Origin of the sequence: Streptomyces cavernicola (genome assembly GCF_029968035.1) — a bacterium.
Lineage (GTDB): Bacteria > Actinomycetota > Actinomycetes > Streptomycetales > Streptomycetaceae > Streptomyces > Streptomyces cavernicola.
The window spans coordinates 1-56,885 of sequence record NZ_JASCIQ010000026.1 but is presented as its reverse complement, the minus strand read 5'-3'; the positions used below and the strand labels follow the sequence as shown (position 1 = coordinate 56,885).

Below are 56,885 nucleotides of genomic sequence, written 5' to 3'. Positions count from 1 at the left end.
GAGAGATCGGCACCCGTGAAGCCGGGGGTGCGGCGGGCGACGGCCGAGAGGTCGACGTCCGGGGCGACCGGCTTGCCCTTCTGGTGCACCTTGAGGATCTCCAGGCGGCCCTGCATGTCCGGACGGTCGACGGCGATCTGCCGGTCGAAGCGGCCGGGGCGCAGCAGCGCCGGGTCGAGGATGTCCGGGCGGTTCGTGGCGGCGATCAGGATGACGCCGCCCTTCACGTCGAAGCCGTCCATCTCGACGAGCAGCTGGTTCAGGGTCTGCTCGCGCTCGTCGTGACCACCGCCGAGGCCGGCGCCGCGGTGGCGGCCGACCGCGTCGATCTCGTCGACGAAGACGATCGCCGGGGCGTTCGCCTTGGCCTGCTCGAAGAGGTCACGGACACGGGAGGCGCCGACACCGACGAACATCTCGACGAAGTCGGAGCCGGAGATCGAGTAGAACGGGACGCCCGCCTCACCGGCGACGGCGCGCGCGAGCAGCGTCTTACCGGTACCGGGCGGGCCGTAGAGCAGGACGCCCTTGGGGATCTTGGCGCCGACGGCCTGGAACTTGGCCGGCTCCTGCAGGAACTCCTTGATCTCGTGGAGCTCCTCGACGGCCTCGTCCGAGCCGGCGACGTCGGAGAACGTCGTCTTGGGGGTGTCCTTGGTGATCAGCTTGGCCTTGGACTTCCCGAAGTTCATGACTCGGGAGCCGCCGCCCTGCATCTGGTTCATCAGGAACAGGAAGACGACGACGATGAGGACGAAGGGAAGCAACGAGAGCAGGATCCCGACGAACGGGTTCTGCTTGGAGGGCGAGACGGTGTAACCGTCCTTGATGTCGCCGTTCTCGTAGTTCTGCTGCAGCTTGGTGGCCAGCTGGGCGCCCTGGTCGCCGATGTAGCTCGCCTGGATCTTGGCGCTGCCGCCGTACTTGTCCTTGTCGGCGCCGCCCTTCAGTTCGACCTTGATGGTCTGTTCGTCACCGGTGGTGAGCTTGGCGGTCTGCGCCTGCTTGTCGTCGATGGCCTTGATGACCTGCGCGGTGTCCACCGTCTTGAAGCCGCCGGACGAGCCGACGACCTGCATCAACACGACCACGGCGAGGACGGCCAGCACGATCCACATGACCGGCCCACGGAAGTATCGCTTCACGTCCATCCATACGGAGCGGAATCGCCCCGTCCCTCCTGCCATAGTGAGTTTGATAAGGCGTTGAAAAGACTGTTCTTCGGACGGTACCCCAGCATTGTCCCCGGAGACGCAGGGGACGGCGGGCAAACCCGTCTTCCCCTGCTCCAACGGCGGGAACGCCCTGAGGGTTCCCGTGGGGCTTCCCGCCCGGCTCAGCCGCCGTAGACGTGCGGGGCGAGCGTGCCGACGAACGGCAGGTTGCGGTACTTCTCGGAGTAGTCCAGGCCGTACCCCACGACGAACTCGTTGGGGATGTCGAAGCCGACCCACTTCACGTCGATCGCGACCTTCGCGGCGTCCGGCTTGCGAAGCAGCGTGCAGACCTCAAGGGAGGCGGGCTCGCGGGAGCCGAGGTTGGAGAGCAGCCAGGACAGCGTCAGGCCGGAGTCGATGATGTCCTCGACGATCAGGACGTGCTTGCCCTTGATGTCGGTGTCGAGGTCCTTGAGGATCCGCACCACGCCGGAGGACTGGGTCCCGGCGCCGTACGAGGACACCGCCATCCAGTCCATCGTGACCGGGGTGGACAGCGCGCGCGCCAGGTCCGCCATCACCATGACGGCGCCCTTCAGGACACCGACGATGAGCAGATCCTTGCCCGCGTACTCCGCGTCGACCTTGGCGGCCAGCTCGGCCAGCTTCGCGTCGATCTCTTCCTTGGTGATGAGCACCGATTCGAGGTCGGTGCCCATGTCTTTCGCGTCCACCCGCACATCACTTTCGGTTCGCCGTGTGTCAGCCCTGCCGGATGACAAGTCTGCCACCCTGCCGTCGAGCCTCCACTCGGCCGGGGAGGTTGATGGCTCCCTGACCGCGCCAGCCGGTGATCAGCCGGTCGACCTCTTCGATGTGCCGGGCGAACAGCGAGCCCGCAGGTGAGCCCGCCGCGACGGCGGTGCGGCGCAGGACGCGGCGGCGCACGGCAGGCGGCAGGGCGTAGAGCTTGGCGCAGTCGAGCAGCCCGGACTCGTCGCGTACGGAGGACTCGGCCTCGGCGGCCCAGGAGTCCAGGGCGTCGGCGTCGTCGCGGGAGAGCTGGGCGGTGCGGGCGAGGGCCTCGACGACTCCTTTGCCGAGGGCCTTCTCCAGGGCGGGCAGGCCTTCGTGGCGGAGCCGGGAGCGGGTGTAGGCCGGGTCGGCGTTGTGCGGGTCGTCCCAGACGGGCAGCGACTGGACCATGCAGGCCTTGCGGGCGGTCTGGCGGTCGAGCTGCAGGAAGGGGCGGCGGTAGCGGCCGCTCGCGCCGGGTCCGCCGGAGACGGCGGCCATGCCGGAGAGGGAGCGGATGCCGGAGCCGCGGGCGAGGCCGAGCAGGACGGTCTCCGCCTGGTCGTCGCGGGTGTGGCCGAGGAGGATCGCGTCGGCCCCGTGGCGTTCGGCGACGGCGTCCAGGGCTGCGTACCGGGCGTCGCGGGCGGCGGCTTCGGGGCCGCCCTCGCGGCCGACGGAGACGGCGACGGACTCGACGGGTTCGAGGCTGAGGGCGGTCATGCGGGCGACGACCTCGGCGGCGCGCAGATCGGAGCCGTCCTGCAGGCCGTGGTCGACGGTGACGCCGCCGGGGCGGATGCCGAGCTTCGGGGCCTCGAAGGCGAGGGCGGAGGCAAGGGCCATGGAGTCGGCGCCGCCGGAGCAGGCGACGAGGACGAGGGGCGCGCGGCCCGGCTCGACAGCGGTGGCGGCAGGGGCGGCGGCGACGCCGCTCGATGCGTGGGAGTGCGCGGCGAGATCGCGCGCGGCGAGGTCGGTGAGTACGTCGTGGAGTACGCGGCGGACCGCCAGGCGTATCGCCGCGACCGCGGGGTGGGGACCCATTGCCCGGTTCCCTTCGTGAAGTTCGGGGGTGTGTCTCGGATCGAGTCACTTGAGGATCGTTCGCTCCGCGTTCGGACCTGTACGTCGTCACTCAGAGTGCGTCGATGGTGACAGAGCCGAGCGGCTACCCGAGCATTGCACGCCTATCCATGACTCACGGTCCCTCGGAAGGGTGATTGCGGGGGCACAGTTCTGCCACGGGCGGCATGGCTGTCACGACTCTGCCTTACGGTGCACCCTCGCGACCCAGTCCGCCGGTTTGGCGATCTCCGCCTTGGTGGGGAGGGTGTTGGGCGAGGTCCAGACGCGATTGAAGCCGTCCATGCCGACCTGTTCGACGACGGCGCGCACGAACCGTTCGCCGTCCCGGTACTGGCGCAGTTTGGCGTCCAGGCCGAGGAGCTTGCGCAGGGCGAGGTCGAGGCGGGAGGCGCCCTTGGCCCGGCGCTCCTTGAACTTCTCCCTGATCTCCGTGACGGAGGGGACGACGGCGGGCCCGACGCCGTCCATCACGAAGTCGGCGTGCCCTTCGAGCAGGGACATCACGGCGGTGAGGCGGCCGAGCACCTCACGCTGGGCGGGGGTCTGGACGAGCTCGACGAGGGAGCGGCCGCCCTCCTCGTCCTCCTCGGGGCGGCCGTTGCCGGAGAGGGACGAGGCGGCCTCGCGCAGCCGCTCCAGGACGGTCATCGGGTCGACCTCGGTCTCGCCGAGGAATGTCTGGATCTCGCCCTCGAGGTGGTCGCGGAGCCAGGGCACGGCGGTGAACTGCGTGCGGTGGGTCTCCTCGTGCAGGCAGACCCAGAGCCTGAAGTCGTGCGGGTCGACGTCGAGTTCGCGCTCCACGTGGACGATGTTCGGCGCGACCAGGAGCAGCCGGCCGCCGCCGTCGGCCGCCGCGGGGAAGTCGCGGCTGGGCGGGGCGAAGGTCTCGTACTGGCCGAGCACGCGCGAGGCGAGGAAGGAGAGGAGCATGCCGAGCTCCACTCCGGTGACCTTGCCGCCGACCGCGCCGAGCATCGCGTTGCCGGGGCCGCCGCCGCGGCGGTCCTGCATCTTGTCGAGGAGCGGCTTGAGGAGCTCACGGAACCCGGCGACGTTGGCCCGCACCCAGCCGGCCCGGTCCACGACCAGGACGGGGGTGTCGTGCGCCGCCTCCGTCGCCATCCGTGTGAAGGAACGGACGTGCTCCTCGGAGGACTTGGCGTGCCTGCGCAGCTCGCCGACGACGGCGCGGGCCTCGTCCCGGCTGACCTCGGGCCCCGGCCGTACGAGCCGGGTCGCGGTCGCCACCGCGAGATTCCAGTCGACCATCCCTGCAGATGCGGCACCACCGATGCTCGTCATGCGTCAACCGTACGTGCTCGCACCGACGGATGAAGGGCCTCGGAACGGCACGGGACGGTTCCGCGCCGGGAGCGTCAGCGGCAGCCGCAGTTGGCGATCGCCGAGGCGAGGCGGTCGAGGGTGGACTGGGCGGCGTTCGGGTCGCCGGTGCCGGAGGCGGTGAAGGCGAAGACGAGGAGGCGGCCGTCCGCGTCGACGACGGTGCCCGCGAGGGTGTTCACGCCGGTCAGGGTGCCCGTCTTGGCGCGGACGAGGCCGGTGCCCGGGGCACTGGCGCCACTTCCGGCGTAACGATTGCGCAGGGTGCCGGTGAAGCCGGCGACGGGCAGGCCGGTGAGGACGGGGCGGAGCTCGGGGCGGTCCGGGTCGGAGGCGCGGGCGAGGAGGGTGGTGAGGAGTTTCGCGCTCACCCGGTCCTCGCGGTCGAGGCCGCTGCCGTCGGCGAACTTCGCCTTGTCCAGCGGGAGTTCGAGCTTCTTCAGCTCCTTCTTGACGGCCTTGGCGGCGCCGTCGAAGCTCGCCGGTTCGCCGGCGGCGATGGCGGTCTGCCGGGCGAGGTGCTCGGCGATGTCGTTGTCGCTGTGCGTCAGCATCCGCTCGACGAGTGCGGCGAGCGGCGCGGAGCGCACGGTTCCGATGTCCTCCGCGCCCTTGCCCGCCTTCTTCGACTTCGGCTCGCCCTCGACGTCCACGTCCCGGTCGCGCAGCAGGTCGGCGAAGGTGCGGGCGGCGTCCCGCGCCGGTTCGGCGGTACGCGGGGCCGGGCCGCTGGTGGAGTCGTCGAGGCGGCCCTCGTCGGCCATCAGGGGGCTGATGGGGGCGATGTTCTCGTTGGGGCCGATGGGGTGCAGGTCCGGCCCCGAGTACGCGGAGGTGTCGTACGAGAGCTTGATCTTGTCGATGCCTCGGGTGCGCAGGGCGGCGGCGGTGGCGTCGGCGAGGGTGTGCAGGCTGGCGTTGCCCAGGTTGCCCTTGCGTGCGGTGAGGGTGGGGTCGCCGCCGCCGACGAGGGTGACGCGGTCCTTCTTCAGGACGGTGCGGGTGGCGATGCGGTGGTCCGGGCCGAGGGCCGAGAGCGCCGCGGCGGCGGTGGCGATCTTGATGGTCGACGCGGGGGTGACGGCGTCACCGGCCTTGGAGCCGTACACCTCGGCGCCGGTGGCGGCGTCGACGACGGAGGCGGTGCGGCGGGCGCCGAGGGAGGGGTCCTTGAGGAGGGGGTCGAGCACGTCGGCGAGGGCGCGCCCGGTGGGGGCGGGAGCGCCGCCCGCGGGAGCGCCGAGGCCGGTGAGCACGCCGGGGGCGCTCGGGGCGACGTTCGGTTCACCACCGTTGCCGTGATCTGCGCCACCGTCCCGGCCTGCGGCATTGCTCAGGGCCCGCTCGGCCGTACGCTGGCCGGAGTCCCAAGGGCCGGCCGCGGTCACCGCCACGGCCGAGATCGCGAGGCCGACCGTGGCCGCGCACGCCGTGAGCTGCCAGGTCGTGAGCTTCCGGAGCCGCGGGGGTCCGGACGGATCGGGAAGCGGCGGAAGCTTCACGGGCCGCTGTGGCCGTCGCAGCGCGGAAAGCCGCCGCACCTTGAGCTCAGGCACCACGACCAGCCCCTTTCGCGATCACACACCTGCGTGAGGGACACTTAATCACTGCGTCTTGCCGCGGGATCGCACCGCGGTGGGTCCGACCACATAAAAAGGCCGGAGTTGGTGCCCGCGGAGTAACCGCTGTTCGCAGCGGTGTCCCACGGGAGGACGCAGCATCGCCCATAGTTTGTGTTGATCATGGAGGAGCATCCGGTGGAGTTCGACGTCACGATCGAGATTCCGAAGGGTTCGCGGAACAAGTACGAGGTGGACCACGAGACCGGTCGTATCCGTCTGGACCGTCGCCTGTTCACCTCGACCAGCTACCCGGCCGACTACGGCTTCGTCGAGAACACCCTCGGCGAGGACGGTGACCCGCTGGACGCCCTGGTCATCCTGGACGAGCCGACCTTCCCGGGCTGCCTCATCAAGTGCCGCGCCATCGGCATGTTCCGGATGACGGACGAGGCGGGCGGCGACGACAAGCTGCTCTGCGTGCCGGCCTCCGACCCGCGCGTGGAGCACCTGCGGGACATCCACCACGTCTCCGAGTTCGACCGCCTGGAGATCCAGCACTTCTTCGAGGTCTACAAGGACCTGGAGCCGGGCAAGTCCGTCGAGGGCGCCGACTGGGTCGGCCGGACCGACGCCGAGGCCGAGATCGAGCGCTCGTACAAGCGCTTCGAGGAGCAGGGCGGTCACTGACCCCCAGCGCCGCACAGCCGCCGAAAGAGGCCGCGCGCACCCCTTGTGGGGGTCCGCGCGGCCTCTTCGCGTGTCCATGCTCATACTGGCCGTATCGGAGGTGCGTACGAGGGCCGCAAGGGCTGCCAACACTCGTCGGCCCAGGCAACACAGAAGGTGAGGAAGGTGGCTGACACCGCGGAGGAGGAAGACCGCAAACCGCAGTCGGACGAGGCGCACAGCGCGTTCGCCCCTGTCGGTGGCGTGGAGACTCCCGCTGTGCCGGAGGAGGAGCATCCGACCTCCGAGTTCACCATCCCCGAGGGGCTGCGGATCCCGCCCGCCCCGGAGGAGACGGAGACGTCGGCGTTCAAGCCGCCGCCCAACTACGAGGCGCGGATCTCGTACACGTTCACGCCGCCCTCGGGCGTGCCCATGGTCAAGCTGACCAAGGAGGCGCCCTGGCAGGACCGGATGCGCACGATGCTGCGCACCCCGGTGGCCGAGCGGCCGGCGCCCGAGGCGACGCAGAAGCACGAGGACGAGGCGGGCCCCGCGGTCCCGCGCGTGCTCGACCTGACGCTGCGTATCGGGGAGCTGCTGCTCGCGGGCGGTGAGGGGGCCGAGGACGTGGAGGCGGCGATGTTCGCCGTGACCCGGGCCTACGGCCTGGACCGCTGCGAGCCGACCGTCACGTTCACGCTGCTGTCCATCTCGTACCAGCCGTCTCTCGTCGACGACCCGGTGACGTCCTCGCGTACGGTGCGGCGGCGCGGCACCGACTACACGCGTCTCGCGGCCGTGTACCGGCTCGTCGACGACATCGGCTCCGAGGACGTCGAGGTCTCCCTTGAGGAGGCCTACCGGCGCCTGGCGGAGATCCGCAGGAACCGGCACCCGTACCCCGGCTGGGCGCTCACCGCCGCGGCCGGGCTGCTCGCGGGGGCGGCGGCGACGCTGGTGGGCGGCACGGTCGTGGTGTTCTTCGCCGCGGCACTCGGCGCGATGCTGGGCGACCGGCTGGCGTGGCTGTGCGCGGGGCGCGGGCTGCCGGAGTTCTACCAGTTCATCGCCGCCGCGATGCCGCCCGCCGCGGTGGGCGTCGCGATCAGCCTCCTGGACCTGCCGGACGTACGGGCCTCCGCGGTGATCACCGGTGGCCTGTTCGCGCTGATCCCGGGGCGGGCCCTGGTCGCGGGCGTGCAGGACGGGCTCACCGGCTACTACATCACCGCGGCGGCCCGCCTTCTGGAGGTCGGCTATCTCGTCGTCGGCATCGTGATCGGCGTGATCACGGTGCTGTATCTGGGCGTGCGCCTGAGCGCGGGGCTCAACCCGGAGACGTCCATCCACGCCGTGAACCGGCCGCTGATCCAGATCCTGGCGGCGATGGCGCTTTCGATGGCGTTCGCGGTGCTGCTGCAGCAGGAGCGGTCCACGGTGCTGCTCGTGACGCTCAACGGCGGCGTGGCCTGGGTGATCTACGGGGCGATGGCCAACGCGGGCGGGCTTTCGCCGGTGGCCGCCACCGCGGTCGGGGCCGGTCTGGTCGGCCTCTTCGGGCAGCTGCTCTCGCGCTACCGGTTCGCTTCGGCGCTGCCGTACGTGACGGCGGCCATCGGACCGCTGCTGCCGGGTAGTTCGATCTACTTCGGGCTGCTCAACATCGCGCAGAACGAACTGAACGCGGGCCTCACACAGCTGTCCAAGGCGGCCGCACTCGCGCTCGCCATCGCGATCGGCGTGAACCTGGGCGGCGAGCTGGCCCGGCTGTTCCTGAAGGTGCCGGCCGGGGAGGAGCTGGCCGGCGGCGACCGCAAGTCGGCGAAGCGTACGCGCGGCTTCTGAGCCGCTGAGCTCCACCCCGGATACGCGAGGAGGGGCGGTCCGTACACCTCGTACGGACCGCCCCTCCTGGGCGTCGGCGAACGCTCGGTTCAGCGCCTGGCGTGCCGGCCGCGCTGGCCGGGGTCGCCCGGGTCGCCGGGCTGGCCGGGCTGCTGCTGGGGGTGGGGCTGAGCCTGGCCCGGCTGCGGCGCGTACGGCTGGGGCTGCCGGCCGTACTGCTGGGGCTGTTGGGGCTGTTGGGGCTGTTGGGGCTGTTGGGGCTGCTGGGGCTGGTGAGCCTGCGGCTGCTGCCCGTACGGCTGGGGCTGCTCGCCCTGGCGCTGGGGCTGGGGCTGCTGGCCGTACGGCTGCGGCTGGTGCGGCTGGTGGGCGTGCAGCTGTGTGGTGGGGTGGTCCACGCCCGGCGCACCCGGCGCACCCGGCGCGGGGGCGGCCGGAGCGGCGGGGGCCTCGGCGGCGGCCTTCTTGCTCTTGGAGCGGGCGCGCAGGAACTCGATGATGATCGGCACGACCGAGATCAGGACGATCAGGATCAGGATCGCCTCGATGTTCTTGTGCACGAAGTCGATGTTGCCGAGCCAGGCGCCGAGCAGCGTGACGCCCGCGCCCCACAGCACGCCGCCGAGGACGTTGAACGTGATGAACGAGCGGTAGTTCATCTTGGAGACGCCGGCGATGATCGGCGTGAACGTCCGCACGATCGGCACGAAGCGGGCCAGGACCAGGGACTTCGGGCCGTGCTTCTCGAAGAATTCATGCGCCTTCGTCACGTTCTCCTGCTTGAAGAGGCGGGAGTCCGGGCGGTTGAAGAGCGCCGGGCCGACCTTGCGGCCGAAGAGGTAACCCGCCTGGTCGCCGAGGATCGCGGCGAGGCAGACCAGCGTGCAGACGAGCCACAGCGGGGTGTCGAGCTTGCCCGTCGTCACCAGGAGTCCCGTGGTGAACAGCAGGGAGTCGCCCGGCAGGAAGAAGCCGATCAGCAGGCCCGACTCGGCGAACACGATGATCAGCAGGCCGATGAGTCCGAACTTGTTCAGCAGAAAGTCCGGATCGAGCCAGCTTGGTCCGAGCGCAAGCGTCGTCATCACGGGTCCGGGCTCCTGGGGGTGTCGGTGGAGGGGAAGCAGCCGATGCGGCCGCCCAAAGCTATCAACGCGAGGAACGGGGGCCAGGTTCCACCGTGCTCCCCCAGGATGCACGGCCCCGGTATCCGGACAAAGCTGAGCAGTCGAGCGGTATCGAGCGGTATCGACCCGACGGAGGAGGACGAGGATGAGCATCCAGGACTTCGGTGGCGGCCAGACGCCGGAGGCGGACGTCCTGGTCGTGACGACCAACGACGTGCCCGGATTCCATGTGCAGCAGGTGATCGGCGAGGTCTTCGGGCTCACCGTGCGGTCCCGGCACCTCGGCAGCCAGATCGGCGCGGGGCTCAAGTCGATGATCGGCGGCGAGCTCAAGGGGCTGACGAAGACGCTCGTCGAGACCCGCAACCAGGCGATGGAACGCCTCGTGGAGCAGGCACGCGCGCGTGGCGCCAACGCGGTCCTCATGTTCCGGTTCGACGTGGCCGAGGCGATGGAGGGCGCGGCGGAGGTGTGCGCGTACGGCACGGCCGTGGTGATCGCGCCGCAGTCCTGAGCAGGCGGTTCCACGAGACGGAAGTAAGGGGCGCCGCACCATTGCGGGCGCCCCTTACCGGTCACGCACAGGGCCTGTCAGCCTTCGGACCCATCACGCGTGCCGGTTCGCGTTGGCCACGATCGCGTCGCGCTCGTACGCGGCGAGGCCCGGCTTGGTCTTGTCGATGTTGACGGTGAAGCGCTGGTCGGACACGTACATCTCGCCGATGCAGCTGTGCAGTTCGTGCGAGCACTCGTAGTGGTTGCGGCACATCCACTGCCGGTGCTCCTCGGCGGCGTCCATCGCCTCCTCGGAGTCCGGGGCGACGCCCGCCTCCATCAGGGCCACGAAGCGCCGGGTGACCTCGTCGCCCTCGCGCTGGATGCGCAGCCAGTCCTCCTTCGTGTACGAGGCCTGGCGGCGCTTCGACTCCGCGTACGCCTCGGTGTCGCCCCAGCGCTGTTCGACCTCCTCCTCGTACTGGTCCGGGTCGTGGTCGCCGAAGACCTCGAACTTCTCCTCGGGCGTGAGGTTGATGCCCATCTTCTTCGCCTCCATGGCGGTCTCGACGGCGGCGGCCATCTTCTGCAGTCGGGCGATCCGTTCGGTCAGCAGCCGATGCTGCCTGCGCAGGTGCTCGCGCGGGTTCGCGTCCGGGTCGTCCAGGAGTGCCGCCACCTCGTCGAGCGGGAAGCCGAGCTCCCGGTAGAACAGGATCTGCTGCAGCCGGTCCAGGTCCGCGTCGCTGTAGCGCCGGTGCCCGGCGCGGTTGCGCTCGCTGGGGACCAGCAGGCCGATCTCGTCGTAGTGGTGCAGCGTGCGCACCGTGACGCCCGCGAACTCCGCGACCTGTCCCACGGAATAGCTCATCGCCGCCCGCTCCCTTCGGTGTTCCTTCGGTACGTCACTCACCCTCGGTCCTCACGCCGCGTGAGGTGCAAGCCCGATTCTCCGGCGGTTCCACGAGCGGCACGCTCGACAGGCTTTCGCCCCTTTTGCCTGGTTATCGTGACCGCGTACGGGACCGCTTGTACGCGTACGAGAGAGAGGCGCCGCGATGTCCCTGCACAAGGGCGAGAAGCAGGAGCCGGGGCCGGGGCCGGACGGCGAGCTGCGCAGGCTCGCCCTGAACCCCTTCCTCGGGGAGGCGAACCCGGTCGGCGGCATGACCGATGCGCCGCCCAGACACCGGCTCCCGGACGGGCCGCTGCCGCCGTCGACCGCGTACCAACTGGTCCACGACGAGCTGATGCTGGACGGCAACGCGCGTCTGAACCTGGCCACGTTCGTCACCACCTGGATGGAGCCGCAGGCCGGCGTGCTGATGTCGGAGTGCCGGGACAAAAACATGATCGACAAGGACGAGTACCCGCGCACCGCCGAGCTGGAGCGGCGCTGCGTGGCGATGCTCGCCGACCTGTGGCACGCACCCGACGGGGACGCGGCGGTGGGCTGCTCGACGACCGGTTCGAGCGAGGCGTGCATGCTCGCCGGGATGGCGCTCAAGCGGCGCTGGGCCAAGCGCAACGCCGACCGGTACCCCTCGCGCGAGGCCAGGCCCAATCTCGTCATGGGCGTCAACGTGCAGGTCTGCTGGGAGAAGTTCTGCAACTTCTGGGAGGTGGAGGCCCGCCAGGTCCCCATGGAGGGCGAGCGCTTCCACCTGGACCCGCGGGCGGCGGCCGAGCTGTGCGACGAGAACACCATCGGAGTCGTCGCGGTGCTCGGCTCCACCTTCGACGGTTCGTACGAGCCGGTGGCCGAACTGTGCGCCGCCCTGGACGAGTTGCAGGAGCGGACGGGCCTCGACGTTCCCGTGCACGTGGACGGGGCGTCGGGCGCGATGGTCGCGCCGTTCCTCGACCCGGACCTGGAGTGGGACTTCCGGCTGCCTCGGGTGGCGTCGATCAACACGTCCGGGCACAAGTACGGGCTCGTCTACCCGGGCGTCGGCTGGGCGCTGTGGCGGTCGGCGGCGGAGCTGCCGGAGGAGCTGGTGTTCCGGGTGAACTATCTGGGCGGCGAGATGCCGACGTTCGCCCTGAACTTCTCCCGGCCCGGCGCGCAGGTCGTCGCGCAGTACTACACGTTCCTGCGGCTCGGCCGGGAGGGCTACCGGGCCGTTCAACAGGCCTCGCGGGACGTCGCGTCCGGGCTCGCGCGGCGCATCGAGGCCCTCGGCGACTTCCGACTCCTCACGCGCGGCGACCAGTTGCCGGTGTTCGCGTTCACCACGGCGCCCGAGGTGACGGCGTACGACGTGTTCGACGTCTCCCGTCGGCTGCGGGAGCGGGGGTGGCTCGTGCCCGCGTACACCTTTCCGGCGCACCGGGAGGATCTCTCGGTGCTGCGGGTGGTGTGCCGGAACGGGTTCTCCGCGGACCTGGCGGGGTTGTTGCTGGCGGATCTGCGGCGGGTTCTGCCGGAGTTGCGGGCGCAGGCGGGGCCTACGGGGCGCTCGTCGGCGGAGGCTACGGCCTTCCACCACTAGGGGTGCGGGGCTGGGGGTTTTTCCCCACCCCGCCCCTTCCCGGCTGTGTCAATTTGCGGCTGCCGCCGCGTGGCCTGCGGACGGCTTCCGGGGGCTACGCCCCGTGCCCCGCTGTCTTTCGGCTGCCCCACCGTTGTGGCTGGTCGCGCAGTTCCCCGCGCCCCTGTCCGGGGCTTCGCCCCCGTCTCCGGCTGTTGTTCGGCTGACCCGTCATCGTGGTTGCTCGCGCAGTTCCCCGCGCCCCTATCGGGGCCCATCAGCCCAAATTCAGCCCCTCCGGCGTTTGAGATGGGGGTCCCCCCTGCTCGAGCGCAGCCGAGAGCTTGGGGGAGGGGGTCCGGGGGCTGGCCCCGAAGCTGCTGCAAGCTTTCGGGAAGGGGCGGGGTGGGGAAAAGTCCATGCGGACAGGACCTGACCGCAAGCCCCCATAACGTCGTAGTCAAGAAGTCCGGGACCCCGGGCGGTGTCGATCGAGAGGCGGCCGATCATGGTCATGCACGTTCCCGCAGAAGCCCACGGCGACGAGCGCGGCGCCCTGCTCGCCTTCCTCGACGAGGGGCGCGGCGGCATCCGCAGGACCCTGCTCGGGCTGAGCGACGAGCAGGCGTCGAGCAAGCCGAGCGCCAGCGAGCTCTCCCTCGCGGGCCTGGTCAAGCATGTCGCCGAGACCGAACAGGGCTGGGTGGCCCGTGCCAAGGGCGAGGCCCCCGCCATGGAGCGCGACGAGTCCAACTGGCACGAGTGCTTCGTGCTCGTCGGCGACGAGACGCCCGCCTCGCAGCTCGCGTACTGGGACCAAGTGGCCAAGGAGACCGAGGAGTTCATCCGGAGCGCGCCCGACCTGAACGCCACGTTCGCGCTGCCGGACCAGCCGTGGTTCCCGAAGGAGCGGGTCTCGCTGCGCTGGCTGCTGCTCCGGCTGATCAGCGAGATGGACCGGCACGCCGGGCACGCGGACGTCATCCGAGAGTCCCTCGACGGGAAGACCGCCTTCGAGCTCGTGGCCGAGGAGCAGGCCCAGGGCAGCACCGCCTGACACGGCACCGCCTGACGCAGCACCGCCCGACGCCGACGGCAGCCCTCCGCGTACCCTAGTCAAAGTTGATTAGGGTGCGCCGTACGCGAAAGGGAGGGCTGCCCATGTCCGTCATCCGGCTTCTGGTCCTCGGCGCCGTCCGCATGCACGGCCGCGCGCACGGCTATCAGGTGCGCAACGACCTGGAGTACTGGGGCGCGCACGAGTGGTCGAACGCCAAGCCCGGCTCGATCTACCACGCCCTGAAGCAGATGGCGAAGCAAGGACTGCTCAAGGCGCACGAGATCGCCCCGTCCACCGCGGGCGGCCCGCCGCGCACCGAGTACGAGATCACCGAGCAGGGCGTCGAGGAGTATCTGAGGCTGCTGCGCGAGGCGCTCACCTCGTACGACCAGAAGCTGGACGTGCTCTCCGCCGGCATCGGCTTCATCGTGGACCTGCCGCGCGCGGAGGCCGTCGAGCTGCTCAAGAAGCGGGTGGAGGGCCTGCGGGAGTGGCGGAGGTCGGTCACCGAGTACTACACCCCGGCGGAGGGGCCCGCGCAGCTGGGCCACATCGGGGAGATCATGAACTTCTGGGTGCACTCGGCGGACGCCGGCGCGGAGTGGACGCGGGGCCTGATCAAGCGCATCGAGAACGGCGCGTACGTCTTCGCCGGCGAGGGCGAGCCGTTCGTGGGCGTGCTCGCCGAGGGTCAGGAGAACCCGTACGCGACCGGGGAGCGGCACCCCGAGGATGGGGACTGAACTCCCGTGCCCGCACCGGGAGTCACAGCGGGAAGCGGCTTCTGCCGTGCTGGACGGAGATCCACTTCTGGGTGGTGAACGCCTCGACCGTCGAGTCGCCGTTGAGGCGGCCGAGCCCGGAGTGCTTCTCGCCGCCGAACGCGACGTACGGCTCGTCGTGCACCGTGCCGTCGTTGACGTGCATCATGCCCGTCTCGATGCGGCGGGCGAAGCTGACGCCGCGCTCCACGTCCGCGGTGTGCACGGCCCCGCTGAGGCCGTACGGGGTGTCGTTGGCGAGGCGGACCGCGTGGTCCTCGCCGTCGAAGGGGACGAGCAGCGCCACCGGGCCGAAGATCTCCTGGCGCAGGATCGGGGAGTCCTCGGGCAGGCCCGTGAGGACGGTCGGCTCGACCAGGTTGCCGATCGTGCGGCCGCGCACGAGGGCCGTGGCGCCCTCGGCCAGGGCCTGGTCGACGAGCCCGGAGAGCGCGTCCGCCTGGAAGGCGTTGATGACCGGGCCGATCTGGGTCTCCGGATCGCGCGGGTCGCCGACCTTGAGCGCCTGCACCCGGGCCACGAACTTGGCGGTGAACTCCTCCTGCACGGACCGGTCCACGAGGATCCGGTTGGCGGCCATGCAGACCTGGCCCTGGTAGACGTACCGGCTGAAGACCGCCGCGTCCACGGCGTAGTCCACGTCCGCGTCCTCCAGGACGACGAGGGCGCTGTTGCCGCTCAACTCCAGGATGGCGCGCTTGAAGTGACTGGCCGTCACCGCTCCGACGTGGCGGCCGACGCGGTCGGAGCCCGCGAAGGAGATCACCTTCGGCACCGGGTGCTCTATGAGCGCGTCGCCGATCTCGGCGATGTCCGTCACCAGGACGTTCAGGAGGCCGGGCGGCAGGCCCGCGTCCTCGAAGATCTTGGCGATCAGGCCGCCGCCGACCACCGGGGTGTTCTGGTTCGGCTTGATCACCACGCCGTTGCCGAGCGCGAGGGCCGGCGCGACCGACTTGAGCGTCACGAGGAACGGGAAGTTGAACGGGCTGATGACGCCGACCACGCCGACCGGCAGGCGGTACACCCGGTTCTCCTTGCCGTCCGTGGTGGACGGGAAGATCCGGCCCTCGGGGCGCACCGCGAGCTCGATGGCCTCGCGCAGGAACTCCTTGCCGAGGTGCACCTCGTACTCCGCCTTGAGGCGGGTGCCGCCGAGCTCGTCGATGATCGCCTCGACGATCTCCGCCTCGCGCTCCTCGGTGATGCGCAGCGCCCGCTCGATGACGGCCCGCCGGACGTACGGACTCTGTGTGGCCCAGGCCTTCTGCTCGCGCTCGGCGGCGCGGTAGGCCTCGTCGACCTCGAAGCGGGTGGCCACGGTCACGGCGGCCAGCTTCTCGCCGTTGTACGGGTTGAAGTCGATGATGTCCCACGAACCGCTGCCGGTCCGCCACTTGCCGTCGATGTACTGCCGGCCAAGGTCGGTGAAGAAGGACATGCGACCCCTTACCGCGGGTTCGGGAACGTCATCGGCACAGTCGCCGTCGACCGACGACCGTCTGATGACACGTCATCGTACTTGTGTTTCAGGCGAGTTGAAGCGGATGTTCACGAGAGTTGGAGCAGTCCACGGAGCAGATCGCGGGTCGCGTCCGGACTCGGACTGTCCGCCTGGAGCCGTTCCATGACCTTTTCGTACTGCCCGACCTCTTCGCGCTTGTCGAGATACAGGGCGCTGGTGAGCTGTTCCAGGTACGCGATGTCGGAGAGGTCGGACTCCGGGAAGCGGAGCAGCGCGAAGGAGCCGGACTCGCCCGCGTGACCGCCGAAGCTGAACGGCATGACCTGGAGGGTGACGTTCGGCCGCTGCGAGATCTCGATCAGATGCTCCAACTGCCCGCGCATCACGGCCCGGTCGCCGTACGGCCGGCGCAGCGCGGCCTCGTCGAGGACGCAGTGGAAGCGGGTGGCGCGCTCGGAGACGAGGACCTTCTGGCGCTCCAGGCGCAGGGCGACGCGGCGCTCGGTCTCGGCCCTGCCGAGGTTCGGGGCGCCGCGCTCGACGACCGCGCGAGCGTAGTCCTCGGTCTGCAAGAGGCCGTGCACGAACTGGACTTCGTAGACCCGGATCAGCGAAGCCGCACCTTCGAGGCCGACATAAGTCTGGAACCAACCGGGCAGGACGTCGGAGTAACTGTGCCACCAGCCCGCGACGTTGGCCTCTTTGGCGAGGTCGAGGAGCGGGCCCCGCTCGGTCTCGGCCGAGACGCCGTAGAGCGTGAGGAGGTCCTCGACGTCCCTGGCCTTGAAGCTCACCCGTCCCAACTCCATGCGGCTGATCTTCGATTCGGAGGCCCGGATCGAGTAGCCGGCCTGCTCCCGCGTTATGCCACGTGCCTCGCGCAGCCGCCGCAGCTGCGAGCCCAGCAGGATGCGTCGCACGACAGAGCCACCCCCGGGCTCGCCCGCTTGGGGGGACCCCCATGACTCTCCAGCGGTCACGTGGACAACCCTCCCCACTCTCCCCGTCATTGAGAACGTCTGGCCAGAGCCGAAGTCTGCCATTAAAACGCTTCGCCCCGTACTCGATCGATTACAGAAACAGTCCTCTCACAGAACAGCTACGAAACAGGTCTCAGGAAGAAATGAGCAAGAACCGGTACGGGAACGTCCAACTCCGGCGCGTGCACGTGCATCTGCCCTTGCATCCGCACTGCTCATTCGGAACGATGGGCCGCGCGCACCACCGCAACATCGCTACTGGCTGACTGGCCGCGAAACCGGGGAGTGCCTCGCATGGGGACGAATGGATCGACCATGCTCGAGCCGTTACGGCAGGGGCTTCCCCCCATCGACCCCTCAGCGGTGTCGAGTGCGGCTACGTGCTCTCTGCCGGCCCGCTACGAAGCGGTGCGCGCGGCCCGGCAGTTCACCCGCCGCACGCTCGGCGAGTGGCATCTGGACGAGCGCTTCGACGACGTCGCGCTGATCGTGTCCGAGCTGGTCACCAACGCGCTGCGGCATGCCCTGCCCGCCGACACCCCGCGCGAGGAGACGTCCCCGGTCCGGCTGCATCTGATGCGCTGGACCTCACGGCTGGTGTGCGCGGTGCGCGACCCCAGCCAGGAGTCGCCGATCGCGCGGGACGACGCCGAACTCTCGGACTTCTCCGCGGAGTCGGGGCGCGGGCTGTTCCTGGTGGAGTCCTTCGCGGACAGCTGGGGCTGGCACCCGCTGTCCGGCCCGCTCGGCGGCAAGGTGGTGTGGGCGTTGTTCCGGCTGTCGCCGGAGGAGGGCTGAGAACGGCTGAGCAGGATTGAGGCAGGCGGCCCCGTGCTCCGACTCCTGTCGGCGCGGGGCCCTCACGCGTGCGTCAACCCGCCGATGCGTACGGCAACCCTTGTACCGGCTGTACGGCGTCAGCCTGCCGGTCTTGTTCAGCCCCCTACGAGGTGGTCGAACTCCCCGTCCTTGACGCCCAGGAGCATCGCCTCTATCTCGGCGCGCGTGTAGACGAGCGCCGGGCCGTCCGGGTGGCGTGAGTTGCGTACCGCCACGCTGCCGTCGGCCAGCTTCGCGAACTCCACGCAGGAGCCCTGCGAATTGCTGTGCATGCTCTTCTGCCAGGCCACACCGTCAAGGTCCGTGGCCGCCATGCCGTTGTACACGTGGTGCACAGGTCGCCCCCCGGTGGTGCCGTGGCTCGTATTGGTCAAGCTGTCAACTGCCCCGGATCATAACCCTGTTCACATGCGGATGCATGGGCAGATGCACGTGCACGCGCGGTGCCTGACTGGTTACAGCCCCGCTCACAGCGCCACGGCTCCCCCACACGCCCCCTCCCACACCAGTACGCGTGCCCACTCACCGCGGAATCAGTACTCCCGCGTAGGGGCTGCACTCGGTCATGGCTTGAGGGCGGGGCGCTTGCGCCAGGGGCGGAGAGTTTCCGGGGCGGCGGAGTGGCGGGCTCCGCAGCGCATACAAAAGGCTCGCCGGTCCAGGGCGGGGTTCGGGCCTGGACCGGCGAGCGTGGGGGGGCGCGTCTGTGGCTGTCCGTGTGGGGTGGGGGCGACGGGCGGGGCGGCGTCAGCGGGTCGCGTACGGGAGCAGACCCATCTCACGGGCGTTCTTGATCGCGCGGGCCAGCTGCCGCTGCTGCTGGGCGCTGACCCGGGTGACCCGGCGGGAGCGGATCTTGCCGCGGTCGGAGATGAACTTCCGCAGCAGGTCGGTGTCCTTGTAGTCGATGTACGTGATGCCCGCCTGCTCCAAGGGGTTGGGGCGGGGCTTGGCCGGCTTGCCGCGGGCGGGCTTGCGGGGCGGCGAGGGGGACATGGGGTTTCAGACCTCCAGAAGGTGTTCGAAGGCGGGCGGCAACCGCTTCCAGGCCTCGCGGCCCGCGGCGTACTCCGCATCGGTCAACAGGCAGGATTCGAGGACCTGTTGGAGCCCCTCCCGGTCCAGGCCGGGCGAGGTGAAGACCAGGTGCTGGCAGCAGTCCCCGTGCTCGGGGTGCCAGTCGAGAGCGGCGGCGGCCCGGCGCACCGGCGGCACCAACTCCCAGGCCGCGTCCGGCAGGGACGCCAGCCAGGGCCCGGCGTTCTCCACGCAGAGCGCGCCGCCCGCCGCGTCCCAGGCGAGCAGGGAGTCCGGCCGGTCGGCGAGCCAGAACCGGCCGCGGCTGCGCGCCGCCGCGCAGGTCAGATCCTCCAGGGCCTGATAGAGCCGCTCCGGGTGGAAGGGCCTGCGGGCGTGCCAGACGTACGTGCCGACGCCGGCCTCGTCCGCCTCCTGTGGAAGCAGCGCGCACGCCGGGTGCTGGGCCGCGGCGGCCGCCTCGACGTCGAACCCGGCGAGCGCGGCATCCGCCAAGTCGCCGCTCGACACGGACACTTGGCGTGCCGTCGGATGCAGCTGGGCGAGCAGGGCGCGGTCCTCGTCGTCCGCCTCCGCGCTGTCGACGAGGGCCAGGACCGGGGCGTACTCCAGCTGGCGGGCCCACGTGTCGGCGACGGTGCGCTGGTCGGTGGCGGCGGCCGCGAGCCCGGCCTCCATCAGGTCGTCCCCGTTGCCGAGGTAGGGCAGGAGCAGTGCCGGGTCGACGGCGGTGAGGACGCCCGTGACCTTCAGGCCGCTCGACGCGACGACCTCCGCCATCGCCTTCGGCTCCACCGAGTCCCACAGCTCGACCACCGCGAGCCGGGTAAGGCCGGCCTCGGCGAGCCGCTCCAGCTCGGGCACCAGGTCCTCGCGCAGGGCGCAGCAGGCGCAGTCGTTGACCAGCGCGGCCTCACCCGTGGCGAACACGCCTCCGGCGTCACGGACCGTGCGAACCACCGTGCCCTGCACGGCAGTCGACAGGTCGTGGTGCAGCGCGACGCTGTCGGGGACCGTGGCGAGCAGCCGGTCCACGGTCGCCCTGCGCGCGTCGGCGTGCAGCCCCGCGACGAGGGCGACCGCGAAGTCCGCAGCCATCAGCGGGACTCACGCTTCCCGTACCGGCGCTCGAAGCGCTCGACGCGGCCTGCCGTGTCCAGGACCCGGGCGGTGCCGGTGTAGAAGGGGTGGCTCCGGTCCGAGATCTCCACGTCGATCACGGGGTACGTGTTGCCGTCCTCCCACTCGATGGTCTTATCGCTGTTGATCGTCGAGCGGGTCAGAAAGGCGTAGTCGGCGGCGCGGTCGCGGAAGACGACGGGGCCGTACGCGGGGTGGATGCCGGGCTGCATGTCAGCGCTCCTCCTTGAAGTCGACGTGCCGGCCGACGACCGGGTCGTACTTGCGGAGCACCATCCGGTCCGGGTCGTTGCGGCGGTTCTTGCGGGTGACGTACGTGAAGCCGGTTCCTGCGGTGGACCTCAGCTTGATCACGGGTCGTAGTTCGTTGCGGGCCATGTGGGCTAGAGTAAGTGAAAATGGTTTCCATTACCAAGCCCATCGCCCAGCTCGTCCTGCGGCGGGCCCACAGAGAGGTGCATCACCTTGTCCGCGCACTGCATGCTGACCGGCCGCGAGCCGAGGTTCGGCAAGACGATCTCCCATTCCCACCGGCGTAGTTCGCGCCGTTTCGACCCGAACATCCAGCGCAAGCGGTACTGGCTGGAGAGCGAGGGCCGGCACGTACGGCTGACGCTGAGCACCAAGGGCATCAAGACCGTCGACACGATCGGGGTCGAAGCGGCCGTCAAGCGGATCCGCGCGCGAGGGGTGAAGGCCTGATGGCCAAGAAGAGCAAGATCGCCCGGAACGAGCACCGCCGCGAGGTCGTCGCCCGGTACGCGGAGCGGCGGCGCGAGCTCAAGGAGCTCATCCGCAAGCCGGACACCCCGGAGGCCGAACGCCTCGCCGCCCAGCGGGAGTTGCGGGCCCAGCCGCGAGACGCGAGCGCCACGCGGGTGCGCAACCGGGACAGCGTCGACGGGCGGCCCCGCGGCTATCTGCGCACCTTCGGGCTCTCCCGCGTACGGCTGCGCGGGGAAGCCCACGCCGGACATCTGCCCGGGGTGCGCAAGTCGTCCTGGTGAGCCGTTCCCCGGACCGGGGCCCGGTGCTCATGCTCCGCGAGAGGCTCCTGGTAGCTTGGCCCGGCTTCGTCGACCCATTCGAACCATGAGCCGTCCAGGGGGACTTCACATGATCAAGCACGTACGCGTCTGTGCCGCCGCCGCTGCGGTCGTCGCCGCCCTCGCCCTGACCGGGTGCAGCAGCGACGACGGCGGGGGCAAGCGGAAGGGCGGCGGCTCCTCGGCCGAGGGCGGCGCGCAGGACACCACCGGCGGCGGCTCGGACGGCGTCGACAACGAGGGCGCCGAGGGCGGCGTCGAGGGCCTGTGGGTCGCGGTGGACAACGGCAAGTCCGTCGCGCTCTCCGTGCAGCAGGGCGGCAAGGTGGCCGTGCTCGGCGAGATGGGCGTGGGCGAGAAGACCGGCGCCACCTGCGTCGGCACGGCCACGACGACCTCGATCGACCTGAAGTGCCAGGGCGGCGGCGAGCGCGAGACGGGCAAGATCGAGTCCGTCGACGCGACCTCGATGACGGTCGCCTGGGACGGCGTCGGCACCGAGACGTTCAAGAAGACCGACGAGAGCAAGCTGCCGCAGGGGCTGCCGACGGGCATGCCGGAAGGGATGCCGGAGGGCATGCCCGAGGACCTGCCGCAGGGCTGAGCCTCTGCAGCCTCTGCTCGGGCGCCTTCAACGGGCTTTCAGCGGGCCGCGGTTCCCTTCGGGGACTGCGGCCCGCTTTCGTCTTGTTTGTCGTCTGCCTGCTTCTTGTCGGCCGGTTCGCGCGGAGCGCCCGTGTCCAGGGCCTCGGAGAGCTCGTCGAGGGATTCCAGGAGCAGTCGGCCGCCGCGGCGCACGACCCGGTCGGGCAGGCCCTCGCCGTCCCAGTCGCGCAGCACGATCCGTACGTGCTCCCAGTCGGGCACGCGCTTCTCCCGTACGTCCTTCGCGGCCCGCTCGGTGCTCTCCCGGAGCGCGGCGGCGAGCAGGGCGGCGGGCGGTACGGGGGTGGTGCCGCGCTCCGGGAGGTGGGCCTCCATCAGCATCGCGACCCGGGCCATCTCGGCGAGCGCGTGCCCGGCGTCCTCGGTGGCCGCGCGGGACAGGCCGCGGTGGCGTACGGGTTCGTCCTCGGCCCGCTCCACCGCCTCCTGCCAGGCGATCCTGGCGTCCCGCATGGTCAGCAGGGTCTCGCGCACGTCGGTGGCGTGCCGGCCCGCGGGCTCGGCGTAGTGGTGCACGACCGTCGCGGCGTAACTCCCGCCCGCGACCAGCCAGTCGGCGAGCCGGGTGCGCAGCCGGGGCGTCTCCCAGGCCGGGTAGACCGCGTACGACAGCATCGCGAGGACCCCGCCGACCAGGGTGAGGACGACGCGCTCGGGCACGGTCTGGGTCCACTCGGTGCCGCCCATGCCGAGCAGGAACACCACGTACGCGGAGATGGTGACCTGCGAGACCGCGTACCCGGTGCTCATCAGGAGGTACGTCAGGGCCGCGCAGATCACCGCGAGGGCGCCGGAGAGCAGCGGGCCCGGGTCGGTCAGCTGGACGACGCCGGTGGCCACGGCGACGCCGACGAGGGTGCCGCCGAAGCGCGCCACGGCCCGGCCGAAGGTCTGCGAGAAGTCCGGGCGCATCACCATGACGGAGGCCATCGGCGCCCAGTAGCCGTGGCCGAGCGGGAGGGCCTGGCCGATCAGATAGCCGACGACGGCCACGACCGTGACGCGGAACGCGTGCCGTTTGATCGCCGACTCCCGGGCGGACTGGGCCAGTTCGCTGCGCATCTTGCGCGCGGCGACCGGGGCCAGCTCGGGGACGGTGGGGCGGGAGAGCGTGATGGGCTGGGTGTCGGACGAGCTGGGGGTCGCGGGCAGCGCGGTGGTGCCGGTGACGGCGGGGCCCACGAGGGGTTCCGTGGCGGCCGGTTCCGGGGTGGGGGCGGGTTGTGCGGGCTGCTCGGCGGCGGGCGGGGTTCGGGTGACCGCGGGCGGGAGGTGGTTGGTCACGGAGGGCGGGAGGTGGTCGACCATCGTCGCCAGGGTCGACCGGAGCGAGCGCCGGCCGGCGATCGAGCTCGGCGGGTCGGCCGTCTCCACCACGTCGTCGAGGAGCGCCGCGAGGCGGGTGGCCGCCCTGCGCGGCGGGCCCGTCAGGATCGCGCCGGTGTCCGGGGTGCGCAGGGCCGCGAGCGCCGCGGGCGGCAGCTCGGCCGGTACGCCGTGCCGGATCGCGCGGGCCGCCGCGTCGAGGACCTCGCCGGCCGCCGCGAGCAGTTCCCGTACGCGGTCGCGCTCCACGCCCTCCGCCGGTACGCCGACGGCCGGGTCGGCGAGCGAGGCGAGGACCGGGCGGATGCGTTCGGCGAGGCCGCGCGCGCCGTGGAGTTCGGCGGGGCGGCGGCGGGCCTGGCGCGGGGTGACCGTGGCCGCGTCCCTGGCCGCCATCAGCGGGGCGGGGTCGAAGGGGGCCTCCGGGTCGTGCCGCAGGCGGCGGGCGTAGTCGGCCTCGGCGGCGAGGGCGTCGGCGAGCGCGTCCCGCTGCACGCCCCAGCGGCGTACCGGGAAGAAGACGATGAGGAGCGCCTGCACCAGGCCGCCCGCGGCGATCACCGCGGCATGGCCCGCGGCGGCCAGGAGGCTGGTCGGCAGCGTGACCGTGACCAGCATCATCGCCACGTTGGAGGCCGCGATGATGCCGACGGTCGGCCCGACGGACCAGCTCAGGCCCGCGAGGAACGTCCACAGGGCGAGCAGCGCGAGGAACAGCACCACATGGGCGCCGGTGAGATAGCCGAGGAAGGTGCTGATGCCCAGGCTCACGCCGGAGGCGAGGGCGAGCACAGGGCGCGGTCGCCAGCTGCGCTGGAACGTCGCTATCGCGGCCTGGAACGCGCCGAACGCGGAGCTGGCGGCGGCGGCAGGGCCGAACAGCCAGAGGCTGACGCCGACGACGATCGCGAGGCCCACGCCGGCCCTGACGGTGATCAGGGGCTCGAGGCGGCGCCGCTCGACCTTGAGGCCCGAGCGGGCAGTCTCCTTCAGCGCTCGAAGCCAGCTCACGTCGCGAGGATACGTCGGATCACGGGAGTTGGGAGGGGGCGGGGGTGATCTTTGCGGGGGCTCGGCGGTACGGGTCTTCGGGGGCTCGGAGGCCCACCCCTGACGGGCTCGGAGGCCCGTCCCTGCGGGGCTCGGAGGCGCGCCCCCGCCAGGCTCGAAGGCCCCCGCGCTCGGAAGCCCACCCCCAGGGGCTCACATGCCTGCTCGGTCCGCTGCTGCCGTGCCCTCGTGCCAGCCGGCTGCGTCCTGGGCCGAGCGGACGCGGGTGCTGGTCGTCTCCGGGAACATCTCGTCGGTGCGTTTGCCGACCGCCACGTCGCGGGCCGCGAGGACCGGCAGCAGGTCGGCCGCCGCCGCGCCCGCCTCGTCCCTGGCCGCCGCCGTGCCGTGGTCGGCGGCCTCGTCGAGGCGGGCGGCGATGCGGTGGGCGTAGGCGAGCAGGAAGGACTGCCGGAACGTCTTCGTCCGCCCTCCCGTCTCCCGCCACCGCCCTTCCAACGATGCGCTTCGCGCGCGCCTCTTCGTGCGGCCGCCGGCGCGCTGGGCCGCCTCCGCCTCGGTCATCGCGGACGTGGCCTGCACGAGCAGCGAGGTGTGCAGCAACTCGACCGAGTCCAGGTCGGTTTCGAAGCCGACCACCGTCGAGAAGCCGAACGCCTCGTTCCACACCGCGCGGCAGCGGTTCGCCCCGGCCACCGCGTCCAGAAGGATCGCCTTGGCCGCCTCGTACGGGGCGTCGACGCCGATCCTGCGGGCCGCCGGGGTGTCGGGGGCGTGGGTGCGGTGGGCCAGGAGCGCCTCGTCGACGCCCTGGCGGGCCATCAGCTCCTGGGCCTTCGCGGTGAGCGCCTCCGCCTCCTCCGGGTAGCCGGTCGCCTCGGCCTTGGCGAGCAGCGCCCGGATGCGGGCAAGCAGCTTCGGTTCGGCGTGCTCCACGCGCGCGTGCACGGGAGTTCCGGGCGCCGGGCCGACCGGTTCGAGGGCGGGCAGGCGCAGCAGCAGCCGGTACAGCTCCAACAGGGCGCCGGCGTACAGAAATCGGTCACCGCGCGGTGCGGGTCCGGGCAGTTCGTCGAGCTGCTCCTGCCAGCGCGGGGGCAGGCCCTGGCTCGCGTAGCGCCGTACCTCGTCGCGGATCAGCTCGGCCGCGATCGCCGCGTGCCGCTCCTCCAACTCGCGGCGGACGAGGCGGATCACGTCGGCGGGCTGCCAGCCGCGCTGCCAGGCGCTGCGTACGAACTCCTGGCCGCGGCGCAGCGCCTCGCGCGCGTGCTCCGGGTCCGCGGTGAGGAGGGCGGCGCCGGTGTCGACGCCCTCGTCGCCCTCCGCGTACAGGGCGGCGGCGAAGGCGCGCGAAACGGGGCCGGAGGGGGGCGTATGGCCGTCGTCCGCGTGCTGCCGGCCGCCGCGCCCGCTGTTCCGGCTCACGCGGGGTGCGCCTCGTCGTAGGCCCTGCGGGCGTCGGAGATGGCCGGGCGGTGGGCGATGGACCAGTCCGAGAGCGCCTTCACCAGGTGGGTCATGCTGTGGCCCATCTCGGTCAGCTCGTACTCGACCTGCGGCGGGACCGTCGGGTACACGGTGCGCGAGACCAGGCCGTCGCGCTCCAGGCGGCGCACCGTCAGGGTCAGCATGCGCTGCGAGACGGGGCCGGGGATGCGGCGCTGCAGCTCCTTGAACCGCAGGACGCCCGCGGCCAGTTCGACCAGTACGTACACGGACCACTTGTCGCCGAGCCGGTCGAGGAGGTCGCGCACCCCGCACTCGTCCTGCGGGGTCTCGCAGCGGATGACGGGCTCCTCCACCGGGACAGGACGGGGCTGCGGGGTGGTTACCGCGGTGTGCCCTGCTGACATGAAAGTGCCTCCTTACGCGCGTGCGCACCGCCGCTCACGATAGTTCCCATGCTTCTGATCACCGGCGCCACGGGCGCTCTCGGCCGTCTCGTCACCGAGCGGCTCTCCGGCCGCACGGACGTCGTCGTCGGCACTCGCACCCCCGCGGCGGGGCAGCGCCGCATCGACTTCGACGACCCGGCCTCCCTCGACCTCTCGGGCATCGACACCGTCCTGATGATCTCGGCGGGCGCCGCCGAGGACGACGTCGTCATCGCCCGCCACGGTGCGCTGATCGCCGCCGCCGAGCAGGCCGGGGTCCGCCAGATCGTCTACACCAGCCTCAGCGGCGACGGCGACCACCTCACGTACGCCCTCGCCCACCGCTGGACCGAGCGGCGGCTGCGCGCTTCCTCCCTGGAGTGGACGGTGCTGCGCAACGGCCTGTACGCGGAGTTCCTCGCCGCCGTCGCTCCGCCCGGCCCCGACGGCACGGTCACGGCCCCGCTCGGCACGGGCCGGCTCGCCGCCGTGGCCCGCGCCGACCTGGCGGAGGCCGCCGCCCGGGTCGCGACCGACAGCCGGGCCCACTCCGGGAAGGTGTACGAACTCGTGGGCGAAGTGGCCCTCGGCGGCGCGGAGTTGGCGGCCTCGGTGGGCGGCGCGTACCGGCCCGCCGAACTCTCCGCGACCCGCACTGCCCTCACCGCGGCCGGGCAGGCGCTGCCGTTCCAGGTACCGATGCTGATGAGCACGTACTCCGCGATCGGCGGCGGCTTCCTGGACGGCACGTCGGTCGAGGGCGGGAGCGGCGCGCTGCGGACGCTGCTCGGCCGCGAGCCGGAGTCGGCGCTCGATGTGTATGCCCGTACGGTGCGCGGCGGGACGGGCGGGTAGCCGAACCGAGCCGCAGAAGGACTGTCGGCGCAGGTCAGGGCCGTTGTCAGTGGCGGCTGCAAGACTCGCACCTGTGAGCGAACGCTGGGTCCTGGCCCTGGCCGACGACGGCCGCGGAGCGCTGCTCGTTCCCGTGGACGGGGCCGGGCGGCCGCTCGGCGACGCCGTGCGGGAGCCGGACCTCGCCACGGCGGTGCGCGCCCGGCCGGAGGTGTACCGCTGGGTGTGGCGCTCGACCGCCGAGGTGTACCCGCGGCTGCTCGCGGCCGGGGTCCGGGTGGAGCGGTGTTACGACATCGAGGACGCCGAGCAGCTGCTCCTCGCCCACGAGGGCCGCCTCGGGGAGCCCCGTTCGGCGGCCGCCGCCCTGGCCCGGCTGCACCACCGCCCGGTGCCGCCCGACCCGCCGCAGCGCGCAGCCGAACCGGGCTCGCAGTCCTCCCTCTTCGAGCCGGGCCCGGTGCACGTACCGCTGGAGGGCCTCCTGGAGGTGTACGCGGACCAGCTGCGGCGGCACGAACTCGCGCTGCACCCCGGCCGGATGCGGCTGCTCACCGCGGCCGAGTCGGCGGGCATGCTGGTCGCCGCCGAGATGAACGCGGCCGGGCTGCCGTGGAGTTCGGACGTCCACAAGCAGGTGCTGCACGAACTGCTCGGCGAGCGGTACGCGGGCGGTGGCGAGCCGCGCCGCCTCGCCGAGCTGGCGGACGAGGTGTCGGAGGCGTTCGGGCGGCGGGTCCGGCCCGACCTCCCGGCGGATGTGATCAAGGCGTTCGCGCGGGCCGGCATCCGGATCAGGTCGACCCGCAGGTGGGAGATCGAGAGCCTCGACCACCCGGCCGTGAAGCCCCTCATCGAGTACAAGAAGCTGTACCGCATCTGGGTCGCCCACGGCTGGTCCTGGCTGCAGGACTGGGTGCGCGAGGGCCGCTTCCGCCCCGAGTACCTGCCGGGCGGCACGGTCACCGGGCGCTGGGTGACCAACGGCGGCGGGGCCCTGCAGATCCCGAAGGTGATCCGGCGCGCGGTGGTGGCCGACCCGGGCTGGCGTCTCGTCGTCGCGGACGCCGACCAGCTGGAGCCCCGGGTGCTCGCGGCGATCTCCGGCGACCAGGGCCTGATGGAGGTCGCCGCCCGCGCGGACGACCTCTACCAGGCGGTGTCCGACCGCGCGTTCTCCGGCGACCGGGACATGGCCAAGCTCGCGGTCCTCGGCGCGGTCTACGGCCAGACCTCCGGTGACGGCCTGAAGAACCTCGCCCTCCTGCGCCGCCGCTTCCCCCGCGCGGTGGCGTACGTGGACGACGCGGCACGCGCGGGCGAGGAGGGCCGCCTCGTCCGCACCTGGCTGGGCCGCACCAGCCCACGCGCGGCCGAGGCCGAGGAGCAGGGGGAGGCAGGGATTCCGGTCCTGCCGGACGAGGGCGCGGCGTCCGGCTCCGCAAGCATGGATGAGACGGCGGGCGCGGACGAGTGGGTTCCGGGTTACGCCTCGACCAACTCCCGTGCCCGCGGCCGCTTCACGCGGAACTTCGTCGTCCAGGGCAGTGCGTCCGACTGGGCCCTGGTACTGCTCGCCGCGCTCCGCCGGGCGACCGCGGAGATGGCGGCCGAGCTGGTCTTCTTCCAGCACGACGAGGTGATCGTGCACTGCCCGGAGGACGAGGCGGAGACGGTCGTCGGGGCCATCGGGCAGGCCTCGCTCGAAGCGGCCCGGATCGTCTTCGGCGAGACCCCGGTGCGGTTCCCGTTCAGCACGGCGGTGGTGGAGTGCTATGCCGACGCGAAGTGAGGGCGGTCTGCGGCAGGGCGCACGACGACTGCAGGAAGTGCTGCCGGTGGCCCTGCTCGGAGGCCCGCTGGGCGCCTTACTGGGAGCCCTGCTCGAAGTGCTGCTCGAAGTGCCGTTCGACGGCTTCCGCCGTCACCTCGCCGAGCGTGCCCGGCGACCAGCGCGGCTCGCCGTCCTTGTCGACGAGCTTGGCGCGTACGCCCTCGACGAAGTCGGGTCCGGTCAGCGCCGCGCACGAGACCCGGTACTCCTGGTCGAGCACCGCGTCGAGGGTGCCGAGCGCGCGGGCCCTACGTACGGCCTGCAGCGTGACCTTCACCGCGGTGGGCGAGTGGCCGAGGATGCGGACGGCGGCCTCCTTGGCGGCGCCTTCGCCGCAGTCCGCGAGCCGGTCGACGATCTCCTCGGCGGCCGGACCGCAGTCGGCGCCGTCGATCGGCCCGTAGCAGGCGTCGATCCACGTCCGCTGCTGCGCGAGCGGGGACTCCGGCACGAGCGGTGCGGGCACGGTGAACGCGTCGAGGACGTCCGCGAGTTGACGCCCGTCGAGCGCGGCGCGCAGCGCGGGCAGCCGCTCGGACGGGACGAAGTGGTCGGCGAACCCGCAGTACAGGGCGTCGGGGCCGGTCATGGCGTCGGCGGTGAGCGCGAGATGCGTGCCGAGCTCGCCGGGAGCGCGCCCGAGCAGCCGGGTGCCGCCGACGTCGGGCACGAACCCGATGCCCGCCTCCGGCATCGCCACGCGCGAGCGCTCGGTGACGATCCGCACGTCGCCGTGTGCGGAGAGCCCGACGCCGCCGCCCATGACGATCCCGTCCATGAGCGCGACGTACGGCTTGGGGAAGCGGGCGATGCGCGCGTTGAGCCGGTACTCGTCCCGCCAGAACGCGCGGGCCGCCTCGCCGTCGTCCGTCAGCGCGGAGTCCCGGATGGCGCGGATGTCGCCGCCCGCGCACAGCCCGCGCTCCCCCGCGCCGTCGAGCACGACGTACGCGATCCGCTCGTCCTGCTCCCAGCGCGCGAGGGCCGCGTCGATCAGGCGGACCATGCCGTGCGTGAGGGCGTTCAGGGCGCGCGGCCGGTTCAGGGTGAGCCAGCCGGCGCTGCCGCGCACCTCCACCAGGACATCGGCGCCGTCGCGCCCCGCGGACGCGCCCCGGACGCCTCCCACCTCAGCCACCTCAGCCACCTTGCCCCTCAACGCGCGTGTCCCACCGGGCAGTTCCGTACGACCGCGAGCCGCGGCTCCGGCACGGCTGCCCACCGGGCCGACCTGCGGCCGAGCGTACTCGGCGCGCCTAGACCGGCTGCCGCGCCCCCTACTCCCCCTCGGCCGTCACTCCGTCAACCGGCACCCACACATCGCGGCCGGAACCCGGCTCAGTGCCCGTGCGCCGCTCGACCCGGCCGAAGACGACGTCGGCGAAGTGGATGCCGTAGCCGAAGGTGTCGGGGGCGGACAGTTCGGCGACCAGGCGGCGGCGGTGCTCGGCGGAGCGGTCGGCGTCGACGTCCGGCCCCGCGGACCACTCAGGCCGGCCGATCTGCACGGGCGAGTGCAGCGCGTCCCCGAACGCGATGAGGCGGCGCCCGCCGGACTCGATCACATAGGCCGTGTGCCCGACGGTGTGCCCGGGGGTCGACAGAACGCGCACGCTGGGAAAGACCTCCTCGCCCTCGGCGACCGTACGGGCCCTGGGTTCGAGGGCGGCCAGGATCTCCCCGGTGATGCCGTGCACCTCGGGGATGCGGTGGCGGCCGTTCCACTCGTCCTCGCCGAAGAGGTACGCGGCGTCGGTGAACGCGGGCCGGTCGCTGCCCGGTGCGGGGTGCCAGGCCCAGCCGATGTGGTCGGTGTGCAGATGGGTCACGGCGACGGCTTCGATGTCGGCCGGCGAGCGGCCCAACTCGGCGAGGCTGTCGAGGAGTCGGCCGCCGTGGAGGGCCCCGATCCAGTCGTTGCCCGGGTCGTCCGGCATGGCGTCCGGGCCGAACCCGGCGTCGATGAGGAGGGCCCGGTCCCCGTACTCGACGAGCAGTCCGCCTATTCCGGCGACGAGCGCGCCGTCGGCGTCGAGGTGGTCCGCGTACCGCGCCCAGTCCTCGTCGGTGGACGCGGGGAACCAGCCGCGCGGCTTCAACTGCACAGCTCCGTCGGCGACATGGCTGATGCGCAGCTCGTCGAAGCGGAGCGTGCGGGTGCGGGCGGGGCGACGCAGGCGCTCACCCTGGTCAGTGATCGTGCTCGACGTGGACGTCGTGATCGCAGGCATGGAAAAAGGTTATAGCTCGAATGATTCGAGCTGCAACCTTTTTCTGTTCGAGCTCGAACCTTTTCAGCTCGATGCGTCTGCCGCGGCCCTGCGTACGATGGGACGCATGGCAACCGAACGGCAGCTGTGCGGACTGGTCACCGGCCTGGCCCGGCAGATCGAGACGCATGTGCGCGAGCGCGCCTCCTCGCTCGGCCTGACCGCGTCGCAGGCGATCGCGCTGCGCGAGCTGACCGGCCCGCTGACGCTGCGCGAACTCTCCGCGCGCATGGGCTGCGAGCCGTCCAACGCGACGTTCGTCTCCGACCGCCTGGAGGAACAGGGTCTGGTCGAGCGCCGCCCGCATCCGCAGGACCGCCGCGCCAAGCAGCTCGTCCTCACGGCCAAGGGCACGGACCTGCGCGAACGCCTCCTCGAACTCTTCGCAGAAGACTCCCCGTTGGCCCCGCTCACCCAGCAGGAACAGGACCGTCTGCATGCGCTGCTGCTGCGGGCGGTCGGTTCTTGAGGCGTTCGGGGGCGTCGGGTCCAGGCGGCCGCGCACCCCTCGCCGGGCAAGGTCTGGCCGGCGGCCGGATCCGTCGCGCACGCTGTGCCGCCGCCACGAACTCGTCCCGCGCACCGGCCAGTTCGCGACGAGGAACTCGCCGTACACCTCCGCCCGGATCGTCAGGTGGGCCGACTCCGGTAACGCCTCGGCCTGCCGATCCCACCCCACCCGCCGCTTCCCGCAGGCGCGTCAGGGAGTCGTCTCCGTACGCCCATACGACGGCGGTCGAGGCGGGGGCGCTGCGTCGCCGAGCGTACTGCCCGGGTACGACAACGCCCGGTCGGGCAAGCACGGCAACGCGCTTGCCTTGACTAGGAGTTCAGCGCCCGGATCCGCTGAAGCATCTGCCGCATGACGCGGACCGGCAGGGCCTGATGGGCGGCTGTGGCCTGCGCGGCTTCTTCGCTGCCGTCGCCCCGGAGCAGCCGGGTCAGGGCCCGTGACGGCAGTCCGGGGTGCCGGATGGCCGCGGCGCGCACGCTGCTGTGCGGGTCGTCGAGCAGCCGCACCGCCGACGCGGGCGTCAGCCGGGGGTCGACCGCGGCCCGGCGCCGTACCTCCGCGTTGTCGTCCCTGCTGAAGCGCTCGACGAGGTCGGCCGTCGACTCCGGGTCGTCCAGCGCCAGTTGACGCATGCGCGGGTTCGGATCGGCGGCGTGGCGGAGCATGCCCACGCGCGGGAAGTTGGGGTGGCCGTGCGGGCGGTCGGGCGTGCTGAGGCTGCCCGTCCACCACTGCCAGACCCGCAGCAGCATGTCCGCGGGCGCGTCGTCGCAGGACTCCGCGAGGAAGAGCTGTACGACCCGGTCCTCGTCCCGGGCGAGGACCTCGACCACGTCCGGCGGCAGTCGCCGCGCCCTGGCGACGCTGCGGCGTACGAGCGGGTGGGCGGAGGCGGCGAGGCGGCGCATGGACTCCGGGTCGCCGTGCAGCGCGGTGACCCAGCCGAGCGCGAAGCTGCGGGTTCGCGGGTCGAAGGCGAAGTCGATGTCCACGGCCGCGCGTTGCTCCTCGGTCAGGTCGGGGCGCGTGGAGACCGCGAAGCGGACGCCGTCGTCGGGGTCCCGGGCGAGGCGGACGACCAGGTCCGGGTCCAGGTGCGCGTTGTGCGCGAGGGCGGCGCGCTGGGCCGGATCCCCTTCACGGACCAGGTGTTCGGCGAGGCCGCGCTCAAGACGACAGGCCTCCACCGCGCGTGCGCCGAACGCCTTGGAACCGGAGTCCCCCGAACCGGAGCCCCCGGCACCGGGACCCTCGGACGTCTCCGCGTCGAAAACCGACCGGGACATCACATGCTCCTGGTGGTGCCGGAGCAGGGCCGCCCTCCGGACCTTGCCCGACGGATCCTCGAGCAGCCGGCGCCGCTCCTGCTCGCCCAGATGAGGCCAGGCCCGCCCGCAGGCCTCCCCTCGTACGGACCATTCGGCGTCCCCTGCCAGCGCGGTCAGCAGCCGCACCGGCAGTCCGTGCAGGCGGGCGGCCTCCGCTCGGACCCGCGCGGACGGATCCGTGGCCAGGACCTCGTAGGTGGTCTCGGTGAGCTGCTCGCGCCGGTCCGCTGCGAGCATGGCGAGTAGCCAGCGGTTGCGGGACGGCTCCGGCTCGCCCAGGACCAGGCGCTCCCAGTGGTCGGCGGTGAGGTTCGGCTGCACCTCGGCCAGCAGCGTTCGCACCTTCCTGTCCGGGTGCGCAATGGCCACGTCCACGACGGCGGGCGGCAGCGGGTGCCAGAGAACATGGTGGGAACGGCCCACGAGTCCGGCGCGCACGTCGTCGGGTGCGGCAGGGTTGCGGGCCAGCCCGTCCGCCCACCTCTCCAACAGCCTCGCCGAGGGCTCCGGCCCCCGAAACAGCGCCGCCCAGGCTGCTTCCCGCTCCTCAGGAGCCTCCTGGGCCGCCTTCCTCGCGGACGCCTCCAGCCACTCCCCGAGGCGCTCGACCAGCACGAACCGGACCTCGTCGGCCTCGGCGGTCACGCCTATGAGGGTGCCGCCGTCCGTCGAGAGGGTGAGGAATCCCGGCCATGCCTGACGCACCGAGTCCCACGGACGCTCCGGTTCCTCCAGTTCCTCCAGTTCCGCCGGTTCCGCCGGTTCCGCCGGTTCCGCCGGTTCCGCCGATTTCTCCGGTGGCCCTGCGAACCCGAACTCCCCGAACTCCCCGAACTCCCCGAACTGCCCGATCCGCCCGATCCGCCCGAACCGTTCGCCCAGCACTCCGACGAGATCCCACTCCTCAGCGAGCCGTACCCGAGTCCAACTCCTGGGCGGCGTGCAGCACATGCAGCGGCGGCCGGGAGCGTCGGCGTCGACGAGGAAAGCGCCGTCCTCACCGAGGACCCTGCTCTCGACCGCCAGCCGGTGCCACTCGGCGTTGAGCTCCTCGACCGGAACGGACCGACCTCGCCCGCCCTCACCTCGTACGACCGCGACTCTTCGTACGACCGCAGCCGCCGCCTCCTCGTCGCCCGAAACCAGCCCCATGACCGCGCGCCAGGCGGCGCTCAGCGGGAGCACCGCCTCGTCGCGCCGCTCCCCCACCGCCTCAAGCCCTGCCCGCCCCAGCTGCTCCACCGACTAGCCCCTCCCGCTCGCGCTCCGCGAACCGTGGCACGAGGGACGACCCGGCGTCGAACTCCCCCGTTCTCAGCCCCTGTTGTCCACAATGCGCTTGATCTTGCCGATCGAGCGCATCAGGGTCTCCGGGTCCACGATGTCGACCGCGACCGTGACGCCGACGCCGTCCTTGACCGACTTGGCTATCTCCGCGGCGGCGCTCTCGCGCCGTTCGGGAGCGGTGTCGGGGCGGGCCTCGACCCGTACCGTCAGGTGGTCCATGCGGCCGCGGCGGGTCAGTTCCAGCTGGAAGTGCGGTGCGACGCCGGGCGTGCGGAGGACGATCTCCTCGATCTGGCTGGGGAACAGGTTCACGCCGCGCAGGATGATCATGTCGTCGCAGCGTCCGGTGACCTTCTGCATCCGGCGGAAGGGCGCACGCGCGGTGCCGGGGAGCAGCCGGGTCAGGTCCCGGGTGCGGTAGCGGATGATCGGCAGCGCCTCCTTGGTGAGGGAGGTGAACGTGAGCTCGCCCTCCGCCCCGTCGGGCAGCGACTCGCCGCTGATCGGGTCGACGATCTCGGGGAAGAAGTGGTCCTCCCAGATGTGCAGCCCGTCCTTGGTGTCCACGCACTCCTGGGCGACGCCGGGGCCGATGACCTCGGAGAGCCCGTAGATGTCGACGGCGTGGATGTCCATGCGCTCCTCGATCTCCCGGCGCATCGCCTCCGTCCACGGCTCGGCGCCGAAGATGCCGATCTTCAGCGATGAACTGCGCGGGTCGATGCCCTGCCGCTCGAACTCGTCGAGCAGCGTGAGCATGTACGAGGGCGTGACGAGGATGATCTCGGGCTTGAAGTCCTGAATGATCTGCACCTGGCGGGCGGTCATGCCCCCGGAGGCGGGAATCACCGTGCAGCCGGCCCGCTCCGCGCCGTAGTGCGCGCCGAGACCGCCGGTGAACAGGCCGTACCCGTAGGAGTTGTGGACCTTGTGGCCGGGGCGGCCGCCCGCGGCGCGGATCGAGCGGGCGAAGACGTCGGCCCACATGGAGATGTCGTTGTCCGTGTAACCGACGACCGTGGGGCGGCCGGTGGTGCCGCTGGAGGCGTGGATGCGCCGGACGTCCTCCATGGGCACGGCGAACATCCCGAAGGGGTACGTGTCGCGCAGATCGGCCTTGGTGGTGAACGGGAAGCGCGCGAGATCCTCCAGCTTGCGGCAGTCCTCGGGGCGCACCCCGGCCGCGTCGAACTTCTTCCGGTACAGCTCGACGTTGTCGTACGCGTGCTTGAGCGTGGACCGGAGGCGGGCGAGCTGCTGCTCCCTGAGCTCCTCGTGGCTCAACCGCTCACCGGCGTCCCGGAGTTCGTCGGGGAGCGGGGGGCCGAGGCGCTGTCCCGCGCCGGCCGCGGCCGGCGGGTTGCCGCCCGTCGAGCTCGGCGTGCCCTTCATGCCCTTCGTGCCCATCGTGCTCATCCTCGTTCCTCCACACTTCGGATCACGCGGCTTCGCCCCCGGAACTCCGCGATGACTTCCTCGCCCCGCCGGACGCTGACGTCGTAGATTCCGCTCCGGCCGTAGGTGGTGCGCTCCTCGGCCGTCGCCACCAGTACGTCGCCATCGGCCACGGGCGCGACGAACGTGATGTCCGCACCGGCCGCCACCGTCACCGGGCCGTGGCTGTTGCACGCGCAGGCGAAGGCCGTGTCGGCGAGCAGGAAGACATAGCCGCCGTGGGCGATGCCGTGCCCGTTGACCATGTTCTTCCGCACCGTCATCCGGAGCACCGCCGCGCCCTCGCCCGCTTCGAGCAGCTCGATGCCGAGCCGCTGCGAGGCCTGGTCGGCGGCGAACATCTCCTGCGCGGGGCCGGTCTCCTGCACGGGGCGGGTGTCCTGCGCAGGGCGGGTGTGCTTCGCGGGGCCGGTGTCCCGCACCGTCCGGGTCGGCTCAGGGCCGGTCTCCCGTGGCGCAGGGGACAGCCCCGGCCCGCCCTCCACCTGACCGGAATCAGAGATTTCCACAGGGAATCGACCACCCTTGCTGCCCGACCGAACATTCGGTTAGCGTTACGACGCGATCAAACAATCAGCATCCGAAGTGCCTGTCAAGAGGTGGAATGTCTTGTCCGAGACCCCCAGCGAGCGCACCGACTTCTTCGCCCGCCACCAGGACCTGCTGAAGCAGGCGGTCGCCGCCGCGAGCGAGCGCGACCACTGGTCGGCGTATGCGGAGTCCCCGAGCCCCAAGGTCTACGGCGCCGAGGCGGCACCCGCGGGCGAGGCCGCCTTCCGCGCCCTGCTCGACGCCGCCTTCGAGCTCCCCGGCCACCCCCGGAGCGGGACGGTCTCGCCGGGCGAGCAGTCCCCGTACGGCTTCCCGCTGGGCGTCGCATACCCGCAGGTCACGCCCGAGGAGGCGGTGACCGCGGCCAAGGCGGCCGCCCCTGCCTGGCGGGCGGCGGGTGCGGACGAGCGCGCGGGCGTCGCCGCCGAGATCCTCGCGCGGCTCAACGCCGCGAGCTTCGAGATCGCGCACGCCGTGCACCACACCACCGGCCAGCCCTTCGTGATGGCCTTCCAGGCCGGCGGGCCGCATGCGCAGGACCGCGGCCTGGAGGCGGTGGCGTACGCCTGGGCCGAGCAGAAGAAGCTCCCGGCGACCGCCCGCTGGACCAAGCCGCAGCGCAAGGGCGACGCGCTGGTGATGGAGAAGACCTTCACCCCGGTCGGCCGTGGCATCAACCTGCTCGTGGCCTGCAACACCTTCCCCACCTGGAACGGCTACCCAGGCCTGTTCGCCGGCCTGGTCACCGGCAACCCGGTCGTCGTCAAGCCGCATCCGGGCGCCGTGCTGCCGCTCGCCGTCACCGTGCGCATCGCGCGCGAGGTGCTCGCCGAGGCGGGCTTCGACCCGGACGTGGTGCTCCTCGCCACCGAGGGCCCCGGGCAGCGCACCGCCGCCGAGCTCGCCCTGCACCCGGACGTCCGGGTCGTGGACTTCACCGGCTCCAAGGAGTTCGGCAACTGGCTGGAGGACAACGCCCGCCAGGCCGTGGTCTACACGGAGAAGGCCGGCCTGAACACCGTCGTCCTCGACTCCACCGACGACTACAAGGGCCTGCTGCGCAACCTCGCCTTCTCGCTGTCCCTGTACAGCGGCCAGATGTGCACCACCCCGCAGAACCTCCTGATCCCCCGGGACGGGATCACCACGGACCAAGGCCCGCGTACGGCAGCCGAGTTCGCCGAGGATCTCGCGGGCGCCCTCGACAAGCTGCTCGGCGATCCGGAGCGGGCCGCGGGCACACTCGGCGCGATCGTCAGCGCCTCGGTGAACGAGCGGCTCGACGCGGCGGCAGGCCTGGGCAAGCCCGTCCACGCCTCGCAGACCCTGCAGCACCCGCAGTACGAGGGCGCCACGATGCGTACGCCGCAGGTCGCGCTGCTCGACGCGGCGGACGCGGACGACCGGGAGACCTTCACCCGGGAGTGGTTCGGCCCGATCTCCTTCGTGATCGCCACCGACTCCACCGCGCACAGCCTGCGCCTCCTCACCGAGACGGTCCGTGCCCACGGCGCGCTGACCGCGACCGTGCACGCCACCGGCGAGGACGTCCTCGCGGCCGCCCGGTCCGCCGCCCTGGAGGCGGGCGTGCACCTCTCGGAGAACCTGTGCGGAGCGGTGTTCCCCAACCAGACCGCCGCGTTCAGCGACTTCCACGGCAGCGCCGCCAACCCGGCCGCCTCCGCGACGCTCACCGACTCGGCGTTCATCACCGGCCGCTTCGACGTCCTGCAGTCGCGCCGCCACATCGCGGCACCCACCACGCCTGCCACGCCTGCCGAGCGTGCCGGTTCTGCCGCGACCGAGGGGAACTCCCGTGCCTGACAAGGTTCTTGACGAGGTCTATCTGGTCGACGGCGCCCGCACCCCCCAGGGCCGGTACGGCGGCGCGCTGGCCTCCGTACGCCCGGACGACCTGGCCGCGCTGGTGGTCGGCGAGGCCGTGCGCCGCAGCGGCGCCCCGGCGGAGGCGATCGACGAGGTCATATTGGGCGCGGCCAACCAGGCCGGCGAGGACAACCGGGACGTGGCGCGGATGGCCGTGCTGCTCGCCGGACTCCCGGACTCGGTGCCCGGCTACACCGTCAACCGGCTCTGCGCCTCCGGCCTGACCGCGGTCGCCTCCGCCGCGCAGGCCATCCGCGGCGGCGAGGCCGAGCTGGTGGTGGCGGGCGGCGTGGAGTCGATGACCCGCGCCCCCTGGGTGATGGCCAAGCCCGGCACCCCGTGGGCCAAGCCGGGCGAGGTGCACGACACGTCCCTCGGCTGGCGCTTCACCAACCCGCGCTTCGCCGCGGCCGACCGCGAGGTGACCGGCGCCGGCCCGGAGACCGCCAAGACCACGCTCTCGATGGGCGAGACCGCCGAGGAGGTCGCCGCCCTGGACGGCATCACCCGCGCGGAGTCCGACGCCTTCGCGCTCCGCAGCCACCAGCGCGCCGTAGCCGCCCAGCAGGCCGGGCACTTCGACCGGGAGATCGTGCCGGTGCCCGTCAAGGACGGCGAGGTGACCCGCGACGAGGGCCCGCGCCCCGGCACCACGCTGGACAAGCTCGGCACGCTGCGCACGATCTTCCGCAAGGACGGCATCGTCACCGCCGGCTCCTCCTCCCCGCTGTCCGACGGCGCTGCCGCACTGGTCGTGGCGAGCGCGGCAGCCATCGAGCGGTACGGGCTGACGCCCCGGGCCCGCGTGGTCACCTCCGCCTCAGCCGGCCTCCAGCCCAACCTCATGGGCCTCGGCCCCGTCCCGGCCACGGAGAAGGCGCTGGCCCGCGCCGGCTGGAAGGCCGCCGACCTGGACGCCGTCGAGCTGAACGAGGCCTTCGCCGCCCAGGCGCTCGCGGTCACCCGCCGCCTCGGCCTGGACGAGGCGAGGGTCAACGCGGACGGTGGCGCCATCGCACTCGGCCACCCGCTCGGCTGCTCCGGCGCCCGCATCCTGCTCACCCTCCTCGGCCGCCTGGAGCGCGAGGACGCCCGCAGGGGCCTGGCCACGCTCTGCGTCGGAGTCGGCCAGGGCGTCGCGATGCTGGTGGAGCGGGTATGAGCGGCGTGCAGAGCACAGGCGGAGCGGAGGCTCCCCACCTGCAGGAGTACGAGACGCTGCTGGTCGAGGAGCGCGCCGACCGGGTCGTGGTGACCCTGCACCGACCCGAGGCCCGCAACGCCATCAGCGGGCGGATGATCGACGAACTGCACGCGGTGTGCGAGGAGTTGGAGCGCAACCCCAGACTGCTGCTGCTCACCGGGCACGGCGGGGTCTTCGCGGGCGGCGCCGACATAGCCGAGCTCCTCGCGCGCGGCCGGGACGACGCCCTGCGGGGCATCAACAGCCGGCTGTTCGAGCGGGTGCGGCGGCTGCCCATGCCGACCGTCGCCGCGGTCGACGGCTGGGCGCTGGGCGGCGGCGCCGAGCTGTCGTACGCCTGCGACATCCGGGTCGCCGGGCCCGACGCGGTCTTCGGCAACCCGGAGCCGGGCCTGGGCATCCTCGCCGCGGCCGGCGCCTCCTGGCGGCTGCCGGAGCTGGTCGGCGAGTCGGTGGCCAAGCAGGTGCTGCTCGCCGGGCGCACGCTCGACGCGGCTGCGGCGCTCGCCACGGGCCTGGTCATGGACGTGGTGCCGGCGGACGAACTGACCGAGCGCGCCCATGCGTTGCTCGACCGGATGGCGCGCTCCTCGGCGACCGCGCTGCGGCTGACCAAGCTCGTGGTCGACGCCCCCGGCGCGCACCCGGTGGCCGACGACCTCGCGCAGGCCGTGCTGTTCGAGGGCCAGGACAAGAGGGAGCGGATGACGCGCTTCCTGAGCAAGCGGGGCGGCGTCGAGAGCGCCGACAGCGCCGAGAACCGGCGGGGCCCCGCGGAGGAGGCGAGCCGCTCATGAGCCCCCAGGAGAACAGGACCGCCCCGGGTTCCGTCACCGAGTCCGCCCCCGAGTCCGTCGCGGTGATCGGCGGCGGCCGGATGGGCGCGGGCATCGCGCAGTCCTTCGCCGCCGTCGGCTCGCAGGTCACCGTCGTCGAGAGCGGGGCCGAAGCCGCGGCGGCCGCCCTGGCGCGCGTGACCCAGGGCCTGGCGCGGGCGGCCGAGCGCGGCAAGCTGACGGAGCCCACCGAGGCCGTCCTCGCCAGAGTCGCCACGGTCGCGTCCGCCCAGCAACTGCCCGCCGGGGTCCGGCTCGTCGTCGAGGCCGTCCCCGAGGACGCCGCCCTCAAGGCCCGGCTGCTCGCCGCCGCCGAGCAGGCCGTCGCCGAAGACACCGTCCTCGCCACCAACACCAGTTCGCTGTCGGTCGCGGAGCTGAGCACCGCGCTCCGGCTCCCCGGCCGCTTCCTGGGCATGCACTTCTTCAACCCCGTGCCCGCCTCCGCGCTCGTCGAGCTGATCGTCGCGCCCGACACCTCCGAGACGACTCTGCGGTCCGCCCTCGCCTGGACCCGCGCCCTGGGCAAGACGGACGTCGTCGTCAAGGACTCCCCCGGCTTCGCGAGCAGCCGCCTCGGCCTCGCACTCGGCCTGGAGGCGATCCGCATGGTCGAGGAGGGCGTCGCCGAGCCGACCGCGATCGACTCCGCGATGAGCCTGGGCTACAAGCACCCGATGGGCCCGCTGCGCCTGACCGACCTGGTCGGCCTCGACGTACGCCTGGCCATCGCGGAGTACCTGCACGCGACCCTCGGCGAGCGCTTCGCCCCGCCCGCGCTGCTGCGCGAGAAGGTCGCCCGCGGCGAGCTGGGCCGCAAGAGCGGCAGGGGCTTCTACGCATGGGACTGACCGAGGCCCCACGCCTCTGGCCGTAGAACAGGCACCGTCGAAAACCGATTCCTGTCCCCTCTTGCCACAAGCACCGAAGTACACGACACTGAAGACCGAACGAACGGTCGGTTGGGAAGGGTGTCCATGTCAAGCTCTGCATCCCCGTCTCCGGACGGCGCCGCCGAACGCCCCCAGGAGCGCCTCCACCCCCAGGAGCACACACACCTCCAGGAGCACTTCGACCGCACCATCGCCAAGGACCAGCGGATCGAGCCGCGCGACTGGATGCCGGAGGGATACCGCAAGACGCTGGTCCGCCAGATCGCGCAGCACGCCCACTCGGAGATCATCGGCATGCAGCCGGAGGGCGACTGGATCACGCGCGCGCCGTCGCTGCGCCGCAAGGCGATCCTGTTCGCGAAGGTGCAGGACGAGGCGGGGCACGGCCTGTATCTCTACTCCGCGGCCGAGACCCTGGGCGCCGACCGTCAGGACCTGACCGAGCGCCTCATCGAGGGCCGCCAGAAGTACTCCTCGATCTTCAACTACCCGACCCCCACCTTCGCCGACGTGGGAGTCATCGGCTGGTTCGTCGACGGCGCGGCGATCTGCAACCAGGTGCCCCTGTGCCGCAGTTCGTACGGGCCGTACGCGCGGGCCATGGTGCGGGTCTGCAAGGAGGAGTCCTTCCACCAGCGCCAGGGTTACGAGCTGCTCATGACGATGATGCGCGGCACCGAGGAGCAGCGGGCCATGGTGCAGGACGCGGTCGACCGCTGGTGGTGGCCCTCCCTGATGATGTTCGGCCCGCCGGACGAGGACTCCCCCAACTCCGCCCAGTCGATGGCCTGGCGCATCAAGCGGCACTCCAACGACGAGCTGCGCCAGAAGTTCGTCGACATGACCGTGCCGCAGGCCGAGAAGCTGGGCGTCACACTCCCCGACCCCGAACTGCGGTGGAACGAGGAGCGCGGCCAACACGACTTCGGCCGGCCCGACTTCACCGAGCTGATGCGCGTCATCAAGGGCGACGGGCCGTGCAACGCCGAGCGGGTCGGCCGGCGCCGCACGGCGCACGAAGAGGGCGCCTGGGTGCGCGAAGCAGCGGCGGCGCATGCGGCCAAGCAGGCCCGCCGGGAAGAGAAGGAGCACGCCGCATGAGCGGGACGAACGGCCAGTGGCCGCTGTACGAGATCTTCGTGCGCAGCAAGCGCGGACTCAACCACGTCCACGTCGGCTCGCTGCGCGCCGCCGACGACCGGATGGCGCTCACCCACGCCCGCGATCTCTACACCCGCCGCAACGAGGGCGTCAGCGTCTGGGCGGTCCGCAGCGACGACATAGCCGCCTCCACGCCCGACGAGAAGGACCCCTTCTTCGAGCCCAGCGGCGACAAGGTCTACCGGCACCCGACGTTCTACGACATCCCCGCGGACGTCCCGCACATCTAGCCGGACCAGGAGCAGACATGAGCGACGATCACATACACCTGTCCCTGGCCGAGGCCGGGGGCGCGGACGGCGATGCGCGCTGGGCGTTCGGCACCGGCTTCGCCGACCCGCTGCACGGTGTGGCGACCGCCCTCCCCGAGGGTGTCGACGGCCGAGCACTCGCCGCCTGCTGCACGGCACTCGGCGATGACGCCCTGGTCGCCGCGCAACGCCTCGCTCAGTGGTGCACCCGCGCCCCTGAGCTGGAGGAGGAGGTCGCGCTCGCCAACATCGGCCTCGACCTGCTCGGCCAGGCCCGCCTCCTCTACGCCCGAGCCGGCCAGGCCGACGGCACCGGCCGCGGCGAGGACGCGTACGCCTACTTCCGGGACGCTGAGGCGTTCCGCAACGTCCGCCTGGTCGAACTCCCGGGCGGGGACTTCGCGTTCTGCGTCGGCCGCATCCTGGTCCAGTCCGCCTGGCGGCTCGCCCTCTTCGAGAAGCTGGCCGGCTGCGCGGACCCGGTCCTCGCCGCGGTCGCCGCGAAGGGCGTCAAGGAGCTTGCGTACCACCGGCAGTACGCGGCCGAGTGGGTGGTCCGGCTCGGCGACGGCACCGAGGAGTCGCACCGCCGCATGCAGGCCGCCTGGGATCAACTGACGCCCTGGCTCGCGGAGTTGTACGAGGACGAGGTCGCGGAGGGCTTCGGCGTCTCGGCGCGGTCGGTGGCCGAGGCGACGCGTGCGGTGCTTGCGCAGGTGGCCGAGGCGGCCGGTCTCACCGACGCGCAGGCGGCCCCGGTTCCCGGCTCGGGCCGCGCGGGCGACCGCACGGAACACCTGGAGCCGCTCCTCGCCGAACTCCAGGTCGTGGCCCGCGCACACCCGGAAGGCACGTGGTGACGATGACGGCGACGACGACGCGTCCCACGACGACGCCCGCGACGACCGCGCGTCCGACCCGCCCTCTGAGCACAGCCGAGCAGGTCGCCGCGGAGGTCGTAGACCCTGAACTGCCCATGCTCACGCTCCTGGAACTGGGCGTGCTGCGCGCCGTGGAGACCCACGCGAACGGCTCGGTGACCGCCACCCTCACGCCCACGTACTCCGGCTGCCCCGCGATGGCGGAGATGCGGGCCGACCTGGCGGCGCGCCTGGAGTCGGCCGGGTTCGCCGACGTCCGGATAGAGACGGTCCTCGACCCGCCGTGGACGACGGACTGGATCTCCGCGGAGGGCCGCCGCAAGCTCACCGAGCACGGCATCGCCCCGCCCGGCCCGGCCCCCCGGCACCGCGGCGGAGGCCCGCTGCCCCTGATCCTCTCGCCCACCCGGCGCGTCGTGCCCTGCCCCTACTGCGGCTCGGACGACACCGAGGAGACCTCCCGCTTCGGCGCCACTTCTTGCCGGGCCCTGCGCCGCTGCCGCAGCTGCCTGGAACCGTACGAGCAGGTCAAGGAGATCTGATGACCGCCCTCACCAGCGCAGCCGCCCACAGCGCCGCCCAGACTCCGGGAGCGACGGGATCGGCAGGAGCGGCAGGCCGAAGCCGCCGCCGCCCGGTGTTCCACACCCTGCGGATCGCCGCGGTCGAGCCGCTGACGGAGGACTCCGCCGCGGTCACCTTCGACATCCCGGCCGAGCTGGCCGAGGAGTTCGCGCACCGCCCCGGCCAGTCCCTGACGCTGCGCCGCGAGATCGAGGGCCGCGACGAGCGCCGCTCGTACTCCATCTGCTCGCCGGTGGGCAGCGACCCGCGGATCGGCGTACGCGTCGTGCCCGGCGGCCTCTTCTCCTCCTGGCTGGTCAACGACGTGCGCCCCGGGGACGAGGTCCAAGTCCTCACCCCCACCGGCCTGTTCACCCCGGACCTCGGCGAAGGGGGCCATCACGTCCTGATCGCCGCCGGCTCCGGCGTCACCCCGATGCTGTCGATCGCCGCGTCACTCCTGGCCGCCGACGACCGCTCCCGCGTGACCCTGTTCTACGGAAACCGGCGCAGCAACACGGTGATGTTCGCCGACGAACTGGCCGACCTCAAGGACCAGTTCCCGTCCCGCTTCCAACTCGGACACATCCTGTCCCGCGAGCCACGCGAGGCCGAGATGCTCTCCGGCCGCCTGGACGCCGACCGCCTCGCCGCCCTCATCGGCTCGCTGATCGACGTCGACGACGCCGACCACTGGTGGCTGTGCGGCCCGCACGGCATGGTCCGCGACGCGCAGACCGTCCTCGACAGCCTCGGCGTCCCCGAGGACCGCGTCCACCAGGAGCTCTTCTTCGCGGACGACGAACCGGTACGAGAGGTCCAGCACGCAGAGACCCCCGCGGAGGGCCCCGTCAGCGAGGTGACCATCAGCCTCGACGGCCGCACGACCACCACCCCCCTCCCCCGCGACCGCAGCATCCTGGAGGGCGCCCAACAGGCCCGCCCCGACGTCCCGTTCGCCTGCAAGGGCGGCGTCTGCGGCACGTGCCGCGCCCTGGTCTGCGACGGCGAGGCCGAGATGCGCCGCAACTTCGCCCTCGAACAGTCCGAGGTCGACGCGGGCTATGTCCTCACCTGCCAGACCTTCGCCGTCTCCGACTCCCTGACCGTCGACTTCGACAGCTGACCCCACGAGCAGCAGAGAACCCCAGGTCACGATCAACATGACCTGGGGTTCCAGCGGAGCCACCTTCGGGATTCGAGCCCGGGACCTCCATTACGGGGGCCTGCGTGATCAGCGGTCGAATGCATCGATGTGCTGCAGCCACACCCCTGCACTGAGCGAAACCTCAAAGGTCAGGGAATCCCTCGTCGTTTCGCGGATCGGACAGCGCCGCCAGAGCAACAGAAAACCCCAGGTCAGAAACTATCTGACCTGGGGTTCCAACTGAGCCGCCTTCGGGATTCGAACCCGAGACCTACGCATTACGAGTGCGTTGCTCTGGCCATCTGAGCTAAGGCGGCAAGCTGCGGAGATGAGGTCTCTTCCCGCAGGGAGAGGTTCGCATCAGCAGCGGCGTTAAGTCTACAGGGTTAGAAGGGGTGCCCCTGACCACCCCCGCCGACGCCTTCTCGGGCCCCCGGCAGACCGCTCAGCACCTCTTCCCGTCCGCCGGTTCCGTCCCCTCCAGGAGGTAGCGGTTGATCGTCGAGTCCACGCAATCGCTGCCGCGTCCGTACGCGGTGTGGCCGTCGCCGTCGTAGGTGAGGAGGCTGCCGGTGTCCAGCTGGTTGGCGAGGGCCTCGGCCCACTTGTACGGGGTGGCCGGGTCGCGCGTCGTGCCGACCACGACCATCGGGGCGGCGCCCTTGGCGTGGATGGGGTGCGGCTCGCCGGTGGCGCGGACGGGCCAGTACGCGCAGCTCAGGGAGGCCCAGGCGAGGCCCTCGCCGAAGACCGGGGACGCCTTCTCGAACTCCGGCAGGGCCTTCTTCACCTCGTCCGGGGACTTGAAGGCGGGCGGCAGGTCGAGGCAGTTCACGGCGGCGTTGGCGAACATCAGGTTCGCGTACTTCCCGTCGCCGTCCCGCTCGTAGTAGCTGTCGGCGAGGAACAGCAGGCCCGCGCCGTCCTTGTCCTCGATGGCCGTCGCGAGGCCGTCGCGCAGCTGCGGCCAGGCCGCCTCGTCGTACATCGCGGCGATCACGCCGGTCGTGGCGAGGGACTCGCCGAGCTTGCGGCCCATGCCGGTCGGGATCGGCTGCTTGTCCAGGGCGCGGAAGAATTCCTTCAGCCGCTTGCCGGCCGCCTGCGGGCTGTCGGTGCCGAGCGGGCAGTCCTTGCGGCGCACGCAGTCCTCGGCGAAGGACTGGAACGCCGTCTCGAAGCCCGCCGTCTGCTCCAGGTTCATCCGCCGCGCGGGCAGCGACGGGTCCATCGCGCCGTCGAGGACGAGTCGCCCGGTCCGCGAGGGGTAGAGGCTCGCGTACGTCGCGCCCAGGAACGTGCCGTACGAGGCCCCCACGTACTGGAGCTTCTTGTCGCCGAGGACCTCGCGCAGCACGTCCATGTCACGGGCGGCGGCGACCGTGGAGACGTGCGGGAGCACCTTGCCGGACTTCTGCTCGCACCCTTGCGAGAACTTCTTGTACGCCGTGACGAGCAGGTCGGTCTCGGTCTGGTCGTCGGGGGTGGTGTCCGTCTCCGTGTACGCGTCCATCGCCTTGCCGTCGAGGCATACGACGGGCTCGCTGCGGGCCACGCCGCGCGGGTCGACGGCCACCATGTCGTACTGCGCGCGGACCGGCTCCGGGTACCCGATCGCGGCGTACGACTGCAGGTACTCGATCGCCGACCCACCCGGGCCGCCCGGGTTGACCATCAGCGAGCCGAGCCGCTTGCCGGGGCCCGTGGCCTTCTTACGGGCGACGGCCAGCTTGATGTCCCCCTTCTGCGGCTTCTCGTAGTCGAGCGGCGCCTTCATCGACGCGCACTGGAAGCCGGGCACGCCGCAGCCGCGCCAGCTCAACTTCTGGTCGTAGTACGGCTTCAGCTCCTTCGGCGTCTGCGTCGGCAGCGCGAACTCCGGGGAGTTGGACGGCGAGCTCCCGGAATCGGACGAGCAACCCGAGACCAGCAGCGCAGCAGCCACGAGGAGTGAGCCGCCGGTGCGGATGATGCGGAGCCTGGTTCCCATCCGGGGAGCGTATCCGGAGGGTGGTCGACCGCGCACATTCCGTGGCCACCGCCCCTCCGGCACCACACCCCAAAGCGCCACACCTCAAACACCGCGCCCCGAGCACCACGCCTCAGGCGCCGCACCTCAAGCCCCGCGCCCCGAGCGCCCCGCCTCAGGCGCCGCGTCTCAGCGACACCGCCATCGCCTCCACCGCCAGGAGTGGTGCGACGTTGCGGTCAAGTGCCGTGCGGCAGGCGGCGATCGACTCGATGCGGCGCAGCGTCGTCTCCGGCGAGGTGCTCTGCGCGATGCGGTCGAGGGCGTCGCGCACCTCGGTGTTGGCGAGGGCCACCTGGGAGCCCAGCTGGAGTGCGAGGACGTCGCGGTAGAAGCCCGTGAGGTCGATCAGGGCGAGGTCGAGGCTGTCGCGCTGCGTACGCGTTCTGCGGCGCTTCTGCTTGTCCTCCAGCTCCTTCATCACGCCCGCCGTGCCGCGCGGCATGCGGCCGCCCTGTGCCGCGCCGAGCGCCGCCCTCAGCTCCTCGGTCTCCTTGGCGTCGATCTCCTCGGCGACCTGCTTCGCGTCGTCGGCCGCCGCGTCGATCAGCTCCTGCGCCGCCTTCAGGCAGCCACCGATCTCGTCGACGCGCATCGGCAGTTTGAGGACGGCCGCTCTGCGCGCGCGGGCCCGCTCGTCCGTGGCGAGCCGTCGGGCCCGGTCGATATGGCCCTGGGTGGCGCGGGCGGCTGCTGTCGCGGCGGCCGGCTCGACGCCGTCCCGGCGGATCAGGAGGTCGGCGACCGCCTCCACCGAAGGCGTGCGCAGCGTCAGGTGCCGGCAGCGGGAGCGGATCGTGGGCAGCACGTCCTCGAGGGAAGGCGCGCACAGCAGCCACACCGTACGGGCAGCGGGCTCCTCGACCGCCTTCAGGAGGACGTTGCCCGCGCCCTCGGTGAGGCGGTCGGCGTCCTCCAGAACGATGACCTGCCAGCGGCCGCCGGCGGGTGAGAGCTGGGCCCGGCGGACCAGCTCGCGGGTCTCCTTCACACCGATGCTGAGCAGGTCCGTCCGCACGACTTCCACATCCGCGTGCGTACCGATCAACGACGTGTGGCAGCCGTCGCAGAAGCCGCAGCCGGGGGCGCCGCCGAGGGCGCGGTCTGGACTGACGCACTGGAGGGCGGCGGCGAAGGCGCGCGCGGCCGTGGCGCGGCCCGAACCGGGTGGGCCGGTGAACAGCCAGGCGTGCGTCATCTTGGAGGCGTCGGCCACCTCCTCGCCCGTGGCCTGCGCGGTCACCAGGGCGTCGGCGTCCCGGGCGGCGGCGTCGAGCTGCGCCGCGACGCGCTCCTGTCCGACCAGGTCGTCCCATACGGGCATGCCGCCCCTGCCTTTCCTCGTACGTCGACCACTGCCCACGCATCGACCACTGCTCTGCCCTGCGACGTCCATTGTGGAGCAGGGCACTGACAACCGGGCCCGAGGCCGGACGGCCGCCCCGCGAACGGCGAGGGGCGGCAGGCGCACCTACGCACCCACCGCCCCGTCACAAGGGAACGTCAGCCGTCACCGCCGTCCGCGGCGCTTCCCGCCGCGGCCCTCTCCGTCGTCCTCGCGCGGGCCGAGCAGCTCGTCCGCGAGGGTCGGCAGGTCGTCGAGCGGCGTCTCCTCCGCCCAGTCGGGGCGGGGCCGGGAGGCGCGGCGCGGCGGGAGCGCGTCCGGGTCGACCTGCGGGAGCTCGGCGGTGCGCTCGTTGTCCGAGCCGGCGTACGACGAGGTGTGCGCGCCCCCCGACGTGCCCTCTGATCCGGACGGGGCCCCGGGCGCGCTGCCCGGCTGCTCGTCGCGGAAGATGCCGTGCGGCACCCGGTCCGTCGGGTCCTGTGCCGGGCGGGCGTCCCGCACCGGAGGCAGCACCGCCGTCTCGTCGGCCGCGCCCTGTCCGGCGGGCGGCTGCGGCAGAACGGCGGTCTCCTCGGAGTCGGTGCCGCCGGCCACCGGGAGCACCGTGGTCGTGGTCGCGTCGGAGTCGCCGTACGAGGCGGAGTCACCGACAGGGCCGCCCTCGGAACCACCCGTGGACTCGGGCCGGACGACCGGCGTCTGCACGGTCGTCTCGTTGTCGGAATCGGCGTGCGAGCCGTCAGCCCCGGCGGCACCGGATCCGGACCCGGACGGCGCGCCCTGAGCCGAACCGGCCTCGGTCGCGCGGCGGGCCTCCTCCGCGCGGAGCAGCGCTTCCTCGGCCTTGCGCTGCTTCTCCAGGCGGCGCTCCTCGGCCTCGGCGCGCAGCCGGGCCTCCTCCTCGGCCTGCCGGCGGCGGCGCTCCTCCTCGGCGGCGCGGACCTTCTCCTCGGCCTCGCGGCGCTTGCGCTCCTCCTCGGCGAGGCGGCGGGCCTCCTCCGCGCGCTGCCTGGCCTCCTCGGCCTGGCGCTCGGCCTCGCGGCGGCGGGCCTCCTCCAGCTCGCGGCGCTTGCGCTCCTCCTCCTCGGCACGCAGCCTGGCCAGCTGCTCCTGGCGCTCGCGCTCCAGGCGCTCCTCCTCGGCCTTGCGCGCAGCCTCTTCCTCGGCCTTGCGCCTGGCCTCCTCCTCGGCGGCCTTGCGGGCCTCCTCCTGTGCCTTCACCTCGGCGTCGGAGAGCGGCAGCATCTGGTCGAGCCGGTGGCGTACGACCGTGGTGACGGCCTCCGGCTCCTGACCGGCGTCCACCACCAGGTAGCGGCCGGGGTCGGCGGCGGCGAGCGTGAGGAAACCGGAGCGCACGCGCGCGTGGAACTCGGCGGGCTCCGACTCCAGGCGGTCGGGGGCCTCGGTGAACCGCTCCCGCGCGGTCTCCGGCGAGACATCGAGCAGCACCGTCAGATGCGGTACGAGTCCGTCCGTGGCCCAGCGCGAGATCCGGGCGATCTCGGTCGGCGACAGGTCGCGCCCGGCGCCCTGGTACGCGACGGACGAGTCGATGTACCGGTCGGTGATGACGACGGCGCCGCGCTCCAGAGCGGGCCGTACGACGGTGTCGACGTGCTCCGCGCGGTCCGCGGCGTACAGCAGGGCCTCCGCGCGGTGCGAGAGACCGGCGGACGAGACGTCGAGCAGGATCGAGCGGAGGCGCTTGCCTACCGGCGTCGCGCCGGGCTCGCGGGTGAGGACGACCTCGTGGCCCTTGGCCCTGATCCACTCGGCGAGGGCGTCGGCCTGGGTGGACTTGCCCGCGCCGTCGCCGCCTTCGAGGGCGATGAAGAAGCCGGTCGCGGCGGGCGCCTGCACAGGCTCGCCGCCGCGCAGGGCCTCGCTCAGGTCGCGCCGCAGCGGCACCCCGGAACGGTCGTCGGTCTTCGCGAGGACCAGGGCGGCGACGGGCAACAGCAGCGCGCCGGCCAGCATCATCGTGAACGCGGCCCCGCCATGGGCGAAGACGAACTTGCCGCTCTCCAGACGGTGCGGCCCGATCGCCGCGGCGAGCAGCGGAGCGGCGAGCGCGCCGAGCGCGACGAGGACGCGCACGACCGCCTGCAGATGCTCGGTCGTACGGATGCGACGGTGCTCCTCGACCTCCAGGTCGAGGAGGGCGTGCCCGATGTGGGCGGCGACCCCGGCCGCGTACCCGGAGAGCGTGACGATCAGCAGGACCGTGGTGGAGTCGGGGGCAAGCCCGGCCGCGAGCAGGCCGATGCCCGTGACCGCGATGGCCAGCGCGAGCAGCCGACGGCGCGACAGGGCGGGCAGCACCGAGGCCGCAGTGCGGATGCCGACGACCGTGCCGCCGGTCAGACCGACCACGAACAGGCCGAACAGCACCGGCCCGCCATCCAGGTCCACGGCGTGCAGCACGGCCACGGCGACGGCGGCCGAGATCGCGCCGGCGACGGCGGCGCAGGCCAGGACGAGCAGCGGGGCGGCGTTGGTGCGGCCCTTGTCCACGCCGGAGGCGGTCTTCGGGCGGCGCAGCCCCTCCAGCGGCGAACGGGCGCGCGGCGTCTGCACGTCGGGCAGCTCCAGGAAGTACACGACGGAGAGCGAGGCGGCGAAGAGCCCGGCCGCGACGTACGAGGCGAGGGCCGCCTGGTGCAGGCCGAACCAGTCGATCCCGGCGCCGAGCAGGTTGCCGATGAGCGTGACTGTGATCAGCGCGAGCGCGGCGAGCGGCAGCGCGACGAATCCGGTGCGCAGGGAGAGGCGGCGCAGCGCCTCCATGTGGTCGGGCAGCGGCCGCACCGTGGCACCCTCGGGCGGCGGCGCGGGCAGCAGGGCGGGCGCGGCGCTCTCCCGGGACACCGTCCAGAAGCGTTCGGCGACGCCGATGACGAAGCCGCTGACGAGCAGCGCGGCCAGGGCGTTGTCCGGCGTCCAGTCGATCCACAGCGGCGCGACGATCAGCAGCGCGGCGCGCAGGCCGTCGGCCACCATCATCGTCCAGCGGCGGTCGAGCGGCCCGCCCGTCCGTCGCCCGCCACCGCCCTTGTTCGAAGTCGCTGCGCTCCCGCCTGATCCTGAGGTCAGCGAGGTGAGCGGGCCGAGCAGAACCGCGCCGAAGAGCAGCGTGGCGAGGACGCGCACGCCGAAGACCGCCGCGACGGCGAAGGCCGCTCCGCGGTATCCGCTCCCGAACGCGCCTTCCGCGACCGCCGCCTGCAGGGCCAGGACGACGAGGACGAGAAGCGCGAGTGCGTCACCGACACTGCCCACGAGGTGGGCGCTCCACAGCCGCTTGAGCGGCGCGTTTCGCAGGAGTGCGCGGACGGCGCGTTCCCGGGAGTCGGCGACCAGGGCGTCATCGGGGTCGTGGCTCACGACCGTTGGTTGCTCGGCTCGCGTCATCCCGTCAGCCTATCGGGAACGACTGACATCCCGGAGGCCCGGCCGAACATACGGCCGGATGCGATCAAGGCCACACAGCCCCGGAAACGCAGTGCGGGGCGGACCGGAAGAGCCGGTCCGCCCCGCACTGGGCTCGTACGCCCACCGGGGCGCTCGTGGCGTCGCGTCAGTCCTCGGAAGGCACCTTCGCGGACGCCGTCTTCTTCGCCGGGGCCTTCTTCGCGGCGGCGGTCTTGGCCGTGGCCTTCTTCGCCGTCGTCTTCTTGGCGGCCGTCTTGGCGGTCGTCGTCTTCTTGGCCGCCGTCTTCTTCGCGGCGGTCTTCTTCGCCGGGGCCTTCTTGGCGGTCTTCTTCTTCGCCGGGCCCTTGGCGCGCTTCTCGGCGAGCAGCTCGAAGCCGCGCTCCGCGGTGATCTCCTCGACGGAGTCGGCCGCGCGCAGCGTCGCGTTGGTCTCGCCGTCCGTGACGTACGGGCCGAAGCGGCCGTCCTTCACGACCACCGGCTTCCCGCTCACCGGGTCCTCGCCGAGCTCCTTCAGCGGCGGCTTGGCGGCGGCGCGGCCACGCTGCTTCGGCTTGGAGTAGATCTCCAGGGCCTCTTCGAGCGTGATGGAGAAGAGCTGCTCCTCGGTCTCCAGGGAGCGCGAGTCGGTGCCCTTCTTCAGGTACGGGCCGTACCGGCCGTTCTGCGCGGTGATCTCCACGCCCTCGGCGTCCGTGCCCACCACGCGCGGCAGCGACATCAGCCGCAGCGCCTCGTCGAGCGTCACCGTGTCCAGGGACATCGACTTGAACAGCGAGGCCGTGCGCGGCTTGACCGCGTTCTTGCCGGTCTTCGGGGTGCCCTCGGGGAGGATCTCCGTGACGTACGGGCCGTAGCGGCCGTCCTTGGCGACGATCTCGTTGCCGCTCTGCGGATCCTTGCCGAGCGCGAAGTCGCCGCTGGGCTTGGCGAGCAGCTCCTCCGCGTACGCCACCGTCAGCTCGTCCGGAGCAAGGTCGTCCGGAACGTCCGCGCGCTGGTGGTTCTCCTCGCCCTTCTCACCACGCTCGATGTACGGGCCGTACCGCCCGACCCGGAGCAGGATGCCCTCGCCGACGGGGAAGGAGGAGATCTCGCGGGCGTCGATCGCACCGAGGTCGGTGACGAGCTCCTTGAGGCCGCCGAGGTGGTCCCCGTCGCCGTTCCCGGCGTCGGAGGCGGAGCCCGCGGCGTCGCCCTCGCCGAAGTAGAAACGCTTCAGCCACGGCACGGACTGGGCCTCACCGCGCGCGATGCGGTCGAGGTCGTCCTCCATCTTGGCGGTGAAGTCGTAGTCGACGAGCCGCCCGAAGTGCTTCTCCAGGAGGTTGACCACGGCGAAGGACAGGAAGGACGGGACGAGCGCCGTGCCCTTCTTGAACACATAGCCGCGGTCGAGGATCGTGCCGATGATCGACGCGTACGTCGACGGGCGGCCGATCTCGCGCTCTTCGAGCTCCTTGACCAGGCTGGCCTCGGTGTAGCGGGCCGGCGGCTTGGTCGCGTGGCCGTCGACGGACATGTCGTCGGCGGACAGCGCGTCGCCCTCGTTCACCTGCGGCAGCCGGCGCTCGCGGTCGTCCAGCTCGGCGTTCGGGTCGTCCGCGCCCTCGACGTACGCCTTGAGGAAGCCGTGGAAGGTGATGGTCTTGCCGGAGGCGCTGAATTCGGCGTCGCGGCCGTCGGAGGCGGTGCCGCCGATCTTGACGGTGACGGAGTTGCCGGTCGCGTCCTTCATCTGAGAGGCGACGGTCCGCTTCCAGATGAGCTCGTAGAGCCGGAACTGGTCACCGGTCAGACCGGTTTCAGCGGGGGTGCGGAAGCGGTCGCCGGAGGGGCGGATCGCCTCGTGCGCCTCCTGCGCGTTCTTGACCTTGCCGGCGTACGTACGCGGCTTCTCCGGCAGGTAGTCGCTGCCGTAGAGCTGCGTGACCTGCGCACGGGCCGCGGACACGGCGGTGTCCGACAGCGTCGTGGAGTCCGTACGCATATAGGTGATGAAGCCGTTCTCGTACAGCTTCTGCGCGATCTGCATCGTGGCCTTCGCGCCGAAGCCGAGCTTGCGCGACGCCTCCTGCTGCATCGTCGTCGTACGGAACGGGGCGTACGGCGAGCGGCGGTACGGCTTGGACTCGACCGAGCGGACCGCGAACTGCGCGTCCTGCAGGGCGGCAGCGAGCGCGCGGGCGTTCGCCTCGTCCAGGTGCAGGGTGTCGGACTTGAGCTGCCCGACGGAGTTGAAGTCGCGGCCCTGCGCGATGCGCTTGCCGTCGACCGTGGTCAGCCGGGCGACCAGCTGCGAGGGGTCGCTCTTGTCGCCCGCGCGGCCGGTGCCGAAGGTGCCCGTCAGGTCCCAGTACTCGGCGGAGCGGAAGGCGATGCGCTCGCGCTCGCGCTCGACGACGAGGCGGGTGGCGACGGACTGCACACGGCCCGCCGAGAGCCGCGGCATGACTTTCTTCCAGAGGACCGGCGAGACCTCGTAGCCGTAGAGGCGGTCGAGGATGCGGCGGGTCTCCTGGGCGTCGACCATGCGCTTGTTGAGCTCGCGCGGGTTGGCGACGGCGTCCCGGATCGCGTCCTTGGTGATCTCGTGGAAGACCATCCGGTGGACCGGGACCTTGGGCTTGAGGACTTCCTGCAGGTGCCACGCGATGGCTTCGCCCTCGCGGTCCTCATCGGTGGCGAGGAAGAGTTCGTCGGACTCCTTGAGGAGGTCCTTGAGCTTCTTGACCTGCGCCTTCTTGTCGGCGTTGACGACGTAGATCGGCTGGAAGTCGTGCTCGACGTCCACGCCGAGGCGGCGCACCTCGCCGGTGTACTTGTCGGGCACCTCGGCGGCGCCGTTCGGGAGGTCGCGGATGTGCCCGACGCTCGCTTCGACGACATAACCAGGGCCGAGGTAGCCCTTGATCGTCTTCGCCTTGGCAGGCGACTCGACGATGACGAGTCGGCGGCCGCCGTGTGCGGTCTCGCTGGTCGGGGACAACGTTGGCTCTTCTCTCCGGTCGACGCTCGGTGGCTCTGCGGGGGCTCCGCGGTCACGCTCTTGCGGTCCGTACTGCCTCGGACGGGGGCTCGTACCCCTTCATAGGGTGACGCCGTACGCGGTCATACGGTGACGCTGCGGAGTGTGACGGTACAGCCCGCCCCCGTGTCAAACGGGAAAAGCCCGCAACGGCCACTCGAACGGTAACCCGACTACCGGCATTCCTGCCGCCCGGAGTGTCCACCTGCCCTTTCGGCAATATCCGGAATCGTGCCTCCCAGATTCCACCTCGGCGTCACACCCGGACCATCGCGCCGTCACGCCCGGGGCCGCGACCGGCTCACGGTCGAGCGGGGGCCGAACAGGAGCCGAGCAGGGGACGAGCCGTTCACGAGCCCTGCCGGAGAGGTTCCCTCACAGCCGCGAGAAGCACCACACCCCGAGCGCCAGCGCACCCACGCCGACCGTGGTCGTCAGCGCCGCCGATGCGACCGGGCTCACACCCTGCGCCACCGGCGCGCGATGCCGCACCCGCACTGCGGTCCACATCAGCAGCGCCGTTCCGAACAGTGTGAACACCGCTCCCGCGAAGATCGCCGGTCCGCTCTCCATGCCCGTATCCTCCGCCCCGACTGACCAGGGCTCGGACGCTGACACGTCCGGAACACGCCATGCACACGACTGGGCGTCCCGGACGCGAACCCGGCGTGAAGAACCGGACACGGAACGTCCGGATCCGAGGGCTCTCCGCCGCCGGTGGGCGCGCCCGCCTACTCCGGCTGCGGCACCGGGTCCAGGAAGCCCTGCTCCACGAGGAGCCTGATCTGCTGCGGCGTACGGTCCCGCAGCAGCACCGGGTCCTCGCCGACCAGCTGCGCGATGGCGTCCAGGATCCGGCCCGCGCTGAGCGTGCCGTCGCACACCCCGGCGAAGCCCGCGCCCACCGTGTCCACCTGGGTGGCCCGGCGCATGCCGCGGTGGCTGCGCAGCACCACGTGCTCCGGGTCCTCCGCGCCGGGCAGGCCGACCTGCTCCTGCACGACGTCGGCGGCCAGCTTGAAGTACCCCGCGAGCAGCGCCGCGTCGTCCGTGCCCCGCAGGTAGTCCTGGCGCTCGAAGTGCGCCCGGACCTCGTCGCCGAGCGGCTGCTCGACCGGGTGCGGCCACTCCTCGACGGTCACCGAGGGCGTCTCGGCGCCCGTCTTCCTGAGCGTGATCCAGCCGAAGCCGACGGCCTTGGTCTTACGGGCCTCGAACTCGTCGAGCCAGGCCTCGTACCGCGCGGCGTACTCCTCCGGGTCCCGGTGGTGGTCGCCGGCGTCGCGCAGCCACAACTCCGCGTACTGCGTGATGTCCTGCACCTCGCGCTGCACGATCCAGGCGTCGCAGCCGCGGGGCACCCACGAGCGGAGCCGGTCCTGCCAGTCCTCGCCCTCCACGTGCTGCCAGTTGGCGAGGAACTGCGCGTAACCGCCCTCGTTCAGGCGCTCTCCCGCCTCCTGGACGAGCGTCCGGCACAGGTCGTCCCCGCTCATCCCGCCGTCCCGGTAAGTCAGGCGCGCACCGGGGGAGATGACGAACGGCGGGTTGGAGACGATCAGGTCGTACGTGTCGCGCTCGACCGGCCCGAAGAGCGAGCCCTCCTTGAGCTCCGCGGCAGGGGCGCCGGAGAGCGCGAGGGTGAGACGGGTGAAGTCGAGGGCGCGGGGGTTGAGGTCGGTCGCGGTGACCCGCGTCGCGTGCTGCGCGGCGTGCAGGGCCTGGATGCCGGAGCCGGCGCCGAGGTCGAGCGCCGCGGAGACCGGCCTGCGCACGGTGATCCCGGCGAGCGTCGTGGAGGCGCCGCCGACGCCGAGCACCACTCCTTCGTCGCTGCTCCCGATGCCGCCCGCGCTGCCCACCGCGCAGCCGAGGTCCGAGACGATGAACCAGTCCTCGCCGTCCGGCCCGCCGTACGGCCGCACGTCCACGGTGGCCCGCAGCTCGTCGCCGTCCTGGGTCAGCCAGCCGTCGGCGAGGCAGTCCTCGACGGGCAGAACCTTCGCCACGCGCGCGTACGGCACGTTCTGCTGCAGGAGGAAGAGGCGGACGAGCGCCGCCAGCGGTCCGTCCTCCCGCGTGGCTCGCAGCGCGGGCACCGTCTCGCTCCTGGCGAGCGCGGCGTAGGCCGGGGCGCCGAGGAGTTCGAGCAGTCCGTCGGCGGTGAAGTCGGCGTCGAGCAGGGCCTTCCTGAGGCGTTCGGCGACTTCGGGGCGGTCGGTCGTGGGCAGCGTTGTCGTACTCACCCGTCCATTGTCCTCTCCCCGGCCCGCTGCTTCGCGCCCGCCTACGCCGACCGGCTCGCACTGCACACGGGCAACCAAAAGGCCCGGCACGCGTG

50 protein-coding genes and 1 tRNA gene (1 of these 51 running past the window's edge) are annotated in these 56,885 nt (G+C 72.0%); 22 read left to right on the top strand and 29 right to left on the bottom strand.

Translation table 11 applies throughout. The features are described 5' to 3' along the window. The 5 genes from ftsH to dacB form a co-directional block, all read right to left on the bottom strand. Nucleotides 1–1,151: the 5' portion of an ATP-dependent zinc metalloprotease FtsH gene (ftsH, locus tag QIS96_RS23605; protein WP_282544707.1), read on the bottom strand. The gene continues 895 nt to the left of window position 1, outside the view; the window shows 1,151 of its 2,046 coding nt (coding positions 1–1,151); its start codon is at nt 1,149–1,151; its stop codon lies beyond the left edge, outside the window. 185 nt (nt 1,152–1,336) lie between these two features. Then, nucleotides 1,337–1,876, bottom strand: coding sequence for a hypoxanthine phosphoribosyltransferase (gene hpt, locus QIS96_RS23600; protein WP_282544768.1), 540 nt, complete (start codon nt 1,874–1,876; stop codon nt 1,337–1,339). A 43-nt stretch (nt 1,877–1,919) separates the two neighbouring features. Then, nucleotides 1,920–2,999: a tRNA lysidine(34) synthetase TilS gene (tilS, locus tag QIS96_RS23595; RefSeq protein WP_282544706.1), complete on the bottom strand. Its 1,080-nt coding sequence runs from the start codon at nt 2,997–2,999 to the stop codon at nt 1,920–1,922. 213 nt (nt 3,000–3,212) lie between these two features. Further along, a complete protein-coding gene (locus QIS96_RS23590) occupies nt 3,213–4,346 on the bottom strand; it encodes a zinc-dependent metalloprotease (protein ID WP_282544705.1) in 1,134 nt (377 codons plus the stop codon). Between the two features lie 74 nt (nt 4,347–4,420). Beyond that, nucleotides 4,421–5,887: a D-alanyl-D-alanine carboxypeptidase/D-alanyl-D-alanine endopeptidase gene (gene dacB, locus QIS96_RS23585; RefSeq protein ID WP_282544767.1), complete on the bottom strand. Its 1,467-nt coding sequence runs from the start codon at nt 5,885–5,887 to the stop codon at nt 4,421–4,423. A gap of 255 nt (nt 5,888–6,142) precedes the next feature. On the opposite strand from dacB, the gene QIS96_RS23580 reads away from it, so the two are divergent. Then, the gene (locus QIS96_RS23580; protein ID WP_282544766.1) at nt 6,143–6,634 is read left to right on the top strand and encodes an inorganic diphosphatase; all 492 of its coding nucleotides are present in this window, start codon (nt 6,143–6,145) and stop codon (nt 6,632–6,634) included. 165 nt (nt 6,635–6,799) lie between these two features. Next, nucleotides 6,800–8,461 (top strand): threonine/serine exporter family protein, encoded by a 1,662-nt coding sequence (locus QIS96_RS23575; protein ID WP_282544704.1) that lies wholly within the window; start codon nt 6,800–6,802, stop codon nt 8,459–8,461. A gap of 89 nt (nt 8,462–8,550) precedes the next feature. Here QIS96_RS23575 and QIS96_RS23570 read toward each other — a convergent pair whose 3' ends face one another. Next, nucleotides 8,551–9,546, bottom strand: coding sequence for a DedA family protein (locus QIS96_RS23570; protein ID WP_282544703.1), 996 nt, complete (start codon nt 9,544–9,546; stop codon nt 8,551–8,553). Nucleotides 9,547–9,733: 187 nt separating this feature from the next. Between QIS96_RS23570 and QIS96_RS23565 the strand changes: the two genes are divergently transcribed. Next, nucleotides 9,734–10,102, top strand: a complete 369-nt coding sequence (locus QIS96_RS23565; protein ID WP_282544702.1) for a YbjQ family protein — start codon at nt 9,734–9,736, stop codon at nt 10,100–10,102. Nucleotides 10,103–10,195: 93 nt separating this feature from the next. On the opposite strand, the gene QIS96_RS23560 is transcribed toward QIS96_RS23565, so the two are convergent. Beyond that, on the bottom strand, nt 10,196–10,954 hold the full coding sequence (locus tag QIS96_RS23560; RefSeq protein WP_282544701.1) for a MerR family transcriptional regulator: 759 nt from the start codon (nt 10,952–10,954) through the stop codon (nt 10,196–10,198). 187 nt (nt 10,955–11,141) lie between these two features. Here QIS96_RS23560 and QIS96_RS23555 point away from each other — a divergent pair, with 187 nt between their 5' ends. The 3 genes from QIS96_RS23555 (at nt 11,142) to QIS96_RS23545 (ending at nt 14,357) form a co-directional block, all read left to right on the top strand. Further along, the gene (locus tag QIS96_RS23555) at nt 11,142–12,575 is read left to right on the top strand and encodes a glutamate decarboxylase (RefSeq protein WP_282544700.1); all 1,434 of its coding nucleotides are present in this window, start codon (nt 11,142–11,144) and stop codon (nt 12,573–12,575) included. 487 nt (nt 12,576–13,062) lie between these two features. Then, nucleotides 13,063–13,611, top strand: a complete 549-nt coding sequence (locus QIS96_RS23550; RefSeq protein WP_282544699.1) for a DinB family protein — start codon at nt 13,063–13,065, stop codon at nt 13,609–13,611. A 104-nt stretch (nt 13,612–13,715) separates the two neighbouring features. Further along, complete coding sequence (locus QIS96_RS23545; protein WP_282544698.1) at nt 13,716–14,357, top strand: PadR family transcriptional regulator; 642 nt, start codon at nt 13,716–13,718, stop codon at nt 14,355–14,357. A 22-nt stretch (nt 14,358–14,379) separates the two neighbouring features. Here QIS96_RS23545 and QIS96_RS23540 read toward each other — a convergent pair whose 3' ends face one another. After that, nucleotides 14,380–15,837, bottom strand: a complete 1,458-nt coding sequence (locus QIS96_RS23540; protein ID WP_282544697.1) for an aldehyde dehydrogenase family protein — start codon at nt 15,835–15,837, stop codon at nt 14,380–14,382. Nucleotides 15,838–15,947: 110 nt separating this feature from the next. After that, on the bottom strand, nt 15,948–16,841 hold the full coding sequence (locus QIS96_RS23535; protein WP_408907241.1) for a helix-turn-helix domain-containing protein: 894 nt from the start codon (nt 16,839–16,841) through the stop codon (nt 15,948–15,950). Between the two features lie 294 nt (nt 16,842–17,135). Here QIS96_RS23535 and QIS96_RS23530 point away from each other — a divergent pair, with 294 nt between their 5' ends. Continuing rightward, complete coding sequence (locus QIS96_RS23530; protein WP_282544695.1) at nt 17,136–17,639, top strand: ATP-binding protein; 504 nt, start codon at nt 17,136–17,138, stop codon at nt 17,637–17,639. A 137-nt stretch (nt 17,640–17,776) separates the two neighbouring features. On the opposite strand, the gene QIS96_RS23525 is transcribed toward QIS96_RS23530, so the two are convergent. The 5 genes from QIS96_RS23525 to rpmG all read right to left on the bottom strand — a co-directional run bounded on the left by QIS96_RS23525 (nt 17,777) and on the right by rpmG (nt 20,237). Next, complete coding sequence (locus QIS96_RS23525) at nt 17,777–18,016, bottom strand: DUF397 domain-containing protein (RefSeq protein WP_282544765.1); 240 nt, start codon at nt 18,014–18,016, stop codon at nt 17,777–17,779. Nucleotides 18,017–18,428: 412 nt separating this feature from the next. Continuing rightward, complete coding sequence (gene rpsR, locus QIS96_RS23520) at nt 18,429–18,677, bottom strand: 30S ribosomal protein S18 (RefSeq protein ID WP_282544694.1); 249 nt, start codon at nt 18,675–18,677, stop codon at nt 18,429–18,431. 6 nt (nt 18,678–18,683) lie between these two features. Then, complete coding sequence (locus QIS96_RS23515) at nt 18,684–19,817, bottom strand: CobW family GTP-binding protein (protein ID WP_282544693.1); 1,134 nt, start codon at nt 19,815–19,817, stop codon at nt 18,684–18,686. Beyond that, a complete protein-coding gene (locus QIS96_RS23510) occupies nt 19,817–20,071 on the bottom strand; it encodes a type B 50S ribosomal protein L31 (protein ID WP_282544692.1) in 255 nt (84 codons plus the stop codon). The genes QIS96_RS23515 and QIS96_RS23510 overlap by 1 nt, the downstream gene beginning before the upstream one ends. A 1-nt stretch (nt 20,072) precedes the next feature. Then, on the bottom strand, nt 20,073–20,237 hold the full coding sequence (gene rpmG, locus QIS96_RS23505) for a 50S ribosomal protein L33 (RefSeq protein WP_282544691.1): 165 nt from the start codon (nt 20,235–20,237) through the stop codon (nt 20,073–20,075). Between the two features lie 87 nt (nt 20,238–20,324). Between rpmG and rpmB the strand changes: the two genes are divergently transcribed. The 3 genes from rpmB to QIS96_RS23490 all read left to right on the top strand — a co-directional run bounded on the left by rpmB (nt 20,325) and on the right by QIS96_RS23490 (nt 21,509). Next, complete coding sequence (rpmB, locus tag QIS96_RS23500) at nt 20,325–20,561, top strand: 50S ribosomal protein L28 (protein WP_282544690.1); 237 nt, start codon at nt 20,325–20,327, stop codon at nt 20,559–20,561. Next, complete coding sequence (rpsN, locus tag QIS96_RS23495; protein ID WP_282544689.1) at nt 20,561–20,866, top strand: 30S ribosomal protein S14; 306 nt, start codon at nt 20,561–20,563, stop codon at nt 20,864–20,866. The genes rpmB and rpsN overlap by 1 nt, the downstream gene beginning before the upstream one ends. 109 nt (nt 20,867–20,975) lie before the next feature. Then, nucleotides 20,976–21,509 carry a hypothetical protein gene (locus QIS96_RS23490; protein ID WP_282544688.1) on the top strand — a complete coding sequence of 178 codons (534 nt, stop codon included), beginning with the start codon at nt 20,976–20,978 and terminating at the stop codon, nt 21,507–21,509. A 38-nt stretch (nt 21,510–21,547) separates the two neighbouring features. On the opposite strand, the gene QIS96_RS23485 is transcribed toward QIS96_RS23490, so the two are convergent. The 3 genes from QIS96_RS23485 to QIS96_RS23475 all read right to left on the bottom strand — a co-directional run bounded on the left by QIS96_RS23485 (nt 21,548) and on the right by QIS96_RS23475 (nt 25,764). After that, nucleotides 21,548–23,908, bottom strand: coding sequence for an FUSC family protein (locus QIS96_RS23485; protein WP_282544687.1), 2,361 nt, complete (start codon nt 23,906–23,908; stop codon nt 21,548–21,550). 192 nt (nt 23,909–24,100) lie between these two features. After that, nucleotides 24,101–25,243, bottom strand: coding sequence for a DUF2786 domain-containing protein (locus QIS96_RS23480; RefSeq protein ID WP_282544764.1), 1,143 nt, complete (start codon nt 25,241–25,243; stop codon nt 24,101–24,103). A gap of 89 nt (nt 25,244–25,332) precedes the next feature. Beyond that, nucleotides 25,333–25,764 (bottom strand): winged helix-turn-helix transcriptional regulator, encoded by a 432-nt coding sequence (locus tag QIS96_RS23475; protein WP_282544686.1) that lies wholly within the window; start codon nt 25,762–25,764, stop codon nt 25,333–25,335. Between the two features lie 48 nt (nt 25,765–25,812). On the opposite strand from QIS96_RS23475, the gene QIS96_RS23470 reads away from it, so the two are divergent. Beyond that, nucleotides 25,813–26,640, top strand: a complete 828-nt coding sequence (locus tag QIS96_RS23470; protein WP_282544685.1) for an NAD(P)H-binding protein — start codon at nt 25,813–25,815, stop codon at nt 26,638–26,640. Between the two features lie 73 nt (nt 26,641–26,713). Further along, on the top strand, nt 26,714–28,432 hold the full coding sequence (locus QIS96_RS23465) for a bifunctional 3'-5' exonuclease/DNA polymerase (RefSeq protein WP_282544684.1): 1,719 nt from the start codon (nt 26,714–26,716) through the stop codon (nt 28,430–28,432). A gap of 76 nt (nt 28,433–28,508) precedes the next feature. Here QIS96_RS23465 and QIS96_RS23460 read toward each other — a convergent pair whose 3' ends face one another. Together QIS96_RS23460 and QIS96_RS23455 are read right to left on the bottom strand one after the other, a co-directional pair. Next, complete coding sequence (locus QIS96_RS23460; protein ID WP_282544683.1) at nt 28,509–29,612, bottom strand: enoyl-CoA hydratase/isomerase family protein; 1,104 nt, start codon at nt 29,610–29,612, stop codon at nt 28,509–28,511. A 139-nt stretch (nt 29,613–29,751) separates the two neighbouring features. Next, complete coding sequence (locus tag QIS96_RS23455) at nt 29,752–30,705, bottom strand: MBL fold metallo-hydrolase (protein ID WP_282544682.1); 954 nt, start codon at nt 30,703–30,705, stop codon at nt 29,752–29,754. Between the two features lie 97 nt (nt 30,706–30,802). On the opposite strand from QIS96_RS23455, the gene QIS96_RS23450 reads away from it, so the two are divergent. Further along, nucleotides 30,803–31,213, top strand: a complete 411-nt coding sequence (locus tag QIS96_RS23450; protein ID WP_408907240.1) for a MarR family winged helix-turn-helix transcriptional regulator — start codon at nt 30,803–30,805, stop codon at nt 31,211–31,213. A gap of 353 nt (nt 31,214–31,566) precedes the next feature. On the opposite strand, the gene QIS96_RS23445 is transcribed toward QIS96_RS23450, so the two are convergent. From QIS96_RS23445 to paaI, 3 genes are all read right to left on the bottom strand, one after another. Beyond that, nucleotides 31,567–33,828: a PE-PGRS family protein gene (locus tag QIS96_RS23445; protein WP_282544680.1), complete on the bottom strand. Its 2,262-nt coding sequence runs from the start codon at nt 33,826–33,828 to the stop codon at nt 31,567–31,569. A gap of 72 nt (nt 33,829–33,900) precedes the next feature. Beyond that, a complete protein-coding gene (paaK, locus tag QIS96_RS23440; protein WP_282544763.1) occupies nt 33,901–35,265 on the bottom strand; it encodes a phenylacetate--CoA ligase PaaK in 1,365 nt (454 codons plus the stop codon). 20 nt (nt 35,266–35,285) lie between these two features. Then, nucleotides 35,286–35,669 (bottom strand): hydroxyphenylacetyl-CoA thioesterase PaaI, encoded by a 384-nt coding sequence (gene paaI, locus QIS96_RS23435; protein WP_282544762.1) that lies wholly within the window; start codon nt 35,667–35,669, stop codon nt 35,286–35,288. 268 nt (nt 35,670–35,937) lie between these two features. Here paaI and paaN point away from each other — a divergent pair, with 268 nt between their 5' ends. The 9 genes from paaN to paaE all read left to right on the top strand — a co-directional run bounded on the left by paaN (nt 35,938) and on the right by paaE (nt 44,683). Beyond that, nucleotides 35,938–37,704, top strand: coding sequence for a phenylacetic acid degradation protein PaaN (gene paaN / locus QIS96_RS23430; protein ID WP_282544679.1), 1,767 nt, complete (start codon nt 35,938–35,940; stop codon nt 37,702–37,704). Continuing rightward, nucleotides 37,697–38,929 (top strand): thiolase family protein, encoded by a 1,233-nt coding sequence (locus QIS96_RS23425; RefSeq protein ID WP_282544678.1) that lies wholly within the window; start codon nt 37,697–37,699, stop codon nt 38,927–38,929. The genes paaN and QIS96_RS23425 overlap by 8 nt, the downstream gene beginning before the upstream one ends. Continuing rightward, complete coding sequence (locus QIS96_RS23420; RefSeq protein ID WP_282544677.1) at nt 38,926–39,768, top strand: enoyl-CoA hydratase/isomerase family protein; 843 nt, start codon at nt 38,926–38,928, stop codon at nt 39,766–39,768. Before QIS96_RS23425 ends, QIS96_RS23420 begins: the two co-directional genes overlap by 4 nt. Next, nucleotides 39,765–40,658 carry a 3-hydroxyacyl-CoA dehydrogenase family protein gene (locus QIS96_RS23415; protein WP_282544676.1) on the top strand — a complete coding sequence of 298 codons (894 nt, stop codon included), beginning with the start codon at nt 39,765–39,767 and terminating at the stop codon, nt 40,656–40,658. Before QIS96_RS23420 ends, QIS96_RS23415 begins: the two co-directional genes overlap by 4 nt. 126 nt (nt 40,659–40,784) lie before the next feature. Further along, nucleotides 40,785–41,801 (top strand): 1,2-phenylacetyl-CoA epoxidase subunit PaaA, encoded by a 1,017-nt coding sequence (paaA, locus tag QIS96_RS23410; RefSeq protein ID WP_282544675.1) that lies wholly within the window; start codon nt 40,785–40,787, stop codon nt 41,799–41,801. Further along, nucleotides 41,798–42,091, top strand: a complete 294-nt coding sequence (gene paaB / locus QIS96_RS23405; RefSeq protein ID WP_282544674.1) for a 1,2-phenylacetyl-CoA epoxidase subunit PaaB — start codon at nt 41,798–41,800, stop codon at nt 42,089–42,091. Before paaA ends, paaB begins: the two co-directional genes overlap by 4 nt. A 17-nt stretch (nt 42,092–42,108) precedes the next feature. Further along, nucleotides 42,109–42,972: a 1,2-phenylacetyl-CoA epoxidase subunit PaaC gene (paaC, locus tag QIS96_RS23400; protein ID WP_282544673.1), complete on the top strand. Its 864-nt coding sequence runs from the start codon at nt 42,109–42,111 to the stop codon at nt 42,970–42,972. Between the two features lie 2 nt (nt 42,973–42,974). After that, complete coding sequence (paaD, locus tag QIS96_RS23395; protein WP_408907239.1) at nt 42,975–43,535, top strand: 1,2-phenylacetyl-CoA epoxidase subunit PaaD; 561 nt, start codon at nt 42,975–42,977, stop codon at nt 43,533–43,535. Beyond that, on the top strand, nt 43,535–44,683 hold the full coding sequence (paaE, locus tag QIS96_RS23390) for a 1,2-phenylacetyl-CoA epoxidase subunit PaaE (protein ID WP_282544671.1): 1,149 nt from the start codon (nt 43,535–43,537) through the stop codon (nt 44,681–44,683). Before paaD ends, paaE begins: the two co-directional genes overlap by 1 nt. A gap of 264 nt (nt 44,684–44,947) precedes the next feature. On the opposite strand, the gene QIS96_RS23385 is transcribed toward paaE, so the two are convergent. The 7 genes from QIS96_RS23385 to QIS96_RS23355 form a co-directional block, all read right to left on the bottom strand. Next, nucleotides 44,948–45,021, bottom strand: a tRNA-Thr gene (locus QIS96_RS23385). Between the two features lie 128 nt (nt 45,022–45,149). Continuing rightward, on the bottom strand, nt 45,150–46,694 hold the full coding sequence (locus QIS96_RS23380; RefSeq protein ID WP_282544670.1) for an alpha/beta hydrolase: 1,545 nt from the start codon (nt 46,692–46,694) through the stop codon (nt 45,150–45,152). Between the two features lie 154 nt (nt 46,695–46,848). Beyond that, nucleotides 46,849–48,057, bottom strand: coding sequence for a DNA polymerase III subunit delta' (locus QIS96_RS23375; RefSeq protein WP_282544669.1), 1,209 nt, complete (start codon nt 48,055–48,057; stop codon nt 46,849–46,851). Nucleotides 48,058–48,243: 186 nt separating this feature from the next. Further along, nucleotides 48,244–51,495, bottom strand: coding sequence for a dTMP kinase (gene tmk, locus QIS96_RS23370; RefSeq protein WP_282544668.1), 3,252 nt, complete (start codon nt 51,493–51,495; stop codon nt 48,244–48,246). A 166-nt stretch (nt 51,496–51,661) separates the two neighbouring features. Beyond that, nucleotides 51,662–54,505, bottom strand: a complete 2,844-nt coding sequence (gene topA, locus QIS96_RS23365) for a type I DNA topoisomerase (RefSeq protein WP_282544667.1) — start codon at nt 54,503–54,505, stop codon at nt 51,662–51,664. A gap of 414 nt (nt 54,506–54,919) precedes the next feature. Further along, the gene (locus QIS96_RS23360) at nt 54,920–55,117 is read right to left on the bottom strand and encodes a hypothetical protein (RefSeq protein ID WP_282544666.1); all 198 of its coding nucleotides are present in this window, start codon (nt 55,115–55,117) and stop codon (nt 54,920–54,922) included. 158 nt (nt 55,118–55,275) lie between these two features. Then, the gene (locus QIS96_RS23355; RefSeq protein WP_282544665.1) at nt 55,276–56,790 is read right to left on the bottom strand and encodes a DUF7059 domain-containing protein; all 1,515 of its coding nucleotides are present in this window, start codon (nt 56,788–56,790) and stop codon (nt 55,276–55,278) included. Nucleotides 56,791–56,885: the final 95 nt, after the last annotated feature.

Coding starts and splice junctions, on each gene's coding strand:
- paaB (WP_282544674.1), top strand. CDS start 41,798: ATGAGCGGGACGAACGGCCAGTGGCCGCTGTACGAGATCTTCGTGCGC.
- QIS96_RS23415 (WP_282544676.1), top strand. CDS start 39,765: ATGAGCCCCCAGGAGAACAGGACCGCCCCGGGTTCCGTCACCGAGTCC.
- QIS96_RS23515 (WP_282544693.1), bottom strand. CDS start 19,817: ATGGCTGCGGACTTCGCGGTCGCCCTCGTCGCGGGGCTGCACGCCGAC.
- tilS (WP_282544706.1), bottom strand. CDS start 2,999: ATGGGTCCCCACCCCGCGGTCGCGGCGATACGCCTGGCGGTCCGCCGC.
- QIS96_RS23590 (WP_282544705.1), bottom strand. CDS start 4,346: ATGACGAGCATCGGTGGTGCCGCATCTGCAGGGATGGTCGACTGGAAT.
- rpsR (WP_282544694.1), bottom strand. CDS start 18,677: ATGTCCCCCTCGCCGCCCCGCAAGCCCGCCCGCGGCAAGCCGGCCAAG.
- QIS96_RS23550 (WP_282544699.1), top strand. CDS start 13,063: ATGGTCATGCACGTTCCCGCAGAAGCCCACGGCGACGAGCGCGGCGCC.
- paaI (WP_282544762.1), bottom strand. CDS start 35,669: ATGTTCGCCGCCGACCAGGCCTCGCAGCGGCTCGGCATCGAGCTGCTC.
- paaC (WP_282544673.1), top strand. CDS start 42,109: ATGAGCGACGATCACATACACCTGTCCCTGGCCGAGGCCGGGGGCGCG.
- paaE (WP_282544671.1), top strand. CDS start 43,535: ATGACCGCCCTCACCAGCGCAGCCGCCCACAGCGCCGCCCAGACTCCG.
- QIS96_RS23510 (WP_282544692.1), bottom strand. CDS start 20,071: ATGCAGCCCGGCATCCACCCCGCGTACGGCCCCGTCGTCTTCCGCGAC.
- QIS96_RS23450 (WP_408907240.1), top strand. CDS start 30,803: ATGGGACGCATGGCAACCGAACGGCAGCTGTGCGGACTGGTCACCGGC.
- paaD (WP_408907239.1), top strand. CDS start 42,975: ATGACGGCGACGACGACGCGTCCCACGACGACGCCCGCGACGACCGCG.
- rpsN (WP_282544689.1), top strand. CDS start 20,561: ATGGCCAAGAAGAGCAAGATCGCCCGGAACGAGCACCGCCGCGAGGTC.
- QIS96_RS23455 (WP_282544682.1), bottom strand. CDS start 30,705: ATGCCTGCGATCACGACGTCCACGTCGAGCACGATCACTGACCAGGGT.
- hpt (WP_282544768.1), bottom strand. CDS start 1,876: ATGGGCACCGACCTCGAATCGGTGCTCATCACCAAGGAAGAGATCGAC.
- QIS96_RS23570 (WP_282544703.1), bottom strand. CDS start 9,546: ATGACGACGCTTGCGCTCGGACCAAGCTGGCTCGATCCGGACTTTCTG.
- QIS96_RS23360 (WP_282544666.1), bottom strand. CDS start 55,117: ATGGAGAGCGGACCGGCGATCTTCGCGGGAGCGGTGTTCACACTGTTC.
- QIS96_RS23560 (WP_282544701.1), bottom strand. CDS start 10,954: ATGAGCTATTCCGTGGGACAGGTCGCGGAGTTCGCGGGCGTCACGGTG.
- rpmG (WP_282544691.1), bottom strand. CDS start 20,237: ATGGCCCGCAACGAACTACGACCCGTGATCAAGCTGAGGTCCACCGCA.
- QIS96_RS23545 (WP_282544698.1), top strand. CDS start 13,716: ATGTCCGTCATCCGGCTTCTGGTCCTCGGCGCCGTCCGCATGCACGGC.
- QIS96_RS23375 (WP_282544669.1), bottom strand. CDS start 48,057: ATGCCCGTATGGGACGACCTGGTCGGACAGGAGCGCGTCGCGGCGCAG.
- QIS96_RS23540 (WP_282544697.1), bottom strand. CDS start 15,837: ATGTCCTTCTTCACCGACCTTGGCCGGCAGTACATCGACGGCAAGTGG.
- paaK (WP_282544763.1), bottom strand. CDS start 35,265: ATGAAGGGCACGCCGAGCTCGACGGGCGGCAACCCGCCGGCCGCGGCC.
- QIS96_RS23475 (WP_282544686.1), bottom strand. CDS start 25,764: ATGTCAGCAGGGCACACCGCGGTAACCACCCCGCAGCCCCGTCCTGTC.
- tmk (WP_282544668.1), bottom strand. CDS start 51,495: ATGACGCGAGCCGAGCAACCAACGGTCGTGAGCCACGACCCCGATGAC.
- QIS96_RS23380 (WP_282544670.1), bottom strand. CDS start 46,694: ATGGGAACCAGGCTCCGCATCATCCGCACCGGCGGCTCACTCCTCGTG.
- paaA (WP_282544675.1), top strand. CDS start 40,785: ATGTCAAGCTCTGCATCCCCGTCTCCGGACGGCGCCGCCGAACGCCCC.
- QIS96_RS23565 (WP_282544702.1), top strand. CDS start 9,734: ATGAGCATCCAGGACTTCGGTGGCGGCCAGACGCCGGAGGCGGACGTC.
- QIS96_RS23420 (WP_282544677.1), top strand. CDS start 38,926: ATGAGCGGCGTGCAGAGCACAGGCGGAGCGGAGGCTCCCCACCTGCAG.
- QIS96_RS23490 (WP_282544688.1), top strand. CDS start 20,976: ATGATCAAGCACGTACGCGTCTGTGCCGCCGCCGCTGCGGTCGTCGCC.
- QIS96_RS23555 (WP_282544700.1), top strand. CDS start 11,142: ATGTCCCTGCACAAGGGCGAGAAGCAGGAGCCGGGGCCGGGGCCGGAC.
- QIS96_RS23470 (WP_282544685.1), top strand. CDS start 25,813: ATGCTTCTGATCACCGGCGCCACGGGCGCTCTCGGCCGTCTCGTCACC.
- QIS96_RS23530 (WP_282544695.1), top strand. CDS start 17,136: ATGGGGACGAATGGATCGACCATGCTCGAGCCGTTACGGCAGGGGCTT.